This window comes from Streptomyces odontomachicola (assembly GCF_039605595.1).
Classification (GTDB): domain Bacteria; phylum Actinomycetota; class Actinomycetes; order Streptomycetales; family Streptomycetaceae; genus Streptomyces.
The window spans coordinates 56,835-110,486 of the sequence record NZ_JBCFOK010000022.1 but is presented as its reverse complement, the minus strand read 5'-3'; the positions used below and the strand labels follow the sequence as shown (position 1 = coordinate 110,486).

General features: G+C 72.7%; 46 protein-coding genes (1 of these 46 cut by a window edge). 17 read left to right on the top strand and 29 right to left on the bottom strand.

Translation table 11 applies throughout. The features are described 5' to 3' along the window. Positions 1–125: 125 nt before the first annotated feature. Positions 126–1,466: a GH39 family glycosyl hydrolase gene (locus tag ABEE00_RS31895; protein ID WP_345749246.1), complete on the bottom strand. Its 1,341-nt coding sequence runs from the start codon at positions 1,464–1,466 to the stop codon at positions 126–128. 405 nt (positions 1,467–1,871) lie between these two features. Here ABEE00_RS31895 and ABEE00_RS31890 point away from each other — a divergent pair, with 405 nt between their 5' ends. Next, positions 1,872–3,023: a DUF5925 domain-containing protein gene (locus ABEE00_RS31890; protein ID WP_345749245.1), complete on the top strand. Its 1,152-nt coding sequence runs from the start codon at positions 1,872–1,874 to the stop codon at positions 3,021–3,023. 398 nt (positions 3,024–3,421) lie between these two features. Here the strand turns inward: ABEE00_RS31890 and ABEE00_RS31885 are convergent, their stop codons facing one another. Genes ABEE00_RS31885 through ABEE00_RS31865 form a run of 5 tightly spaced genes read right to left on the bottom strand, consistent with a single transcriptional unit; the run spans position 3,422 to position 11,493 of the window. Further along, positions 3,422–4,660 carry an MFS transporter gene (locus tag ABEE00_RS31885; protein WP_345749244.1) on the bottom strand — a complete coding sequence of 413 codons (1,239 nt, stop codon included), beginning with the start codon at positions 4,658–4,660 and terminating at the stop codon, positions 3,422–3,424. Next, positions 4,642–5,361, bottom strand: coding sequence for a respiratory nitrate reductase subunit gamma (gene narI / locus ABEE00_RS31880; protein WP_345749243.1), 720 nt, complete (start codon positions 5,359–5,361; stop codon positions 4,642–4,644). Before narI ends, ABEE00_RS31885 begins: the two co-directional genes overlap by 19 nt. Further along, complete coding sequence (gene narJ / locus ABEE00_RS31875) at positions 5,361–6,014, bottom strand: nitrate reductase molybdenum cofactor assembly chaperone (protein ID WP_345749242.1); 654 nt, start codon at positions 6,012–6,014, stop codon at positions 5,361–5,363. The genes narI and narJ overlap by 1 nt, the downstream gene beginning before the upstream one ends. Further along, a complete protein-coding gene (gene narH / locus ABEE00_RS31870; RefSeq protein ID WP_345749241.1) occupies positions 6,011–7,777 on the bottom strand; it encodes a nitrate reductase subunit beta in 1,767 nt (588 codons plus the stop codon). Before narH ends, narJ begins: the two co-directional genes overlap by 4 nt. Continuing rightward, positions 7,777–11,493 (bottom strand): nitrate reductase subunit alpha, encoded by a 3,717-nt coding sequence (locus tag ABEE00_RS31865; RefSeq protein ID WP_345749240.1) that lies wholly within the window; start codon positions 11,491–11,493, stop codon positions 7,777–7,779. The genes narH and ABEE00_RS31865 overlap by 1 nt, the downstream gene beginning before the upstream one ends. A gap of 297 nt (positions 11,494–11,790) precedes the next feature. Between ABEE00_RS31865 and ABEE00_RS31860 the strand changes: the two genes are divergently transcribed. Then, positions 11,791–12,375, top strand: a complete 585-nt coding sequence (locus tag ABEE00_RS31860) for an NADAR family protein (protein WP_345749239.1) — start codon at positions 11,791–11,793, stop codon at positions 12,373–12,375. Here ABEE00_RS31860 and ddaH read toward each other — a convergent pair. The 4 genes from ddaH to ABEE00_RS31840 form a co-directional block, all read right to left on the bottom strand. Further along, positions 12,326–13,126 carry a dimethylargininase gene (gene ddaH, locus ABEE00_RS31855; RefSeq protein ID WP_345749238.1) on the bottom strand — a complete coding sequence of 267 codons (801 nt, stop codon included), beginning with the start codon at positions 13,124–13,126 and terminating at the stop codon, positions 12,326–12,328. The genes ABEE00_RS31860 and ddaH overlap by 50 nt on opposite strands. 465 nt (positions 13,127–13,591) lie before the next feature. After that, entirely contained in the window at positions 13,592–13,963 is a 372-nt protein-coding gene (locus tag ABEE00_RS31850) for a GntR family transcriptional regulator (RefSeq protein ID WP_345749237.1), read from the bottom strand. A gap of 98 nt (positions 13,964–14,061) precedes the next feature. Further along, positions 14,062–14,910, bottom strand: a complete 849-nt coding sequence (locus ABEE00_RS31845) for a dioxygenase family protein (RefSeq protein WP_451918710.1) — start codon at positions 14,908–14,910, stop codon at positions 14,062–14,064. A gap of 89 nt (positions 14,911–14,999) precedes the next feature. Further along, entirely contained in the window at positions 15,000–15,566 is a 567-nt protein-coding gene (locus ABEE00_RS31840; protein ID WP_345749236.1) for a DoxX family protein, read from the bottom strand. 209 nt (positions 15,567–15,775) lie between these two features. Here ABEE00_RS31840 and ABEE00_RS31835 point away from each other — a divergent pair, with 209 nt between their 5' ends. The 3 genes from ABEE00_RS31835 to ABEE00_RS31825 all read left to right on the top strand — a co-directional run bounded on the left by ABEE00_RS31835 (position 15,776) and on the right by ABEE00_RS31825 (position 18,995). Next, a complete protein-coding gene (locus ABEE00_RS31835) occupies positions 15,776–16,228 on the top strand; it encodes a MarR family winged helix-turn-helix transcriptional regulator (protein WP_345749235.1) in 453 nt (150 codons plus the stop codon). A 291-nt stretch (positions 16,229–16,519) separates the two neighbouring features. Further along, positions 16,520–17,716 (top strand): MarP family serine protease, encoded by a 1,197-nt coding sequence (locus ABEE00_RS31830; RefSeq protein ID WP_345749234.1) that lies wholly within the window; start codon positions 16,520–16,522, stop codon positions 17,714–17,716. A 262-nt stretch (positions 17,717–17,978) separates the two neighbouring features. Further along, positions 17,979–18,995 carry a lytic polysaccharide monooxygenase auxiliary activity family 9 protein gene (locus ABEE00_RS31825; protein WP_345749233.1) on the top strand — a complete coding sequence of 339 codons (1,017 nt, stop codon included), beginning with the start codon at positions 17,979–17,981 and terminating at the stop codon, positions 18,993–18,995. Positions 18,996–19,154: 159 nt separating this feature from the next. Here the strand turns inward: ABEE00_RS31825 and ABEE00_RS31820 are convergent, their stop codons facing one another. Continuing rightward, positions 19,155–20,084, bottom strand: a complete 930-nt coding sequence (locus ABEE00_RS31820) for an esterase/lipase family protein (protein WP_345749232.1) — start codon at positions 20,082–20,084, stop codon at positions 19,155–19,157. 213 nt (positions 20,085–20,297) lie between these two features. Between ABEE00_RS31820 and ABEE00_RS31815 the strand changes: the two genes are divergently transcribed. After that, the gene (locus ABEE00_RS31815) at positions 20,298–21,785 is read left to right on the top strand and encodes an MFS transporter (RefSeq protein ID WP_345749231.1); all 1,488 of its coding nucleotides are present in this window, start codon (positions 20,298–20,300) and stop codon (positions 21,783–21,785) included. A 10-nt stretch (positions 21,786–21,795) separates the two neighbouring features. On the opposite strand, the gene ABEE00_RS31810 is transcribed toward ABEE00_RS31815, so the two are convergent. The 6 genes from ABEE00_RS31810 to ABEE00_RS31785 all read right to left on the bottom strand — a co-directional run bounded on the left by ABEE00_RS31810 (position 21,796) and on the right by ABEE00_RS31785 (position 30,262). Then, positions 21,796–22,812 carry a DNA polymerase Y family protein gene (locus ABEE00_RS31810; protein ID WP_345749230.1) on the bottom strand — a complete coding sequence of 339 codons (1,017 nt, stop codon included), beginning with the start codon at positions 22,810–22,812 and terminating at the stop codon, positions 21,796–21,798. Next, positions 22,809–26,270 carry a DNA polymerase III subunit alpha gene (locus ABEE00_RS31805; protein ID WP_345749229.1) on the bottom strand — a complete coding sequence of 1,154 codons (3,462 nt, stop codon included), beginning with the start codon at positions 26,268–26,270 and terminating at the stop codon, positions 22,809–22,811. Before ABEE00_RS31805 ends, ABEE00_RS31810 begins: the two co-directional genes overlap by 4 nt. 161 nt (positions 26,271–26,431) lie before the next feature. Then, positions 26,432–26,629, bottom strand: a complete 198-nt coding sequence (locus ABEE00_RS31800; RefSeq protein ID WP_345749228.1) for a hypothetical protein — start codon at positions 26,627–26,629, stop codon at positions 26,432–26,434. Positions 26,630–26,649: 20 nt separating this feature from the next. Then, on the bottom strand, positions 26,650–28,443 hold the full coding sequence (locus tag ABEE00_RS31795) for a hypothetical protein (protein ID WP_345749227.1): 1,794 nt from the start codon (positions 28,441–28,443) through the stop codon (positions 26,650–26,652). Positions 28,444–28,563: 120 nt separating this feature from the next. After that, complete coding sequence (locus ABEE00_RS31790; protein ID WP_345749226.1) at positions 28,564–29,604, bottom strand: NAD(P)-dependent alcohol dehydrogenase; 1,041 nt, start codon at positions 29,602–29,604, stop codon at positions 28,564–28,566. A 151-nt stretch (positions 29,605–29,755) separates the two neighbouring features. Further along, positions 29,756–30,262 (bottom strand): GNAT family N-acetyltransferase, encoded by a 507-nt coding sequence (locus ABEE00_RS31785; protein ID WP_345749225.1) that lies wholly within the window; start codon positions 30,260–30,262, stop codon positions 29,756–29,758. A gap of 268 nt (positions 30,263–30,530) precedes the next feature. Here ABEE00_RS31785 and ABEE00_RS31780 point away from each other — a divergent pair, with 268 nt between their 5' ends. Continuing rightward, entirely contained in the window at positions 30,531–31,559 is a 1,029-nt protein-coding gene (locus tag ABEE00_RS31780) for an aspartate-semialdehyde dehydrogenase (protein ID WP_345749224.1), read from the top strand. Positions 31,560–31,712: 153 nt separating this feature from the next. Here ABEE00_RS31780 and ABEE00_RS31775 read toward each other — a convergent pair whose 3' ends face one another. The 8 genes from ABEE00_RS31775 to ABEE00_RS31740 form a co-directional block, all read right to left on the bottom strand. After that, on the bottom strand, positions 31,713–32,789 hold the full coding sequence (locus ABEE00_RS31775) for a S1 family peptidase (protein ID WP_345749223.1): 1,077 nt from the start codon (positions 32,787–32,789) through the stop codon (positions 31,713–31,715). A gap of 350 nt (positions 32,790–33,139) precedes the next feature. Further along, on the bottom strand, positions 33,140–34,231 hold the full coding sequence (locus ABEE00_RS31770; protein ID WP_345749222.1) for a slipin family protein: 1,092 nt from the start codon (positions 34,229–34,231) through the stop codon (positions 33,140–33,142). A 156-nt stretch (positions 34,232–34,387) separates the two neighbouring features. Further along, positions 34,388–35,272: a DUF1684 domain-containing protein gene (locus tag ABEE00_RS31765; RefSeq protein ID WP_451918712.1), complete on the bottom strand. Its 885-nt coding sequence runs from the start codon at positions 35,270–35,272 to the stop codon at positions 34,388–34,390. Between the two features lie 89 nt (positions 35,273–35,361). Further along, entirely contained in the window at positions 35,362–36,357 is a 996-nt protein-coding gene (locus tag ABEE00_RS31760; RefSeq protein ID WP_451918709.1) for an ABC transporter substrate-binding protein, read from the bottom strand. Positions 36,358–36,370: 13 nt separating this feature from the next. Then, entirely contained in the window at positions 36,371–37,132 is a 762-nt protein-coding gene (locus tag ABEE00_RS31755) for an amino acid ABC transporter ATP-binding protein (RefSeq protein ID WP_345749220.1), read from the bottom strand. Beyond that, on the bottom strand, positions 37,129–38,109 hold the full coding sequence (locus tag ABEE00_RS31750) for an amino acid ABC transporter permease (protein ID WP_345749219.1): 981 nt from the start codon (positions 38,107–38,109) through the stop codon (positions 37,129–37,131). The genes ABEE00_RS31755 and ABEE00_RS31750 overlap by 4 nt, the downstream gene beginning before the upstream one ends. Before the next feature lie 43 nt (positions 38,110–38,152). After that, positions 38,153–40,087 (bottom strand): FAD/NAD(P)-binding protein, encoded by a 1,935-nt coding sequence (locus tag ABEE00_RS31745; protein ID WP_345749218.1) that lies wholly within the window; start codon positions 40,085–40,087, stop codon positions 38,153–38,155. Next, positions 40,084–41,010: an amino acid ABC transporter permease gene (locus ABEE00_RS31740; protein WP_345749217.1), complete on the bottom strand. Its 927-nt coding sequence runs from the start codon at positions 41,008–41,010 to the stop codon at positions 40,084–40,086. The genes ABEE00_RS31745 and ABEE00_RS31740 overlap by 4 nt, the downstream gene beginning before the upstream one ends. Before the next feature lie 489 nt (positions 41,011–41,499). Here ABEE00_RS31740 and ABEE00_RS31735 point away from each other — a divergent pair, with 489 nt between their 5' ends. After that, positions 41,500–41,997 carry a GNAT family N-acetyltransferase gene (locus ABEE00_RS31735; RefSeq protein ID WP_451918708.1) on the top strand — a complete coding sequence of 166 codons (498 nt, stop codon included), beginning with the start codon at positions 41,500–41,502 and terminating at the stop codon, positions 41,995–41,997. After that, positions 41,994–42,926 (top strand): ABC transporter substrate-binding protein, encoded by a 933-nt coding sequence (locus ABEE00_RS31730; protein WP_345749215.1) that lies wholly within the window; start codon positions 41,994–41,996, stop codon positions 42,924–42,926. The genes ABEE00_RS31735 and ABEE00_RS31730 overlap by 4 nt, the downstream gene beginning before the upstream one ends. A 27-nt stretch (positions 42,927–42,953) precedes the next feature. Here the strand turns inward: ABEE00_RS31730 and ABEE00_RS31725 are convergent, their stop codons facing one another. Then, positions 42,954–44,225: a DUF5685 family protein gene (locus ABEE00_RS31725; protein WP_345749214.1), complete on the bottom strand. Its 1,272-nt coding sequence runs from the start codon at positions 44,223–44,225 to the stop codon at positions 42,954–42,956. A gap of 401 nt (positions 44,226–44,626) precedes the next feature. Here ABEE00_RS31725 and ABEE00_RS31720 point away from each other — a divergent pair, with 401 nt between their 5' ends. Then, positions 44,627–45,082 (top strand): cell division protein SepF, encoded by a 456-nt coding sequence (locus ABEE00_RS31720; RefSeq protein ID WP_345749213.1) that lies wholly within the window; start codon positions 44,627–44,629, stop codon positions 45,080–45,082. Between the two features lie 93 nt (positions 45,083–45,175). Here ABEE00_RS31720 and ABEE00_RS31715 read toward each other — a convergent pair whose 3' ends face one another. Together ABEE00_RS31715 and ABEE00_RS31710 are read right to left on the bottom strand one after the other, a co-directional pair. After that, complete coding sequence (locus ABEE00_RS31715) at positions 45,176–46,357, bottom strand: acyl-CoA dehydrogenase family protein (protein WP_345749212.1); 1,182 nt, start codon at positions 46,355–46,357, stop codon at positions 45,176–45,178. A 47-nt stretch (positions 46,358–46,404) separates the two neighbouring features. Then, the gene (locus tag ABEE00_RS31710; RefSeq protein WP_345749211.1) at positions 46,405–48,069 is read right to left on the bottom strand and encodes an MFS transporter; all 1,665 of its coding nucleotides are present in this window, start codon (positions 48,067–48,069) and stop codon (positions 46,405–46,407) included. Positions 48,070–48,630: 561 nt separating this feature from the next. Between ABEE00_RS31710 and ABEE00_RS31705 the strand changes: the two genes are divergently transcribed. Beyond that, complete coding sequence (locus tag ABEE00_RS31705) at positions 48,631–49,695, top strand: phosphatase PAP2 family protein (RefSeq protein WP_345749210.1); 1,065 nt, start codon at positions 48,631–48,633, stop codon at positions 49,693–49,695. 266 nt (positions 49,696–49,961) lie between these two features. Here ABEE00_RS31705 and ABEE00_RS31700 read toward each other — a convergent pair whose 3' ends face one another. After that, positions 49,962–50,177, bottom strand: coding sequence for an I78 family peptidase inhibitor (locus ABEE00_RS31700; protein WP_345749209.1), 216 nt, complete (start codon positions 50,175–50,177; stop codon positions 49,962–49,964). 270 nt (positions 50,178–50,447) lie between these two features. On the opposite strand from ABEE00_RS31700, the gene ABEE00_RS31695 reads away from it, so the two are divergent. From ABEE00_RS31695 to ABEE00_RS31670, 6 genes are all read left to right on the top strand, one after another. Then, the gene (locus ABEE00_RS31695; RefSeq protein WP_345749208.1) at positions 50,448–50,717 is read left to right on the top strand and encodes a gas vesicle protein GvpO; all 270 of its coding nucleotides are present in this window, start codon (positions 50,448–50,450) and stop codon (positions 50,715–50,717) included. Between the two features lie 76 nt (positions 50,718–50,793). Beyond that, positions 50,794–51,246: a gas vesicle structural protein GvpA gene (locus ABEE00_RS31690; RefSeq protein ID WP_345749207.1), complete on the top strand. Its 453-nt coding sequence runs from the start codon at positions 50,794–50,796 to the stop codon at positions 51,244–51,246. Then, positions 51,243–52,118 (top strand): GvpL/GvpF family gas vesicle protein, encoded by an 876-nt coding sequence (locus tag ABEE00_RS31685; RefSeq protein ID WP_345749206.1) that lies wholly within the window; start codon positions 51,243–51,245, stop codon positions 52,116–52,118. Before ABEE00_RS31690 ends, ABEE00_RS31685 begins: the two co-directional genes overlap by 4 nt. Positions 52,119–52,124: 6 nt before the next feature. After that, the gene (locus ABEE00_RS31680) at positions 52,125–52,397 is read left to right on the top strand and encodes a gas vesicle protein GvpG (RefSeq protein WP_345749205.1); all 273 of its coding nucleotides are present in this window, start codon (positions 52,125–52,127) and stop codon (positions 52,395–52,397) included. After that, positions 52,394–53,089 (top strand): DNA primase, encoded by a 696-nt coding sequence (locus ABEE00_RS31675; RefSeq protein ID WP_345749204.1) that lies wholly within the window; start codon positions 52,394–52,396, stop codon positions 53,087–53,089. Before ABEE00_RS31680 ends, ABEE00_RS31675 begins: the two co-directional genes overlap by 4 nt. After that, positions 53,082–53,652, top strand: partial view of an SRPBCC family protein gene (locus tag ABEE00_RS31670; RefSeq protein WP_345749203.1) — the 5' portion only. It continues 563 nt past the right edge of the window; the window shows 571 of its 1,134 coding nt (coding positions 1–571); its start codon is at positions 53,082–53,084; its stop codon lies off the right edge, out of view. Before ABEE00_RS31675 ends, ABEE00_RS31670 begins: the two co-directional genes overlap by 8 nt.

Sequence of the window (53,652 nt, the reverse complement as noted above, 5' to 3'; positions counted from 1 at the left end):
GGGTGCGGTGGGTCGGGGGGGGGGGGGGGGGGCGGGCGGTGGCGCGATTGGGGGGGCGCGGCGCCCCCAACGGGGGGGGGGGGGGCCCGCGCCCCCCCACCCCCTCAACGCGTCGTCCGCGGCGCCTACTTACGCGACAGCCACTTCACCTCGTACCCCTTCATCGGGAAGCTGCGGCCGTCGATCTTCGCGTCGATGCGGCGGTCCAGGGTGTTCACCACCAGGACCGCCTTGTCGTCGGCGAGGACGACCACGTTGGGGCGGTCGTCCTTGGCGATCGACACCTGCCGGAAGCGCGTGCCGGGGCCGAACTCCTTGTCGAAGCGGGACAGCAGGCCCATCATCGGCAGCTCGCCGCCGCCGTCGCCCAGCTCCGTGGAGCGCCACAGGCAGCCGGCGCACTTGCCGCCCTTGTTCTGCGGGTTCCAGTAGAAGGCGGTCTCGGTGCCGCCGCGTGCGAGCGCCGCCATGCCGGCGGCCTGCACGGCGAGCCTGTGCTGCTCGCTCCAGCCGTCCCGCTCGTCGTTCTCGTCGCCGGTCTCCACATACCACTCGTTCCACCACAGCGGCAGCTTGGTGACCTTGCGCACCCACTCGCTGACCGCGGTGAACTTCTGCGTCGCGGTGAACTCGTCCGGGACGTACCGGTCGTCGATGGAGTAGCTGGAGCCGTCCACCACGGCGAAGTCGGCGCCCTTCCTGTGCCGGCTCCAGTACTCCACCGCGTCCAGCGAGCGCTGGTCCAGCGCGCCCCAGGGCCCGGTCACGTCCGAGGCGTGGGTGCTGGCGCGGCCGACGCTGTCCATCACGACGTACGGGCCGCCGACCAGGTTGTTGCGGTTGACCTTCTTCAGCGCGGTGTAGACGAGGTTGTAGAGGCGCGTGTACCCCTCGTAGTCCCAGCGGTCGGCGCGGTCGTCGTAGAAGCCCTTGAGCTCGTTCCACACGACGAAGTGCCGCACGTCCGGATAGCGCCGGGCGACCGTGGCCGCGAGCCGCGCGAAGTCCGCGTAGTGCCGGGGCGTGGGCGCGCCCTCCAGATCGCCCCAGTCGGTCTTGCCGGGCTCGCCGCCCTCCTTCATCCAGTCGGGGGCGCAGCACAGCGTGATCACGGGCGGGCGCCCGGTGCGGCGCATGAGGTCGACCCGCCGGTCCAGGTCCGCGAAGTCGTACTTCCCCGGTGACGGCTCGGGGTTGTCGGCGCCCCAGCCCATGATGTGCTGGTTCTGCGGGAGGCGTACGTCGCCGAGCAGCGAGTCCGCCTTGCCGACCGCGCCCTTGTCGCCCTCGTCCGCGCTGGCCGCGGTGTGGGTGAAGCCCCAGCCGAGGTCGACGCTCTGCCGGCCCGTGGGCGGCGTCGGGTCGCCGAAGACGCCGCCCTGGCCTCCGGAGCTCCCCGGGGGGAAGCCGCACATGGCCAATATGAGCCCGGCCACGACGATGGCGGCGCCCGCCAGACCCGCCATGCGTGACTTCTGCACATTCATCGCCGTACGTCCCCCACCTGCAGCCCCTCCTCGCGCGGCGCGCCCGCGCTCTCCCCCCGCGCCGCGTGACCGTCCGGGCCAGGGTATCGAGGCGGATGCCCGGATTTGCCGGTTCCGCTCGAACGTCTGGGTAAACGTGTGCGGAACGGGGGTTCACGGCCCGGCGGCTTCGCAGGTGGCGCGGGGTGCGGGCGGGGTGTGGCACGGGTCGGGTACGGCTTCGTCACCGCTCTGGCACAGGGCCCGGCGCGGCGGGCGGCCCGGCACGGCGGCCCCGTACAACGGCTCCGTGCGCCGGCCCCGTACACCATCCCGTACGGGTCCGGCAGGGCGCTCGGGAAACAGGTGTGCACGATCCGGGCGCGATGCCGGATCATGGGCGGCATGTCTGCGCACCGCCGACCGCTTTCCGCACCGACCGACAGGAGCGACCCCCTGACTTCTCCCGTCCGCCCCGAGGACGCCCTCGAGGCCCGCCTGACCATCGACGACACCGACTCGCCCTCGGACGTGATCGACGCGCTCTTCCTGGGGCGGTTCACGAAGGGGCAGCAGCCCTACTCGCGGGCCCACTCGGTCGACCGCGTCAAGAAGGGGCGCACCCTGCTGCCGCCGGGCGCGACGGTGCTGCGGGAGGCGCGCGCCGACGGCCGGGTCACCACGCTCTGCGAGGGCGAGGGCTGGACGGCGCTGGTCTCCATCTGGCACCACGGCGCGGACGTCACGGTCACCGCGGTCTCCGACGAGCTGGCGAAGGAGAAGCTGGACGCGGCGGTGGACGGCGCGGAGGACGAGCCGGAGCCGCACTCCGACAAGGTCGGCATGGGCTTCTGGTACCACTCCCCCATGCGCGGGCCGCGCCGCACGACGCGCACGATCTCGGCCGGCTCCTGGCAGGAGGTGCGGCCCAACTACACGGCGCCGGTGGCCACCGCCATGGACGAGCTGATGAAGGTCACGCCGGACGAGATCTCCGGGCGGCTTCTCCTGCTGCACGGGCCGCCCGGTACGGGGAAGACCTCGGCGCTGCGTACGCTCGCGCGGTCGTGGCGCGACTGGTGCCAGGTGGACTGCGTGCTCGATCCGGAGCACCTGTTCTCCAACATCGGGTATCTGATGGATCTGGCGATCGGCGCGGACGACGCGGAGGACGACGGGCGGTGGCGGTTGCTGCTGCTGGAGGACTGCGACGAGCTGATCCGCGGGGAGGCGAAGGCGGCGGCCGGTCAGGCGCTGTCCCGGCTCCTGAACCTGACCGATGGCCTGCTCGGGCAGGGCCGCAACGTCCTCGTCGGCGTCACGACGAACGAGGACCTGGAGCGGCTGCACCCCGCGGTCGTCCGTCCCGGGCGCTGCCTGGCCCGCATCGAGGTCGGCGCCCTGACGCGCGAGGAGGCGGTCGGCTGGCTGGGCACCGAGGAGGGCGTGGGCCGCGACGGCGCGACCCTCGCCGAACTCTTCGCCCTCCGCAAGGGCACGTCCCCCTCCTCCCTCCCACCCCAGGGCCCCCGAGAGGGAGCGGGGATGTACCTCTGACCTTGCGTCTGGGTGTGGGCGCTGCGCGCCGCGGCGTCTCCTCCTACGGAGGTGTGGGCGTGCGTTCCTCCCCCAGCTACCGCTGGGAGGTGCCCCCTGGGGCGGAACGGGCGGGCACACCGGAACCGCCAGCCGCGAGGCCCCCGCCCCCGCGCACCCAAGTCCCGCGCTCGGCGCGGGCGTTCACGGGGCTGCGCCCCGGACCCCGTTGGGTGCGTGGTTGCGGGAGGCCGGGGGCGCAAGTCCGGTTGTGCCCACCCGTTCCGCCCCAGCGGAACGAATGCCCACAACCTCGTGGGGGGGGAGGCCGCCAGGCGGGACCGCAGCCCGCAACCTCGTACGGGACGGCGGGTGGGCAGAGCCCCGGACTTGACCGCAACCCACACCTCAGTGGGCGGTTACGTGCCCGCCTCTCGCATGCGCCCATACGCATACACACACCCGGCCAACGCCAACATCGCCAGCAGCATGAACCCGATCGCATACGACCCCTTCGCGCTGTAGATCGCGCCCATCACGATGGGCGGCACGAAGCCGCCCAGCCCACCCACAGCGCCCACGATCCCCGTCACGCTCCCCACCTGCTCCTGCGGCGTCACCCGCGACACCAGCGCGAAGACGCTGCCGCTCGTCGTCCCGAGGCCCGCGGCCATCACCAGCAGCGCGAGCGTCCCCATCGGCGCCAGGGAGGGGTCGAAGGACTGGACGATGGCGAACAACGCCACGATGCCCAGGGCCCAGGTGGTGACCACGGCGGGGTGCACACGGTCCGAGAGCCATCCGCCGATGGGCCGGAAGATGACCGTGACCAGCGCGAAGCCCGCCGCCTTCGTCCCCGCGTCCGTGGGCGTCAGCTCGTACCAGGTCTTCAGGTACGTGGGCAGGTAGACGCCGAAGGCCACCACGCCGCCGAAGCCGATCGCGTACAGCGCGGACAGCTCCCAGGTGACGCGCAGGTCGCCGGCCTGCCGCAGCCGCGCGCCGAGCGGGGTCGTGGGGACCTGCCGGTCGGGCCGGTCGCGCAGCAGCAGCCAGCCGAGCACGGCGAACGTCGCGAGGGCGATGGCGACCACGTAGAAGGGAAGCCCGTCGCCGTGCTTGTAGATGCGCGGCGTGAAGAACCCCGACAGCGCTACCCCGCCCATGCCCATCCCGAACACGCCGACAGCGAACCCCCGCTGCGCGGGCGGGAACCAGGAGTTGACCAGCGGCACCCCGATGGCGAACGTCGTGCCGCCGAGCCCCAGCACGAAGCCGACCACGATCAGCCCCGCGAACGAGCTCTGCACCACGACCAGCAGCAGCACCGGCACAATGGTCAGCGCGGTGACCAGCGGGAACATGAGCCGCGCCCCGTACTGGTCGGTGAGCGCCCCCACCGGCACCCGCCCCAGCGAGCCGACGATCACCGGGATGGCGACCATGAGCGACTGCGAGAAGGAGCCGATGCCCAGGTCGGCGGCGAAGTCGGAGCCGAGCGGGGCGATCAGGTTCCAGGCCCAGAAGGTGAGCGCGAACATCGCCGTGGCCGTGAAGAGGTTGCGGTAGGCCGCCGGGTCGGGTTTCCCGGAGGCCGAGGGCACGGGCGGAGCCGGACTCGGCTCTGTGGACTGGGCGTTCACTGGACACGCTCCCATCCGCGGCGTTCCGGACGGGCGGCGAGCCTGCCCTCGTCCCTGCTGCGGTAGACGACGTACGGGCGGAAGAGGTACTGCACGGGCGCGCTGAAGATGTGCACGAGCCGGGTGTAGGGGACGAGCGCGATCAGGGCGAGGCCGACCACCACGTGGATCTGGTAGAGGACCGGCACGCCCTCCATCCGGGCCGTGTCCGGCTGGAGCGTGAAGAGGCTGCGGAACCAGGGCCCGATCGACTGCCGGTAGTTGTAGCCGTCGCCGCTCGCGTGCGTGAGCTTGGCCCACATGCCCATGACGATCGCGCCGAGCAGCACCAGGTACATGAGCTTGTCGTTCACGGTCGTCGCCCGGAACACGGGGCCGTTGGTGCGCCGCCGGTAGATCAGCAGCGCGATGCCGAGCACCGTGAGGACCCCCGCGAAGGTGCCGCCGATCAGCGAGAACAGGTGGTAGACGTGCTCGCTCACGCCGACCTTGTCCGACCAGGACTGCGGGATGAGCAGGCCCACCAGGTGCCCGGCGAAGACGAACAGGATGCCGTAGTGGAAGGAGGGCGAGGCCCAGCGCAGCAGCCGGGACTCGTAGAGCTGCGAACTGCGCGTGGTCCAGCCGAACTTGTCGTAGCGGTAGCGCCAGACGGTTCCCGCGACGAGCAGCACGAGGACGACGTACGGCAGGGCGGTCCACAGGAGGGTGGTCATCACTGCTCTCCGGTGAGGATCGGGAGGAGGCGGGAGGAGGATCCGGGCGCGTCGGGGGCGCCGTACGGTTCGAGGCCGACGGTCTCCTGGGGCGGCCCGCCCCGCGCCATCGCGCGCGCGGCCTCCCGGTCCTTGGGCGAGGCGCCGGGCAGCGTCCCGCACACGGCCTCCAGCAGACCCGCGTACGGGGTCTCCGCCTCGGCGAGGGAGAGCCGCAGCAGTTCGAGGCCCGGACGGTTGCGGCGGAGCAGTTCATCGGTGCGGGCGAGCGCGGAGAACTCCAGCACGGCCGGCAGGAAGTCGGGCAGTTCCTCGGTGTCGTGGAAGTCGAGCCCGTGCGCGCGGTAGGTCTCCTTGAAGGCGACCAGGCTCTCGCCGCGCCGCCGGGTGTCCCCGTCGGTCCACCAGCTCAGATGGAGGCAGCGCCGGTTCTTGAAGTCGAAGACCCGTACGTAGTGCTCCTCAAGATCCTGCTGCCCGCTGGCCTCCGCGTGGTCGAGGAAGGCGCGCAGCAGCCGCGCCGGTGCGCCGCGGCGGCCCTCCAGCGCGCGGCGCAGCAGCGGCAGGTCGGTGCGCAGCCGCGCGTCGGGGTAGCTGAGGCAGCGCGCCGCCGCCTGGTGCTCGACGTCGTACGGGATCTTGCGCGGTCTCATCGCGGCTCGCCTCCCTCGGGCGCGGCGCCGGGTCTGTCGCCGCCCTCTTCCGCCCGGGTCTCCGGGAAGAGTCCGTCGGGGCGTCCGTTGCCGTCCCAGTTGAGGAGGTTGACGCGGCCCTTGGTGGGGTCGGCGGGCTCGTCGGCGGTCTGGCGGTCGCGCAGGACGTGGAAGTTCTCGACGGCGACGGGTACGGGGCCGCCGGACTCCTCTCCCACGGGACCCGAGCCTGGAACGCCGCCCATGCCGGGCCCGCCCTCGAAGTCGAGGCTGCACGTGTCGGGCAGCGCGGTCTCCTCCAGCCTCTGCGCGTCGCCGACCGCGGCGGTGGGGATCACGTACCGCTCGTCGTACTTGGCGATGGCCAGCAGCCGGTACATCTCCTCCAGCTCGCGCCCGGTCATGCCGACCTTCCGCGCGGCCTCCTCCTCGGAAACGCCGCTCTCCTCGCCGAGGTTGACCCGGCGCATGTGCGCGCGCATCGCGGCGAGCTTCTCCAGGGAGGAGCGGACAGGACCGGTGTCGCCGGCGGTGAAGAGCTCGGCGAGGTATTCGAGGGGGATGCGGAGGGTGTCGATGGCGCCGAAGAGGTTGTCGGCGTCCTCGCCGTCGTTGCCGGTCTCGGTGAGCGCGTCCACCACGGGCGAGAGCGGCGGCACGTACCAGACCATCGGCATGGTGCGGTACTCCGGATGCAGGGGCAGCGCCACCTTGTACGTGCTGATCAGCGCGTACACCGGGGACTTCTGGGCCGCGGCGATCCAGTCGTGCGGGATGCCGTTGCGCTCGGCGTCGCGGCGCACCTGGGGGTCGGCGGGGTCGAGGAAGACGTCCAACTGGGCTTCGTACAGGCCCTGTTCGTCGGGCGTGGTGGCCGCCTCGGTGACCTTGTCGGGGTCGTAGAGGATCACCCCGAGGTAGCGGAGCCGGCCGACGCAGGTCTCGGAGCAGACGGTGGGCAGGCCGACCTCGAGGCGCGGGTAGCACAGCGTGCACTTCTCGGCCTTGCCGGTCTTGTGGTTGAAGTAGACCTTCTTGTACGGGCACCCGGTGACGCACATGCGCCAGCCCCTGCACTGGTCCTGGTCGACGAGCACGATGCCGTCCTCGCTGCGCTTGTACATCGCGCCGGACGGACAGGAGGCCACACAGGACGGGTTGAGGCAGTGCTCGCAGATGCGCGGCAGGTAGAACATGAAGGTCTCTTCGAATTCGGCCCGGACCTTCTGCTGCGTGGACTCGCGCACCTTGCTGACCAGCGGGTCCTGGTCGCTGACCTCGCTGAACCCGCCGAGGTTGTCGTCCCAGTTGGCGCTCCACTCGATCTTCATGGGCTTGCCGGAGAGCAGCGAGCGCGGCTCGGCGACGGGGATGTCGTCGCCGAGCGGGGCCTCGGTGAGGTTCTTGTAGTCGTACGTCCAGGGCTCGTAGTAGTCCTTGACGTTGGGCATCAGCGGGTTGGCGAAGATCGTCGCCAGCTTCTTGAAGCGGCCGCCGGCCTTGAGCTTGAGCTTCCCCTTCTTGTTCAGCTCCCAGCCGCCGCGCCAGGTGTCCTGGTCCTCGTACCGGCGCGGATAGCCCTGGCCAGGGCGGGTCTCGACGTTGTTGAACCACACGTACTCGACGCCGCCGCGGTTGGTCCACGCCTGTTTGCAGGTGACCGAGCAGGTGTGGCAGCCGATGCACTTGTCGAGGTTCATGACCATGGCGATCTGCGCCATCACGCGGCGGCCCTGCTGCTGCTTCGCCTTCCGGCCCGCCATCAGTACGTCACCTCCTGCGCGCGGCGGCGGATGACCGTCACCTCGTCGCGCTGGTTGCCGGTCGGGCCCAGGTAGTTGAAGGCCCAGGAGAACTGCCCGTAGCCGCCGATGAGATGGCTCGGCTTGAGGATCAGCCTGGTCAGCGAGTTGTGGATGCCGCCACGCTTCCCTGTGCTCTCGGCCTTGGGGGTGGCCACGGTGCGGTCCTGCGCGTGGTGCATGTAGACGGTGCCGCGCGGCATGCGGTGCGAGACGATCGCGCGGGCCACGACGACGCCGTTGCGGTTCACGGCCTCGATCCAGTCGTTGTCCCACACCCCGATCGCCTCGGCGTCCTGCGGCGACATCCAGATGCTCTGCCCGCCGCGCGAGAGCGCCAGCATGAACAGGTTGTCCTGGTACTCGGAGTGGATGGACCACTTGCTGTGCGGAGTGAGATAGCGGACGGTCACCTGCTTCTCGCCGTCCGGGCCCAACTCCGGCTCGCCGAACAGCCTGTTCATGTCGAGCGGCGGCCGGTAGACGGGCAGTGCCTCGCCCAGCTCGTGCATCCAGTCGTGGTCGAGGAAGAAGTGCTGCCGCCCGGTGAGCGTGTGCCAGGGCTTCAGGTGCTCGGTGTTGAGCGTGAACGCGGTGTAGCGCCGGCCCCCTGACTCGCTGCCCGACCACTCGGGCGAGGTGATCACGGGTACGGGCGCCGCCTGGGTGTCCGCGTAGCTGATCCGCTTGCCCTCGTGCTCGGCCGCGAGGTGTGCCATCTCCTGCCCCGTACGGGCCTCCAGGGTGTGGAACCCCTGGGTCGCCAGGCGCCCGTTGGTGGTCCCCGACAGGGCGAGGATCGTGTCGCACGCCTTGACCGCGGTGTCCAGGAGGGGCCGCCCGTCGGCAGGGCCGCCGTGCCGGATGCCGTTGCGCTGCTTGAGCTGCTCGACCTCGCGGTCCGGGTGGAGCGCGATGCCCTTGGCGGGGAGCCCGAGCCTCTCCACCAGCGGCCCGAGCGTGGCCATCTTCTCGGCGACCGCCGGGTAGTCCCGCTCGACGACGGTGAGCTGCGGCATCGTCTTGCCGGGTACGGGATCGCACTCGCCCGCGCGCCAGTCCCGTACGACGCCGCCGGGCTGGGCCGTCTCGCCGGGGGTGTCGTGCTGGAGCGGCGTGGCGACGACGTCTCTCCTCACCCCGAGGTGGTCGCGGGCCAGTTCGCTGAACCGGCGGGCGATGGCGTGGAAGGCGTCGAAGTCGGAGCGGGCCTGCCAGGGAGGGTTCACCGCCGGGGTGAAGGAGTGCACGTAGGGGTGCATGTCCGTGCTGGACAGGTCGTGCTTCTCGTACCAGGTGGCGGCGGGCAGCACCACGTCCGACATCAGCGTGGAGGAGGTCATGCGGAAGTCGAGGGAGAGCAGCATGTCGAGCTTGCCCTCGGGCGCTTCGGGCCGCCAGGTCACATCGCGCGGCCGCACCTCCTCCGGTGCCTCCTCGGCGCTCACGGAGGAGTCGGTGCCGAGCAGATGGCGCTGGAAGTACTCGGCGCCCTTGGCCGACGATCCCAGCAGGTTGGCGCGCCAGAGCGTCAGCACGCGCGGCCAGTTGGCGGGGTCGTCGGGGTCCTCGCAGGCGAAGCCGAGCCGCCCTCCGGCGAGCTGCTTCACGATGTCGCCCACCGGATCGGCCTCGCCCGCCTCGTCGGCGAGGTCCAGCGGATTGCGGTCGAAGGTCGGGTACGAGGGCATCCACCCCGTACGGGTCGCGAGCGCCAGGCAGTCGGCGCCGGTCATCCCCTCGAAGGCGCCCGTACCAAGCGGCGAGGCCATCACATCGGCGGTGAAGCGGTCGTAGCGCCACTGGTCGGTGTTGAGGAACCAGTACGCGGTGCCGATCATCTGCCGCGGCGGCCGCGACCAGTCGTTGGCCGAGGCCAGCGAGGCCCAGCCGGTCACGGGGCGGCACTTCTCCTGGCCCACGTAGTGCGCCCAGCCGCCGCCGTTGCGCCCCTGGCACCCGGTGAGCTGGAGCAGCGCGAGGAAGGTCCGGTAGATCGTCTCCGAGTGGAACCAGTGGTTGGTCCCCGCGCCCATGAGGATCATGCAGCGCCCCTCGGACTTCTCCGCCGTCCGCGCGAACTCCCGCGCGATACGCGCCGCCTGAGCCGCCGGTACCGAGGTGTGCTCCTCCTGCCACGCTGGTGTGCCGGGGGTGCTCGCATCCTCATACCCCGCAGGCCACTCCCCCGGCAGCCCCTCACGTGCGACGCCGTACTGCGCCAGCAGCAGGTCGAAGACCGTGGTGACCAGCGGCCCCTGCTGACCACCCAATCGTGTGGCGGGCACGCCGCGCCGCACGGTCTCGCCTCGCCCCTGCCCGTGCGCCCCGCCGTCGGTGTCGAAGCGGGGCAGCAGCACCTCGGCGCCGGTCGCGAACTCGCTCCCGTGCAGCGTCAGTTGCGGCTCCGTCTCCCCCAGGTCGAGGTTCCAGCGGCCCTCGCCGCCCTGCGTCCAGCGGAAGCCGAGCGAACCGTTGGGCACCGCCGGCATGCCGGTCGCGCCGTCCAGCACCGCGGTCTTCCACTCCGCGCCCTCGCTGCCGTCGCCCAGGTCGGAGGCGCGCAGGAACTTCGCCGGCACGTACGCGCCGTCCCTCTCCTCCAGGGTCACCAGGAACGGCAGGTCGGTGAAGCGGCGCACGTAGTCCTCGAAGAAGGGGGTGCGCCGCTCGACGAAGAACTCCTTGAGGATCACGTGCCCCATGGCCAGGGCCAGCGCGCCGTCGGTGCCCGGGTGCGGGTGCACCCACTCGTCGCCGAACTTCGCGTTGTCCGCGTAGTCGGGGGCCACCACCACGACCTTCTGACCCCGGTACCGCGCCTCGGCCATCCAGTGCGCGTCCGGCGTCCGCGTGACCGGCACGTTCGAGCCCCACATGAGCAGGTACGCCGCGTCCCACCAGTCACCCGATTCGGGAACGTCGGTCTGGTCGCCGAACACCTGCGGAGAGGCCACGGGCAGGTCCGCGTACCAGTCGTAGAACGACAGCATCGGAGCGCCGATCAGCGACATGAAGCGGGCCCCGGCCGCGTGCGACACCATCGACATCGCCGGGATCGGCGAGAAGCCCGCGACCCGGTCAGGCCCGTACTTCTTGATCGTGTGCACATGCGCCGCGGCCACCATCTCCACGGCCTCGTCCCAGGTCGTGCGCACGAGCCCGCCCTTGCCGCGCGCCCTCTGGTAGCGCCGCCGCCGCTCGCCGTCGTGCTGGATGTCGGCCCAGGCCAGGACGGGGTCGCCGGTGCGCTGCTTCGCCTCGCGGTACATCTCCTGGAGGACGCCGCGCACGTACGGATAGCGGACCCGGGTGGGCGAGTAGGTGTACCAGGAGAACGCGGCACCCCGCGGGCAGCCGCGGGGCTCGTACTCGGGGCGGTCGGGGCCGACGGAGGGGTAGTCGGTCTCCTGGGTCTCCCAGGTGATGATCCCGTCCTTGACGTACACCTTCCAGCGGCAGGATCCGGTGCAGTTCACGCCGTGCGTGGAGCGGACCACCTTGTCGTGGCTCCAGCGGTCCCGGTAGAAGACGTCCCCGTCCCGCCCGCCCTCCTTCGTGACCGTCCGCAGGTCGCCGGAGACGACACCCCGGGTGAAGAACCTCCCGGTGCGCAGCAGCAGTTCGCTCGCGGCGCCGTCCAGACCCGGTGCACCCCTGCTCGGACTGGCTGTCACTGACCCTCCTCGGCGTGGACAGGCCCGGAACCCCGGCGTTGCCCTCCGGGCAGAGCCGCAAGGTACGAGCTGGTCTCCGGTCACGCTAAGAGCCGTTCAGGCCCCTTACGCGCTCGCCGGGACCACCCGGGTGACGTGCGGTGACAGGGCGTCAGCGGGGGCTCGTGGGGCGGCGGGTCCCGTGGGGCGGCGAAGCCGCGGACCGGCGTCGGAGCGGTGCGGCGGCGGCGAGTCGGTGGCGGGGCGGCGAACGTAAATGGATCGAGCGTTGTCAGTGCCCGCTGCCACAATCCGGGAATGGATGTCGCCGAACTGACCGAGCGCACCGCACGCGGCGAGCGCTTCTCCTACCTCTGCTTCTGGGGCCACCGCCCGCTGCGGGACGGCAGCGCGGGCAGGGGCTGCCTGAGCCAGTGGTGGCACGCCCCGTTCACCGTCGAGGGGGTGGAGTACGCCACGGCAGAGCACTGGATGATGGCCGGCAAGGCCCGGCTGTTCGGCGACGCGGAGGCGGAGCGCCGTGCGCTGGCGGCCCGTCACCCCGGGCAGGCCAAGACGGAGGGGCGCATGGTGCGCGGCTTCGACGAGGCGGTGTGGGAGCGGGAGCGGTTCGAGCTGGTGGTGGAGGGCAGCACCCACAAGTTCGACCAGCACACGGAGCTGCGCGAGTTCCTGCTCGGCACAGGCGACCGCGTGCTGGTCGAGGCCAGCCCGCTGGATCGGATATGGGGCATCGGGCTGGCGTCCGACGACGAGGCGGCACACGACCCGGCCCGCTGGCAGGGCCTCAATCTGCTCGGCTTCGCGCTGATGGAGGCGCGGAAGCGGCTGCTCAGCCGCTTCGCGGTCCCACCGGGCGCAGCCGCACGGACAGGCAGGTGACGCAGCCCTCCAGCTTTTCGAACTCCCCGATGTCCACCGGCACCGGGTCGTAGCCGAGCCCCCTGAGCAGCTCCTCGGTGCGCGGTGCCCCGGCCGCCATCAGCAGGGCGCTGCCGCCGAGCTGCACGACGTGCGCGCCGCGCTCCTCGGGCACGGGCAGGAAGTGCGGGAAGAGAGAGGGGTGGTCGGTCAGTGAGGGGTGGCCGATGACGGTGCCGTCGGGCAGCGCGGTGACGGCAGACTTGAGGTGCAGTACGGAGCTGACAGGTACGCCGATGACGCGGGCGCCCAAGGGCTCGAAGGCGCCGCGGAGTTGGCGCAGGCCCTCGGCGTTGGTGCGCCCGCCGCGGCCCACGTAGACGGTGTCGCCGACCTTGAGTACGTCGCCGCCGTCCAGGGTGCCGGGGGCCTCGATGTGCCGGAGCGTGTAGCCGAGCCCGGCGAGCGCGGCCTCGGAGCCCGCGGTCTCGGCCCGCCGGGACGCGGCACCGGGGCGGGTCAGCAGCGCGGTGCCGCGGAAGACCACCGCGGTGTCCTCGACGAAGACGGCGTCGGGGCACTCCTCGGCCGACGGCGCCTCGGCGGTCTCCCAGCCGTGCGTGCGCAGTGCCGCCACGTACTCCTCCCACTGGCGCACCGCCAGCGCCACGTCCACCGGCTTGCGGTCGACATGGGTCACAAGACCCTCGGCGAGGCGGGGACCCGGGCGGCGTACGAGGGCGGTGTGGCGGCGCAGTGCGTGCGGTGACATGCGCTGAAGCGTTCCCGCGTCCCGCCGCGGCGAACCGGCGGTGCTGTGTGCGAGCGGGTCGCCCGTGCGGGTGCGCGTGCCCGCGCGGGCGGGGTGGCGTGGGGAGGCGGGGGGTCGCGGAGCGGCTGGGCGCGGGTCGACAGTGCGTGTCGGCCTTGGACCGTGGGCTGCGCGGCGCGGGTGGCCCGGCGGGGTCGGCCGTGGGCCGCGCGGCTCGGGCGCGGTCGGCCTCGGGCCGCGCGGCGTGGGCGGTGTGCGCGGGTCGGCCGTGCGGCGCGGGCGCGGTCGGCCTCGGGCCGCGCGGCGTGGGCGGTGTGCGCGGGTCAGCCGCGCGGCGCGCGGACCGGCGCGGGGTCGGCCGTAGGCCGTGCGGCGCGGGGTCGGCCTTGGACCGTGGGCCGTGCGGCGCGGGCGGACCGGCGCGGGGGCAGGTAGGCCGTGGGGCGCAGGTGGCCCGGCGTGGGGTCAGCCGTAGGTGGCGCGCAGGGCCTCCTCGACCGCGGCGCGCGCCGCGGTCTCGTCGAGGCCGAGGCGGTGTGCGCGCTGCGCGTAGGACTGCGCGGCCTCGGCTGCCTCGCGGGACGCGGCGTCCTCGGCTGCCGCCACGAAGGTGCCGCGCCGGCCGCGGGTCTCGATCACGCCGTCGGACTCCAGCGCGCGGTACGCCTTGGCCACGGTGTTCGCGGCGAGCCCCAGCTCCTCGGCGAGGCCGCGCACGGTGGGCAGCTTGTAGCCGACGGGCAGGGCGCCGGAGCGCGCCTGCCCGGAGATCTGCGCGCGCAGCTGCTCGTAGGGCGCGTCCTGATCGGCCGTGTCGATACGGATCTTCAAGGTCACGCGCCCATTGTCCACCCCGGGCACGCGCGGAGTCCGGCGCGGCCCGATCGCGGGTCGGCCTCCGCTCGGCCGTCGCTCGGCCGTCGCTCGGCCGTCGCTCAGCCGAGCTGGAGCGAGCGCTTGGCCAGGCCCCACCAGAAGCCGTCGATCACCGTGCGCTGGCCCGCCAGGTCCGCCTCGCCCGCGCCGAGGGCGACGAAGAGCGGGGCGAAGTGTTCGCTGCGCGGGTGCGCGTACCCGCCGCCGGGCGCCCGGTGGGTGAAGTCCAGCAGCGCGTCCACGTCCTGCCGCTCCAGCGCCTCGCGGCCCCAGTGGTCGAACTCCCGCGACCAGTTCGGCGCCTCGGCCGGGCCCGTACCGGGGGTCATGCCGTCGAGGTTGTGGGTGAAGAAGCCGCTGCCGACGATCAGGTACCCCTCGTCGCGCAGCGGCGCGAGCCTGCGGCCCAGGTCCAGCAGCCGCCCGGGGTCGAGGGTCGGCATGGACATCTGGAGCACCGGCACGTCGGCGTCCGGATACATCTCGACCAGCGGTACGTACGCGCCGTGGTCGAGCCCGCGCTCCGGCGCCTCCCGCACCCCGGAGCCCGCGGCGGCCCGGCCGCCGGGTCCGGAGAGGAGCTGCCGTACGCGGGTGGCGAGCGCGGGGGCGCCCGGCGCCTCGTACCGCACCCCGTAGTAGCACTCCGGGAAGCCCCAGAAGTCGTAGACCAGCGGAACGGTCTCGGTCGCCCCGAGGGTCACCGGCGCCGACTCCCAGTGCGCCGAGATCATCAGCACAGCGCGGGGCCGCGGGAGCTCCCGTGACCAGGCGGCGAGCTGCGACGTCCACAGCGCGTCGTCGGCGAGCGGCGGGGCGCCGTGGCTCAGATAGAGGACGGGCATCCGGGCCGCGGAGGGGCCCGGCGCCTCGACGGGGCCGGGCGCCGGAACGGGGGTGTCGGTCATGGCCGTTGGACCTCTCTGCCGGGGGCCGGGGCGGGCGGCCCCGTGGTGCGGGGCCGCCCGGACGTTCCGGTCCTGCTCGGTCGCGGAGCTCAGTTGCGGATGAGGAGGGTGCCCGCGGCGAGTACGGCGCTGAGCACCAGGGCGGCGGCGCCGTAGACGAGGCGGTGCGAGCGGAGCACCGGGAGGATCCGGTCGACGGCGTACCTGCCGGGCCCGGTCAGGGCGAGCGCCGCGGCGCCGGCGGCGATCAGCACGGCGAACTCCACGCCCTCGGGCGCGAACCAGCCGCCGCTCGCGGTCACCGAGACGGCGTTGATCATGGTGCCGAGCACGGCGGCGCCAGCCAGCGGCGTGAGCAGCCCGATCACCAGGCCGAGCCCGCCGAAGGTCTCGGTCAGCCCGGCGACGGTCGCCATCGCCTTCCCCGCCGGGTATCCCATCCCGGCGAACGCCTTGCCTGTGCCCTCCAGACCACCGCCGCCGAACCAGCCGAACAGCTTCTGCGCACCGTGCGCCGCGATGGTCAGTCCGAGCACGACGCGGAGCACCAGCAGGCCGACGTCGTACGCGTGCGCCGAGGCAGCGGGCGCGGGTCCTGCCGGGCGTGCCTGGTCGGCGGAGATGGGTGAGTCGAGAGTGGCGCGGGGGGACGACATGAGCGGAGCCTCCAACGTCGTAGGGGGTTGGGCGTGCTTGTGGGGGTGCGCGCCGTGCTGCGCGCTTGGCAGATGCGAACGCCGCTACGGGGACGTGTGCGGTGATCAGGCACCTGCGGTCCGTTTTTGTTCGCCATTGTTCAAATTCGAACCAGAGCTTGAGCCTAGCCGAAGGTTTGAATTTGAACAACCTTGCGTAATATGGCGGCATGACGGAGAGCCGGTGGCTGGACGATCGGGAGATGGCGGCCTGGGAGGGATTCCTCGAGGCCAGCAACCGGGTCGGCCGCAGACTTGAGCAGCAGCTCAAGGAGGAGGCGGGGCTGTCGCACCCGCAGTACGAGGTGCTGGTACGGCTGGCGGACTCGCCCTGCGGCGAGGCCCGGATGACGGAGCTGGCCGCCCTGCTGATCACTTCGAAGAGCGGTCTGACCTATCAGGTCGGCCAGTTGGAGAAGCGCGGACTGGTACGGCGCAAGTCGTGCCCGGACGATGTGCGGGGCGTGATCGCGGCGATCACCGACGAGGGGCGGCGGGTGCTGGACAAGGCGGCGCCCGGCCATGTGGCCACGGTCCGCCACGCCCTGATCGACGTGCTCGAACCCGAGGAGCTGGGCGTGCTCGCCGAGGCGCTGGGACGCGTGGGACGACGGTTGCGATAGCGACGATCCGCGGCTCTGGAGCTTGGGGGCGCGGCGCGTACGGGTCGTGTACGGGGCCTGCGTACGGGGTGCGTACGGGGTGCGTACGGGGTGGGTCCCGACCCCTAAGGGGCGCCCCGGAGGCATGGACTCAGGTGGGTACGCATGCATGCGCTCCGTCACATGTGGAACCGGGCAGGCGTTCTCCGGCGTTCTGTCCTCCGAGCGGCGTTTTCCGACCGGGCCGCCCACGGACACCGGCGGACGGACACCTGCGGAGAGAACAGGCAACGGCAGCGAAAGGGGAGTGCGGTGAACCTTCTGGATGTGCTCCTGCTGCTCGCGGTGCTCGTCTTCGCCGTGTCCGGCTATCAGCGCGGGCTCGTCGCCGGGCTGTGCTCGCTGGCCGGCTTCGTCGGGGGCGCGGTGCTGGGCGTCTGGCTGCTCCCCTTCGCCCTGCAGTATGTCGACGAGGGCACCACGGCGGCGACCGTCGTCGCGCTGCTCACCGTGCTGATACCCGCGGCCGCGGGGCAGGCGGTCACCGGGCCGCTCGGCGCACGGGCCCGCGAGGCGCTGCGCTGGGCGCCGGTGCGCTGGGCCGACGGCATCGGCGGCGCGGTGGTGAACGGGGTCGCGGTGCTGGTCGTCGGCTGGATGGCGGCGAGCGCCCTGGCGTCCTCGCCCTCTCCCCAGCTCAATCAGGCGATCCGCACGTCCTCGGTCCTCGGCACGGTGCACGACCGGCTGCCCGACCAGGCGGCGACCTGGTTCAACAGGGCCACGGGCGCGCTGACGACGGCCGGGTTCCCGCCCGTCTTCAACCCCTTCGAGCACGAGCCGGGCACCGCGGTCGCCAAGCCGTCCGGCGACTCGGTCACGCCGGCCGCCACCCGCGCGGCGCAGCGCAGCACCGTGAAGGTCGAGGGCATAGCCAACGTCGACGGGCGCCAGCAGGGGCAGGAAGGCAGTGGCTTCGTCTACTCCGACGACCACGTGATGACCAACGCGCACGTGGTCGCGGGCGTCGACGACCCCACCGTGCGAGTCGGCGGCACCGGCGAGCGGAGGGAGGCCAAGGTGGTCCTCTTCGACCCCGGTACGGATGTGGCGGTGCTCGACGTGCCCGGACTCGACGCGCCCTCGCTGGACTTCGCGGGCGACGCGCGGCGCGGCGACCCCGGAGTGGTCGCCGGCTACCCCGAGAACGGCGGCCTCGACCTGCGCGCGGCCACCGTCGCCGAGCGGGTCAACGCGCGCGGCCAGGACATCTACGGCAGCAGCCTGAGCACCCGCGACATATATTCGCTGCGCGCCACGGTGCGTCCGGGCAACTCCGGCGGTCCCCTGCTGACCACCGACGGCCGCGTCGCCGGCGTCATCTTCGCCCGCTCCACCAGCGAGGACGCGACGGGCTACGCCCTCACCACAGACCAGGTCCGCCAACAGGCCGCCCGAGCGTCCAACGCGACGGAGAGGGTGGACACGGGGGACAGGGCCGCGCTTTAAGCGTGGGCGCGCGTTGTGGTTCCTTTGGAGCTTTGACCGCCGGTCACCGCCCCGCCCATCCACGCACCCAACGGGGCCCCGGGGCGGAGCCCCGCGAAGCACGTACTTAATCGGTCGTGAGCCGCCCCTTAAGCGCGGCATAACGATCGTCGCGCAGCCCCAATCGGGCTCAAAAAGCGGGCCGTTGCTGTCTAACGTGCTGGTCGCCAGGCGGGACCGCGTACCACGCGGGACCGGCCCCCAGCGTGAGGAGACCGCAACCATGACCGTTCGCCGGAAGGCCGCAAGCGCCGCAGCCCTCGGCATCGCGCCGCTCGCACTCAGCGTGCTGGCCGCGGGCCCGGCCGCAGCGCACGGCTCCATGGAGGACCCGGTCAGCCGGGTCTCCACCTGCTTCGCCGAGGGCCCGGAGAGCCCGAAGTCCGCGGCCTGCAAGGCGGCGGTGCAGGCCAGCGGGCCGCAGGCGTTCTACGACTGGAACGAGGTCAACATCCCGGACGCGGCGGGCAAGCACCGCCAGATCATCCCGGACGGCAAGCTGTGCAGCGCGGGCCGCGACAAGTACAAGGGCCTCGACCTGCCGCGCAAGGACTGGCCCGCGACGAAGATGACCGCGGGGAAGCACGCCTTCCAGTACAAGGCCACCGCCCCGCACAAGGGCACCTTCGACCTGTACATCACCAAGGACGGTTACGACGCGTCGAAGCCGCTCAAGTGGGCGGACCTGGAGTCCAAGCCGTTCGCCACGGTCAAGGACCCGCAGGTGAAGAACGGGAGTTACACGCTGTCCGGCACCGTGCCGAAGAAGTCGGGGCGGCACCTGATCTACGCGGTGTGGCAGCGTTCGGACAGCCCGGAGGCGTTCTACAGCTGCTCCGACGTGACCTTCGGCGGTAAGGCCGGAGGTGCCGGTGCCAAATCCGCGACCGGCAGCGAGGGTTCGGCCCCCGCCGCACCCGACGACCGGCAGATCAGCGCGGGCGAGGCGAAGTCCACCGTGGACCACAGCGGCCACGGCGCCGACCACCGGGGCCACAACGGCACGGAGTACGCGGACGGTTCGGCGCAGCAGCACGAGGGCCACGCGGCGCAGGACACCTCGGCGCAGGGCGGCGCGAAGCCGAACGGCGGCGCGGCGAAGCTGGCGCACACCGGCGGCGGCGAGGACGACGGCACCGGCACCCTGGCCATCGGCGGCGCGGCAGCGCTGGCGCTCGGCTCGGCGGTGCTCTTCGGCACGGTGCGCCGCCGCGCGACGGGCAACCGCCACCGCGCCTGACCCCAAGGCCCGGCGCCGCCACCCCTGTTCCCTTCACCTCCGGGGGTGGCGGCGTCGCCGTGTGTCGGCCGGGGGTCCGGGGGTTGCCCCCGGAAAACACAGCACCTCCAGGGGTGGCGGCGTCGCCATGTCCCGGTCAGTCGCGTGTCGCGGCCCGTGTCACGAACTGCACGTAGTCGGCCTCGCGTTGGCCGGGTCGAGCGCGTTGGCCGTTTCGTGGAAGGCCATGCGGTCGGCGAGGCCGATGGCCAGGTGCTCGGAGATGTTCGCCGGGCACAGGTCCTGGAGCAGCACGTTCTTCACGTCCGGGCCGTGCAGGAACTGCGACTTGTACGGGGTGACCACCTCGTCGTACTTGGTGGCGATCACGGTGTACTTCACGCCCGGCACCGTGTCCCCGCCCTCGTTGAGGCGCTGGAGGAAGGCCGACCCCTTCCTCTGCTGCATGGCGGCGGGCGCGAAGCCGCGTACGGCGTCGCCGATGGGCGGGTACTTGTCGGCGAGCTTCCCGAGGCCGGAGAGAGTGCTTCCGTGATTGCTGGGCGCGATGCCGACGAGGGTGTTCACATGGGCGGCTCCGCCCAGGTACTTGAGGTAGTAGCGCGGCATCATGCCGCCCTGTGAGTGCCCGACGAGATCGGCTTTCGGGGCGCCGGTGGCCGCCAGCACCTTGTCGACGAAGGCGTCGAGCTGACCCGCGGACTTCTCGACGGGCCCGAGCCCGTGGATGAGCGGTATGCCCCTCCACTGCCCGTAGTCCAGCGAGAAGACGCAGTATCCGCGCTTGACCAGGTACGGGGCGAGGCCGAGCCAGTTGTCGACGCTGTTGCCGCCGGTGCCGTGCACCAGCACGACGGGGCGGGGGTGTGCGGCGGAGGGTCTGCACGAATAGTCGTTCCAACCGCCCTTGCCCGGCGCGGCCTTGACCACCTTCGCAGGCAGGGCCGTCTTCGCGGACTTGACCGTCTTCGCGGACCCCGTCGGCACCGGTTCCGCACCGGCCGGCGCGGCGGGCGCGGCGGTGAGCACCACCCCGGCGCTCACCACTGTGACCAGCACAGATCTAGCGCGCTTTCCCGAACGCTGCATGCTGCGGCCTCCTCGCGACTCTGAGAGGACGGATGACGCCAATTGAATTTCCGTCAACTTACGGGCGGGTAAGGAGGGTTTCCAGCGGCGTGCACGTGAAGGTTCGGTGTTCACCCGGGTGAGGGGGACGGGAGGGGATGCGCGCGTGTTCCCCGTGGCGTGCGGCGCCCCTTACAGTCGGCGCACCCGTCCTGCGGACACTTGGAGGGCCGGATGCGACCCGCTCGCCGCGCCGACCGTACGGGGCCGGAATCCGGCCCGCCGCCCGCATCCCCCGCCACACCGGGCCGCCGCATCAGGCCGTGGCACACCCTGTGGCTCCTCCTGCTGCTCGGCTGGACCGTGAGCGCGGCCGACCGCGCCGTCACGGGCCCCGTGGTGACCTGGATGATCGACAACGGCGTGGGCTTCCTCGCCGACGAGCCCAACCCGCACGCGCTGGGCGGCCTGGTGGGCGGGCTGTTCTTCGCGGGCTACATGCTCACCCAGTTCCCCGGCGGCTACCTCGGCGACCGCTACGGGCACCGCACCCTCATCGTGGTCAGCCTGCTGTGGGCCGGAGTGGCCACGCTGCTCACCGGGTTCGTGGGCGGCCTGACCGCCTTCATCGTGGTCCGGGTCGTCACGGGGCTCGGCGAGGGCGCGTACTACTCCAACGACCGCACCGTCATCGCCGCCGACACCCCCGAGCGGCACCGCAGCCTCGGGCTCGGGGTCGTCATCACGGGGCTCGCCCTCGGCATCACGATCGCCATCGTCTTCACCCCGCACTTCATCGGGCTCGGCAAGCTGCTGATGCCGGACGACGTCGAGGCGTGGCGGATGGCGTTCTGGGTGCTGGGCCTCGCGACGCTGCTCGTCACCGGGGCGCTGGCCTGGTACTTCCGGTCCCACCTGAGCCCGCGCCGGTTCGGCAGGGCCACCGCGCACCTGGCGCTCTACTCGGGGATCTCGCTCGCCCTGATCATGGGCGTGCGCTGGCTCGGCGACGAGGCGGGCCTCTCGGGGCTGTGGATCGCGGTGCTGGAGTGCGTGCTCGCGGTGGGGCTCGTGCTGTTCGCGCTGCTGCGCAAGGGCGAGGAGCTCGGCCCCGTACTGCGGAACCGCTCGCTGGTCTGCATCTATCTCGCGTACATCGCGATCCTCTGGAACCTGTGGTTCTTCTCCTTCTGGTCGGTCGCGATCGTCGCGGGCGCCGCGCACTCCTCCTTCGCCTCCGCCGCGCTGACCGCGGGCTTCAACGCGGGCGCCGGCATCCTCGGCTTCCCCGCCGGCGGCTGGCTCTCGGACTACGCGGTACGGCGCGGCTGGAGCCGCAAGCCGATGCTGCTGTCGTTCACCGCCGTACAGGCCGTGCTTACCGTGGCGTTCGCGCTCTACCTCAGCGCGGCCGGCAAGCCCTCGCTGTGGGTGATGGGGCTGCTGCTGTTCAGCGCGAGCCTGTTCTTCAACGCGCTCCAGCCCATCGGGCACGCGCTGCTCGCCGACCTCGCCCAACCGCGCCTGCGCGGCTCGGCGTTCGGCATGCAGAACCTCATCGGCGAGATGGGCGCCGTACTCTCCCCCGCCGTCAGCGGCGCCCTCCGCGACAGCACCGGCGGCTGGGAGGCGGCGGTCTGGCTCGACGCGGCGATCGTCGCGGCGGGCCTGCTCGTTCTCCTGCCCGTACGGGGCCGGGCACCCGCGCAAACAGTGGGTTAGCCACCGAGGTTCATGCCGCGTCCAAGAGACCCGCTGGCCCCACGGCCGACGCCCCGAACCGGCGGCGGGCCCGATCCGCCGCCTCCTCCGCGCGGCGGGACTTCTCCGCCCGGGGGTCGAACGAGAGCTGGCGTACGGCGTGTTCGGCCGGGCCGAGCTGCTCGGCGCGCAGCGCGACCGACCGCACCCGGGCCCGCTGGAGCCCGAGCGCCTCGTGCAGCGCGTACGCGGCGGCGGCCAGGTCAGGGGTGTGCGAGGTGGGTTCGGGCAGCGTGCGGGTGCGCGTGGTGGAGTCGTCGCGGTCCCGGCCCGCGTAGCGCACGGTGAGGGTCACCGCGCGCGCCACCGTCCCGTCCTCGCGCATGCCGTACCCCAGCTCGTCGGCGAGGGTGAGCAGCGCGCGGCGCCGCCGTTCGCGGTCGAGCTCGTCGTGGCCGAAGCGGTACTCGGCGCTGGCCGAGCGCGCCGGCGCGCTGGGCGTCACGGGCACCGGGTCCACGCCCCGCGCCCGCTCGTACATCCGCCGCCCGGCCCGTACGCCGAGGATGCGCTGCAGCGTTCCGGGCGGGGTCTCCGCGATGCGGCCGACGGTGTCCAGGCCGTACGCGCACAGGGTGCGGGCGGTCGCCTGGCCGACGCCGTCCAGCGCGGCGGCCGGACGCCGGGCGAGGAAGGCCGCGGTGTCCTCGGGCCGCACCGCCCGCACCCCGCCGGGCGGCCCCGCCTGCGCTGCCATGCGCGCGAGCTGCCGGTTCGCGGCGACGCCGACGGTGCAGTCGGTGCCGCGGTGTGCGAGGACACGGCAGCGCACGAGCCGGGCCAGTTCCTCGGCGCCGCAGCCGAAGTACCGCAGCGCTCCGCGCACATCGGCGTACGCCGCGTCGGGCGGCAGCGCCTGCACCGCGGGCGTGAACCCGGCGAGGAGCGCGAGCAGCGCCGCGTGCTCTTCTTCCGTACGGCTGCCGAAGTGCACGTACAGAACGCCCAACTCGTCCTCCGCGCCGCCCGTCTCCTCCGTACCGCTCATCCCGCGCTCCCCGGGCTGGAGTGCCACAGCTTCCGTACGGCCTGCGGCGATGCGGCCGACTCCCCCGCCGGGCGCAGGTCGGCCCAGGGGTGCATCGCGTAGCCGTTCGCGACCTCGACTGTGCGGTCCGGGGCGCCTTCGCCCTGCGGGACGGCGGGCGAGGCGAGCCGTTCGGCCACCGCGTCGAGGCCGCCCTCGCGGCGGACGCGGACGAGTTCGGCCAGGTCCCAGGCCGCCTCGCCGACCACGCTGAAACTGCGCGGCCCGCGCCGCTGGACGGTGCCGCGCACGAGCAGCAGCCAGGAGTGGAAGACGGTGTGCGCGCAGGCCGCATGGGAGTCGTCGAAGAAGGCGAGGTCCACCAGTCCCGTGCCGTCGTCGAGGGTGGTGAAGATGACCCGCCGCCCGGACCGGATCGGCGGGGTCTGCGTGGCCACCTTCGCGCCCGCGACCAGCACCGTCTCCCCGTGTTCGGCGTCCCGCAGCCGCTTCGCGCGGTAGGCGCCCAACTCCCGCAGGAACGCGGTGTGATCGGCCATCAGATGCCGGGACGCGTCCATGCCGAGCACGCCGAGCTCGGCGCCGAGCCGCTCGTCGCCGTCCATGTCGGGCAGCCCGGCAGGCTCCTCCCGCTGCTCATGGGCCGCTTCCTCCCCGAGCGCCAACTGCCCCTCGACCGCGCCGCTCCCGCGCCCCGCGCGATGCAGCTCGGCGATGTGCAGCAGCAGGTCACGGCGGTTGCCGCCGGGCGCGAAGGCGTCCAACGCGCCGGTACGCGCCAGGTTTTCGGCGACCGGACGGGGCGGACGCGCCCGCTGCCACAGGTCGGAGAGCGAGGCGTACGGGCGGCCCGCCGCGATGCGCGCCGCGTCCGCCTCGCTGATGCCCTGCACCTCGGCCAGCGCCAGCCGCAGGCCCCACGTCCCTGATTCAGACTCCAGTTCGATTCGATAGGACGTGTCGGACCGGTTCACGTCCAGCGGCAGCACCGGTACGCCGCGCCGCCGGGCGTCCGCGAGGAGCAGCCGCTTGGGGTACATGCCGGGATCGTGTTCCAGCACCCCCGCGTAGAAGGCGGCGGGATGGTGCGCCTTCAGCCAGGCCGACTGGTACGTGGGCACCGCGAAGGCCACCGCGTGCGCCTTGCAGAAGCCGTACGAGCCGAAGGCCTCCACGATCTCCCATGTGCGCGCGACCACTTCGGCCCCGTACCCGCGCCGCTCCGCCTCCTGGCCGAACCACGCGCGCACCCGCCCCAGCCGCTCCGGGTCCGACAGCGCGCGCCGCGCCTCGTCGGCCATCGCGCGGTCGCAGCCGGTCATGACCGAGACGATCCCGATGATCTGCTCGTGGAAGACGACCACGCCGTGCGTCTCGCGCAGCACAGGCTCCAGGTCGGGGTGCGGGTAGCTGGGGGCGCGGCGGCCGTGCCGCTTCTCGATGAACGGCTTCACCATGTCGGCGACCACGGGCCCGGGGCGGAACAGCGAGATGTCCACGACCAGGTCGTGGAAGTTCTCCGGCTGGAGCCGCCCGATCAGGTCGCGCTGACCAGGCGATTCGATCTGGAAGCAGCCGAGGGTCTCGGCGGAGCGGATCAGCGCATAGGTCTCCGGGGCGCCGCCGCTGCCGTTCTCCATCACCGCGTCCAGGTCGATCCGCTCCCCCGCGGCGCGTTCGGTCTCGGCGACCGCGTGCGCCATCGCGGACTGCATGCGCACGCCCAGCACATCGAGCTTGAGCAGCCCCAGGTCCTCCACGTCGTCCTTGTCGAACTGCGACATGGCGAAGCCTTCGCCGCTGGTCGGCACGGTGGGCGTGCGGGCGAGCAGCGAGGCGTCGGAGAGCAGGACGCCGCACGGGTGCATGGCCATTCCGCGGGGCAGCGCGTCCAGCGCCTCCACCAGATCCCAGAAGCGGTCCCCGTACGCGTCCTTGTCGAGGCCCTCCAACGCGCCCTGCAATTCGGGCAGTTCGGCCATCGCGGAGCGCGCGTCCCGCGCCCTGATGTGCGGGAACGCCTTCGCCAGCCGGCCCACCTCGTCGGGGTCGCACCCGAGGGCCGCGCCCACATCCCGTACGGCGTGCCGCACCCGGTACGTCTCCGGCATGGCGACGGTGGCGACCCGCTCGGCGCCGAAGCGGTCGAAGATCGCGCGGTAGACGTCGAGGCGGCGGGCCGACTCCACGTCGATGTCGATGTCCGGCAGCGCGGTGCGGCGCGGCGAGAGGAACCGCTCCATCAGCAGCCCGTGTTCGACCGGGTCGGCCTGCGCGATGCCCAGCAGGTGCGCGACGAAGGAGCCGGCGCCGGAGCCGCGCGCCGCGACCCGCACGCCCATCCGCTTCGCGTCCTCCACCACCCGGGCGACGGTGAGGAAGTACGAGGAGTAGCCGAGCCCCTCGATGATCCGCAGCTCCTCGGCCAGCCGGTCCCAGCGGCTGCGGTCGCGGTCGTAGCGGTGCCGCACCATCCCGGCTGCGCTCTGCGAGCGCAGCACCCGCGCGGCCGTCCGCCGCCCCGCGCCGACCAGGCGCGGTTCGGGGAAGTGCACGTCGCCGATGCCGATGTCGTCCTCCGGGTCCACCCGGCAGCCGGCCGCGGTCTCCTCGGTCAGCGCGAGCAGCCGGTGCGCGGCGCCGCGCCGGTACCCGGCGGCCTCCGCGATCCGCTCCGCCGCCGAGGCCATCGCGCCGGGCCCCTTCAACCACCGCTCGCCGCCGTCCAGTCGCCCGCGCGGATCGATGGGTACGAGGCGGCGCGCGGCATCCAGTACGTCGGCGACCCCGCCCTGACCCGGGTCGGCGTAGCGCACCGCGTTGGTCAGCACCGGCGTGATCCCCTGCTCGAAGGCGAGCCCGAGCATCCGGGCCGCCTCGCGTGTGGGCGCCGCCGCCGACACCTCCAGGCGCAGGGCTCCCCCGTGCGCCTCCCGCCACTGGCCGAGCAGGCGCGCCGCGCGGTCGGGGCGGCCGGCGGCCAGGGCGCGGCCGACGTCGGACCCGGGGCCGAGCAGCACGGTCAGCGCGCCGTCGCTCAGCTCCGCCGCGTCCTCCCAGTTCAGCAGCGGGCTCCCGTCCCGCTGTTCCGCGTGCGCCGCGGTGACCAGCGCGCACAGGCGGGCCCAGCCGCGCGCTCCGTCCCCGGCCAGGAACACGGCACGCTGCGCCGACTCGTCGACGAAGGCTCCGCCCCTGACCGGGGCTCTTCTGCGGCGTACGGCGCTGCGCTCCGCCGGGCGCTGCGCGACGGCCAGGTCGGCCCCGTACACCGGGCGCACCCCGGCCTTCGCGCTCGCCTTCGCGAACCGTACGGCGCCGGCCAGGGTGTCCCTGTCGGTCAGCGCGACCGCCTCCATGCCGCGCGCGGCGGCGCGCTCGGCCAGCACCTCGGGGTGCGAGGCCCCGTACCGCAGCGAGAAACCCGAGGCCACGTGCAGATGCACGAACCCGCCCACCGCACGCACCTCCCGTCGCGCTCGCCGCTCCTCCTTGCCTGGCCCACCCCCGTGACACCACCACCCTAAACCAGCCATCGAACTTTCGTTCGAACGCGAGGGCGATCCAGGTCATGGGACCGAGGAGAGACGGGATGCGCGTTTTCACGCCAGGGGGCGGCCTACTCCGCGTGCCCCTCCGCCGACTCCCCCTCCGACTCCCCCTCCGACTCGCCCGCCGACTCCTCCAGCTGCTCCAGGAGGAGGGCGCCCGCCGCGGCCTCGGGGTGCCGTTCGCCCAGCAGCCGGCACTGCTCCCGCCAGGCGGCCCGGCACTCGGCGAGGGCCTCGCGGAGCCGCCCGGCCTCCTTGAGCGCCACCGCGTAGGCGAGCTGCGCCGTCAGGGTGGGGGCGGCCCTCGGGCCCAGTTCCGCTCTCCTGGACTCCAGGACGCGGCGCGCGGCCCCGGGATCAGCGCGGCGCGACGGCCCCGCATACTCCGGCGCGGGAGAACCGCTCCGCATGGCCTCCAGTACGTCGGCGCAGTCCCGGACCGTGGGGTTCTCGGCGCCCCACAGCTCGGCGAACCCGGCATGGGCTGCGGCGCACTCGGCGACGCCCTCCTCCCGCGCGCCCTCCTCGTACAGCGTGAGCGCCAGCACATAGCGGCTGGCCAGGGCCTCGGGATGGCGCTCCCCAGCACCTCGGCCATGTCCCGCGTCCAGCCGCGCACCAGCCGCCCGGCCTCCGCCGTCTCCTCCCGGCGGTGGAAGTCCCGGGCGAGGGCGGAGCGGACGGCCAGTGTTCCGCCGGCGCGCGGGCCGTCCCTGACCGTACGCACGGACAGGGAGCGCTCCAGTGCCCGGCGCACCACCGCGTCCCGCTGATAGTGGAACGCGAGGCCCCCGAGCGTCTCCGCCTCCTCGGGCGAGGCGTCCTCCAGCACGGCCAGGCAGGCGTGGTCCGGCACCCAGTCCGGGGTGGGGCGGCCCCTGCGGTCCCGCTCCCGCGCCCGCTCCACCAGATACGGAAAGACCTCGACGGGCCCCTCGTCCGGATACAGCAGCGAGACGAGACCCTCGGTCTGCTCGTGCGCCCACGCCCACGCCTCGGCCAGCGGCTCGGTCCTCAACCGCGGCTCGTGCCCGTCGAGATAGCCGTGCCGCATCCGCTCCAGGAGCGCGCGCGGCAGCCGCCGCTCCAGGCCCATGCGGCGGCAGTCGACGGCGGCGCGCACCAGGGCGGCGCCGCACGGGTTGGCGCCCTTCTCCCACCCGTTGCGCCAGCGCTCGTGCTGGAGCGGCCCCGCCGTCAGGTACTCGGCGAGCCCGAAGGTGTCCGCCGCGCGCCGCGCCTCGGCGACGCGGGGGTCCACGTTCTCCTCCCCGTCCAGCAGGGCCCATGCGCCCCGCTCGGGCAGGTGGCGCTCCAGCGTGTGCCGGCGCACCGAGTCCAGCGCCTGCCGCCCGTCCCGGTCCTCGGGTGACCCGCCGCTGAGGCAGGCGGTGTGGTCGCCGGTCCGCATGGTGGCCACGATCGGCCGCCGGCCTCCCCTGCGCAGCGCCTCGACCCGCTCCCGTGTCAGCCCGCCCGGCCCCAGGAAGCGCCGCGCGCCGTCCAGCCACAGCACGCACTCGGGCTCCCGCTCCGCCCGGTCGAGCACGGCCTCCAGCCGCTCCGGCAGCGCGGGGTCCGGAGCGATCAGCACGTGCCCGGGCACCGCCTCCCGCATCGCCTCGTACGCCGTGCGCGAGGTGCCGGCCAGCTCCGTGCCGACGAGCAGTACGAACGCGCCCGCCCTGATGTCCCGTACGAGAGCGCCGTGCTCCTCGCGGCGTACGTAGGGAGGCATCAGCGCGTCGGGGCCCTCGGCGCCCCAGGCCCTCCGGACGCCCAGCCTGCCCGGGTCGGTGATCTCTCCCACCAGCGGGAGCCGCGTGCCGTCGGCGCCGAGGCAGCTCCGCGCGATCTGCTCCCCGTCCTGCTCCTCCTGCCTGCGCCGCTGCCGGGCGCCGGTGACGTCGTTCGTCAGCACCGCGAGGAGCAGCCCCGCGACGGCGGCCACCACCGTGCCGGCGGTCAGCGCCCACTTCGCCCTGACGCCCGCCGCCGCCAGCACCGTGGGCAGCGCGGCCAGCACCGCCGCCGCACACGCCGCGACGAGCGGCCCGCGCCCCCGCCAGCCACTCCGCACCCCGCGCCCCTCGCTCCCCGTCCCGCCCGGCCGCCCTCATGGTCACCCGGGCGCATACGGCGGTCAACTGGCGGGGAACGCGCCCCTGTTGGGGTTGTGTGCGGGGCGCGCCGGGACCGGTCAGGAGTGGGGGAGGATCACTGCGCGGCCGCTGATCCTGCCGTCGTGCAGGCGCTCGTAGGCGCGGGGGGCCTCGTCCAGGGAGTAGGTCTCCACGTGGACCCGGACGGCGCCGGTGCGGGCCAGGTCGAGGACCTCGATCAGCTCGCCGCGGGTTCCCCAGTAGGGGGAGGAGACGGAGGCCTCGTACGGGAGGGCGCCGAAGCCGACCCCCAGCGTGCCGCCGCCCAGGCCGATGACCTGCACGTCTCCCTCGACCGCCACACAGCCCCCTGCGGTCGCCGTGGTCGGCGGGGCGCCGACGAAGTCGAAGACCGCCTCGGCGCCGCGGCCGCCGGTCAGCTCCCGTACCCGCGCGGCCGCGTGCTCGTCCGAGGGCACCGTCTCGTGCGCGCCCACCTCGGCGGCGAAGGCGAGCTTGTCCTCGCCGACGTCGAGCGCGATCACCCGCGCCGCGGTGAGCGCCCGCAGCAGCTGGATGGCGACGTGCCCGAGCCCGCCCGCGCCGATGACCACCGCCGTACTGCCCGGCACCAGCTTGGGTACCGAGTGCTTGATGGCGTGGTACGGGGTGAGCCCCGCGTCCGTGAGCGGCACCGTGGTCACCGGGTCCAGGCCCTCGATCGGTACGAGGTGGCGGGCGTCGTCCACGATCAGGTACTCGGCGATCGCGCCGGGCGCGCCCAGGCCCGGCGGGAAGATGCCCAGCTCCTTCGCGCGCAGGCAGTAGTTCTCCTTGCCCTCGGCGCACTTGGGGCAGATGCCACAGCCCCACGGGCCGTAGACCGCGACGGGTTCGCCCACGTCCAGGCCGGTCGCCCCGTCGCCGAGCGCGGCCACGGTACCGACGCCCTCGTGGCCGAGGGTCAGCGGCAGCGGGAAGCCGAGCTGATCCGCTGGCATCGACATCACGGCCTGGTCGGAGTGGCAGACCCCGGCCGCGTCGACCTTCAACAGGACCTGTCCGGGACCCGGTTCGGGATCAGGGACCTCGACCACCTCGGGTGACGCCCCCGGCTCCCGGTACTGCAGGGCCTTCATGCGCGGACCACCTCTCCGTACGGGCCACAGGGCCGCCGACCGGGGGCCACGGCTTCGGACCTCGCACTTCGGGCCGTACGCCGATGACCCCTCTGTCACGGTCGCCCCGGAGCGCACGGCGGGCAAGCGGAACCCCCGCGAGGCTCCGGTCTCACAGCTCGCGGTGGAAGACCACCCTGTCCTGGCCGGGCCCGTCGTAGTCCGGCACCGGCTCGGAGACGCTGAAGCCGATCGCGGTGTGGAAGGCGATCGACCCCGTGTTGGACGGCGAGGTGATGGCCTTCACCTCGGTGCGGCCCGCCTCCCTGGCCAGCGCGAAGAAGCGCTCGTACAGCTCCCGGGCCAGCCCGTCGCGGCGCCTGGCCGGCGCGACCCCGGTGAAGTGGATGTAGGCCAGCTCGGGCCTGGCGGGCGAGAGGAAGCCGATCACGAACCCGGCGAGCGCCCCGTCCCCCTCCTCGTCCGGCTCCTCCGCGATCAGGCTGGTGCCGCAGAAGTGATCCAGGTACAGCCGGTTGAGCAGCGCGCTCACGGGCCGCCCCCACCACCCGTCGGCCACCGCGAGGATGGCCTCGTAGTCCCCTGGCCGCGCGGAGCGGATGAGGGGGTCGGTGCCGCGGGTGCTCTCCTGCCGGGTGTTCGCCTGCGGTTCGCTCATGGGCGGCCACGCTAGCCGGAGCGCGCGCCGCGTCCCAGGGGATTTCGGGTGGGGTACGGAGGGGTACGAGGGGAGCCCCCAGGATCACCGAGTGTGACGGACGTCAAAGAAGTGGCCCGCCGTAGAACGGACAAGGCAGGGTAGAAGCGGACGCGAAGCCCCGTGGGCGAGCGGCCCGCGGGGTCCCCGTACGCTCTTACGCGCCGGGCACGACGCGGCGTACGCGCGCCGCGGCCACGCAGCACACGTAGGAAACTGAAGGAGCCCCATGAAGATCGGGATCGTCGGAGCCACCGGCCAGGTCGGCGGAGTGATGCGCGAGATTCTGGCCGAGCGGAAGTTCCCGGTCGAGGAGCTGCGGCTGTTCGCCTCCGCCCGCTCCGCCGGGCGCACGCTGCCCTGGCAGGACGGCGAGGTCACCGTCGAGGACGCCGAGAAGGCGGACTACTCCGGGCTCGACATCGTCCTGTTCTCCGCCGGGGGCGCCACCTCCAAGGCGCTCGCCGAGAAGGTCGCAGCGCAGGGCCCGGTCGTCATCGACAACTCCTCGGCCTGGCGTCTTGACCCCGAGGTGCCGCTGGTCGTCTCCGAGGTCAACCCGGACGCCGCCAAGCGCCGCCCCAAGGGCATCATCGCCAACCCCAACTGCACGACCATGGCCGCGATGCCCGTACTGCGTCCGCTGCACGACGAGGCGGGCCTGGCCGCGCTGGTCGTCTCCACCTACCAGGCGGTCTCCGGCAGCGGTCTCGCCGGCGTCGACGAGCTCAACGAGCAGGCGGTCAAGGCCGTCGGCGAGGACGCCTCGCGGCTGACCTTCGACGGCGAGGCCGTGGACTTCCCCGAGGGGAACAAGTTCAAGCGGCCGATCGCGTTCAACGTGCTCCCCCTCGCGGGCGGGATCGTCGAGGACGGCTCGGACGAGACCGACGAGGAGCAGAAGCTCCGCAACGAGAGCCGCAAGATCCTGGACATCCCGGAGCTGAAGGTCTCCGGCACCTGCGTGCGCGTCCCGGTCTTCACCGGCCACTCGCTCCAGGTCAACGCCCGCTTCGAGCGGGAGATCACCCCGGAGCGCGCGCGGCAGCTACTGGAGGGCGCCGAGGGCGTCGAGCTGTCCGCGATCCCGACCCCGCTCCAGGCGGCGGGCAAGGACCCGAGCTACGTGGGCCGCATCCGCAAGGACGATACCGTGGACAACGGCCTCTCCCTGTTCCTCACGAACGACAACCTCCGCAAGGGCGCGGCCCTGAACGCGGTCCAGATCGCCGAGCTGGTCGCAGCCGAGCTTTCCTAAAAAGTTCTGGGCGTGCGTTCCGCTGGGGCGGAACGGGCGGGCAGGACGGAACCGGCAGCCGCCGGCGCAGGGCGACCACAGCGCACCAACGCGAAAGGGCCGGGCCCCCAGGGGCCCGGCCCATCGGCTTATCCGGCGTCAGCCGGTCACGCGTCAGCCGATCTTCGCGCCGAACGCCTGAAGCGCCTCGCCGACCGGCTGGAAGTACGTCTCGCCGCCGGACGAGCAGTCGCCGCTGCCGCCGGAGGTGAGGCCGATCGCCTTGTCGCCCGCGAAGAGCGCGCCGCCGCTGTCGCCGGGCTCGGCGCAGACGTCGGTCTGGATGAGGCCGTCGACGGTGCCCTCCTGGTACTCGACGGACGCGTCGGTCGCCTTGACCGTGCCGTCGTGCACCTTGGTGGTGCTGCCGCTGCGCTGGACCTTCATGCCCTTGGTCGCCTCACCGGCGCCCGAGATCTTCTGGCTGCTGCCGTTGTAGAGGTTGACCTCGCTGGGGTGCTCGGTGTCGCCCGAGTACATCGCCAGCCCGTAGTCGTTCCCCGGGAAGCTGCCGTCCTTCGTCTTGGCGATCTCCTGACCGCCCTGCTTGTCGGACCAGCTCTGCACCGCGTTGGTGCAGTGCCCGGCGGTGATGAAGCCCGGCTTGCCGCCGACGTCCACGTTGAAGCCGAGCGAGCAGCGCGAGCCCGAGCCCCAGATGGCGTCGCCGCCCGCGATGCGGGTCGTGAACTTGCCCGCCGTGTGCTTCAGTTCGACCTTGCCGCCCTCGGCGGCGACCTGCTTCTTCAGCTTGGCCAGCTTCTCGCCCTTGACCGTGCGGTCGGCGGTGACGACGACCTTGTTGGTCTTCGGGTCGACGGCGCGCGCGGTGCCCACCGTGCGGTTCTTGCCGCCCAGCGCGTCCTTGGCCGCGTCGAGCTGCGCGAGGGTGTGCTTGACGACCCGGGCCTCGGCGCCGGCCGCCTCGATCTTGTGAACGGCCGACTTGTCGGTGACGTTCACGACAAGCTTCTTGGCCTTGGCGTCGTAGAAGGAACCGGCGTCGCCCTTGAGGCCCGAGGTGATCTTGGACGCCAACTGCGAGGCGGAGTCCGCCGAGAGCGTCTTCAGTGTGGGGGTTTCCTCGGCCGCGTTGGCCTGCGAGAAGGTGAGGGAGGCCGCGGCGAGGGCGGCGACTCCGGCACCGGCTATGGCTGCCTTGCCCTTGGATATACGGCGCTTGTGTCTCAAGTCGTCAACCTCCAGTGGGGGTTGGGGCCGCTGCATGGGGACGGCCCCGGAGGGGGTGCGGATACCTACGTTGTTCCCAGCCCACCTGGGCGGGAGACGCGTCCATGCCAATTTGTAGTCGCCGAGTATTGCGAGACCGCAGTGGGCGCACAAGGGCCGGTACGCGTCAGGCGAAAGAATGTTGGATTGCACACAGGATGTCCACACCCGGTGCGTGCATCTCCGGGCACTCGCTGCGATCTTCACAGGTGTCACACCCGGCACGCGTCCCGCACACGCCGAAGGAGCGGCGCCAGGCACCGCTCCTCCAACTCTCACCCTCCGTAAGGGAGTTGTCCTGTAATCGCCCCTCAGGTGACGGAATCAGGCCGGGACTCGGTCAACGGCTCGCCCGTTACGGGGCTTTCACCCTGCTCACCCGGCTTTTCCGTACCGCCCGCCTCCTCCGCGGCCTCCGCGCCGTCCACGTTCTCCGCGCTCGCGGGCTTCTCCCGGGTCAGCGGCAGTGCCGCGTCCGCGGCCTCGGCGGCGGCGAGTTCGGCCGGCGGTACGTCGAGGAGGTCCGCGTCCACTGCCGGCGCCGCGGCACCCACGCCGCCCGCGCCCTGCGCACCGGTCCCCTGCTCCGTACCTCCGGACGCGGCGACCTGCGGAGCGCCCTGCGCCGCCCCCTGCGGGGCGCCGCCCGTGCCCTCGCGCTGCCCCTCCAGGAACCGCAGCAGCTCCACGGGGAACGGCAGCACCAGCGTGGAGTTCTTCTCGGTGGCCACCGAGGCGACCGTCTGGAGCAGCCGCAACTGGAGCGCCGCCGGGGTGCCGGACATCTGCTGCGCCGCCTCGGAGAGCTTCTTGGACGCCTGGAGCTCGGCGTCCGCGTTGATGACCCGCGCGCGGCGGTCGCGGGTGGCTTCGGCCTGGCGCGCCATCGAGCGCTTCATGGTCTCCGGGAGCGACACGTCCTTGATCTCTACGCGGTCGACGGTCACGCCCCACTCCACGGCGGGGCTGTCGATCATGAGCTCCAGGCCCTGGTTGAGCTTCTCGCGGCTGGAGAGCAGGTCGTCCAGCTCGCTCTTGCCGATGATCGAGCGGAGCGAGGTCTGCGCCATCTGCGAGACCGCGAACCTGTAGTCCTCCACCCGCACGATCGCGTCGGCGGGGTGCACGACCTTGAAGTACACGACCGCGTCCACACGCACCGTGACGTTGTCCCGCGTGATGCCCTCCTGCGCGGGCACCGGCATGGTCACGACCTGCATGTTGACCTTCTGGAGGCGGTCCACGCCGGGGATGATCATGGTGAATCCCGGCTCCCGCGCGCCGGGGAGCAGCCGCCCCAGCCGGAAGACCAGCCCGCGTTCGTACTGCCTCACCACCCGTGCCGCGGCCACCGCGTACAGCCCCCCGCCCGCGACCAGCGCCGTCACCAACTCCACGACCATCACGGCCTCCTGACGACCGAATCCGGCATTCAGGGTGAGATGTCTTCAACGGTAGCCCCACGGACAGAAAGGGTCGAGCCCCTGCCCGTCTGTGCAGGGGTGCACGGCGGGGCAGGGGCCCGCACTCTCCGTGAGCAGCGCGACCGGCGCCCGGGCTCAGGAGACGGCCACCTCCCGCTCCCCCGCCGCCACGTCCACCGCGAGGGTGTTGCCCGGCGGCGGGAAGGGGCACAGGAAGTGGTCGGAGAAGGCGCACGGAGGCAGCACGGTCCGGTTGAAGTCCACGCTGACCTCCCCCTCCGAGCCGCCACCCGCACCGCCGCCCGACCGCCCGGGCGGCGCCACGTACAGGAACCGGAACCGGTAACTGCTCCGCCCGCTCGTCCCGTCGGCCAGCACCGCCCACAGCGTCCCGTCCTCGTACCGCGCGACCTGCAACGCGTGCTCCGCACCCCCGCCACCGGAGGAACCCGGCGCCGTGAAGCGCAGCTCCCCCGCGAGGCTCAGCCCCCGCTCGGCGCCGTCCGCGTTGCCGACCAGGATGCTGCGCCGGCCCTCCTCGTACGGGCGGAAGACGCCCGGCCGCACCCACTCCGGGTCGTACGGGAAGACCTCGATGCCCCCGAAGGCGCGCCGCGCGGCGGAGGCGGGGTCGAAGACCCGCACCGCCCACGCGCCCTCGCGGCGCATCAGCACAAGCCTGCGTTCGCTGTAGGAGACCCGCGAATCCTCGGGCCGCCCGGCGTCCTCGCCCAGCCGCACCTCGTCGACCAGCAACTCACCGTCCACGGCGACCCCGTCGGCCACCGAGGCGCGGAGCAGCACCGCGTCGCCGCCCTCGGCCTCGTACCACTCGCCCGGCACCCCGGGCAGCCGCCCGTCCTCGGCGTCGGCGATCCAGTGCGTGCCGGTCACCGAGAGCACCCCGTAGGGGGCGGACACCGTTCCGGTGCGCTGCTCGTGCCAGCGCAGCCAGTCGCGCCGCGCGTCCGCGACGGCGCGCTGCGCACCCGTCGCGTCCTGCCGCGCGTCGGCCTGCACATCCGCCCCGGTCTCCACATCGGTCGGTACGTCCTGGTCGTCCGATCCGGCATCCGTCGTCATGGTGATCAACTTAGGGGTCACGGGTGTCATGACGCTGCGGGCAGGCCGGGCGGATTGATCTCGGAGCGGGGCACGGACTCGGTCGACAGGTCCCAGCGCTTGAGCACCTTGGCGTAACTGCCGTCCTCGATCGCCTTGTTGAGCGCGCCGTGCAGGGCCTTGACCAGCCCGTTGTCCTTCTTGGTCGTCGCCGCGATCTTGCCCTGGACGCTGCCGCCCCCGCCGGAGAGCGTGCCCACGCTGCGGGTCTGCCCGGAGGTGGCCACGTGGTAGGCGACGTTCGGGTTGGGGCCCAGGTAGGCGTCGATGCGTCCGGACTGGAGGGCGAGGTAGTAGTCGGAGGAGCGCTGGAAGTAGCGGATGTCGATGGGCTTGCGGCCCGCCTTGCGGTTCCGCGCGCTCCAGTCGGTGAGGATCTTCTCCTGGTTGGTGCCCGAGGAGACGGCCACCCGCTTCCCCGCGAGGTCGGCCGGGCCCCGTACGCGTCCCAGGCCGCCCCCCTTACGGGTCTCGAAGGACACCTGGTCCTCGCGGTACGTGGCGAAGTCGTACTTCTGCTTGCGCTCCTCGGTGACCGTGATGTTGGAGAACCCCGCGTCCAGCTTCCCGCTGTCCAGGCCCACGAAGAGGTTCTCCCACGAGGAGGGCTCGATGCGGGCCTTGAGGCCGAGGTTGTCGGCGACGAGGGTGGCGATGTCGGTCTCGACGCCGATCGGCGTGCGGTCGTCGCTGGCGTAGAAGTTCAGCGGCGGCGAGCCGTCGGTGCTGGAGCCGACCGCCAGGGTGCCCCGCTTCCTGATCTTCGCGGGCACCTGCGCGGCGAGCTTCGCGTCCTTGTGCCCGCGTACCCGGTGCTGCTGGGGGCTGTCGTCGAACTTCCGCTTCCCGCCGGCGGCCTGCGTCTCCGGCACGGCCGCGTTGCCGGCCCCGCAGGAGGTGAGCAGCAGGGCGCCGAGAGCGGTGACCGCGGTCGCGGCGGCTGTACGTGTGGTGTGTGCGCGCTTCATGTGCATGACTCGCATGACTCCCTGCCGTTCAGAGGACCTTGGAGAGGAACGCGCGGGTGCGCTCGTGCCGCGGGGCGTCCAGGACGGCGGTCGGCGGACCCTGTTCGACGACCCTGCCGCCGTCCATGAAGACGACGGAGTCGGCGACCTCGCGCGCGAAGCCGGTCTCGTGGGTGACGACGATCATCGTGGTGCCCTGCTCCGCGAGGTCCCTGATCACATCGAGCACCTCGCCGACCAGCTCGGGGTCGAGCGCCGAGGTCGGCTCGTCGAAGAGCAGCAGCTTGGGCTCGACGGCCAGCGCCCGCGCGATGGCGACCCGCTGCTGCTGCCCGCCGGAGAGCTGCCGCGGGTAGGCGTCCGCCTTGTCCGCGAGCCCGACCCGCTCCAGCAGCTCCTCGGCCTTGGCCGCGGCCTCCTTACGGGGTTTCCGCAGCGCCGAGACCGGTGCCTCGGTGATGTTGTCCAGGACGGTGAGGTGCGGGAAGAGGTGGAAGTCCTGGAACACGAAGCCGATGCGGGTGCGCTGCCGCAGGATCTCCCGCTCCCTCAGCTCGTACAGCTTGTTCCCGGCGCGGCGGTAACCGATCGGCGCACCGTCCACGCTGATCCACCCGCTGTCCACCTTCTCCAGGTGGTTGAGGGTGCGCAGCAGCGTGGACTTGCCGGAGCCCGAGGGGCCCAGCACCACGGTGACCTCGCCGGTGCCGACGGTGAGGTCCACGCCGCGCAGCACCTCCTGGGAGCCGAAGCTCTTGTGGACGGAGCGGACATCGACCATGGCGCTCATCGGGCGCCCTCCTTGGCGTCTGCGGTGTTCTTGGCCTGCTGGGTGTGCTTGACCTGCTGGGTGTGCTTGCTGAAGTGGCGTTCCACGTAGTGCTGGAGGACGCTGAGCGCGGTGGTGAGGAGGATGTACCAGGCCGTCGCCACCATGAGCAGCGGCACCACCCTGCCGTTCCGCCCGTAGATCACCTGGACCTGGTAGAAGAGCTCGCCGATCGCCATCACCGAGACGATCGAGGTGCCCTTGAAGAGGGAGATCACCTCGTTCGCGGCGTTCGGCAGGATCGAGCGCATGGCCTGCGGGAGCACGATGCGGCGGAGCTGCCGCAGCCGCGGGATGCCGAGCGCGGCCGCCGCCTCAAGCTGACCGCGGTCCACCGACTGCACCCCGCCGCGGACGATCTCGGCCGCGTACGCGGCCTGGTGCAGGGCCAGCCCCAGCACCGCCGCGCTCATCGCGCCGACCAGGCCCATCGTGTCGAGGGAGAAGAAGCCGGGCCCGAAGGGGATGCCGAAGTCCAGCCGCTTGTAGAGGTAGGACAGGTTGAACCAGAACAGGAGCTGCACGATCAGCGGGATCGAGCGGAAGGCCCAGATGTACGTGTAGGCCACGCCCTTGAGGAACGGGCTGGCCGACAGCCGCATGAAGGCGAGGACCAGCCCGAGCGCGAAGCCGAGCGCCGTGCCGTAGAAGGTGAGCTGGAGCGTCGTCCACACCGCGCGCACGATGGTCTGCGCGGTGAAGAACTGCGCGAACACCTCCCACTCCCACGCCGGGTTGGTGGCGAGCCCGTGCGCGAACTGGGCGAGCAGCACGGCGGTCGCGGCGGAGGCCACCCACCGCCAGGGGTGCCGGACGGGGACGACCTTGAGGGGTTGCGCATCGGGGCCCGGCGGCCCCTCCGAGGCTTCCGGGTCCGGCGGCCGCGGGTCCTGTTCCGTCTCCGGTGGAGCGGACGCCTTTTCGCTGGTGAGGGACATGTTCTTCCTTGGGGTGAGAGAGGCGAGCGGTCGCGTGAGGGGATCAGGCCGCGGCCCGACACGCGGCCACGCGCAGGAACTCCAGCGCGGCCCGCGCCGTCGCGTCGTTCTGCCGGAACGCGGGCGCGTTGGTGTGCGGCCGCGCGAAGGCCGCATAGGCGCGGGCGTTGGTGGGCGCGCCGAGCGCGATGCGCCGCGGGTGCGGGGTCCCGTCGGTGTCCAGCACCCGCCCGTCCCGCGGGTGCACGGCGAGCAGCCCGGTCGTGACCTGCGCGCCCTCGTCGTCCAGCACCTCCTCGCCGCCCGCGCCGTCCTCGTACAGGGCGCGCAGCAGCGGATCGCCGGTGCGGCGCACCGAGGGCGAGGGCAGCCGGGCCTCCACGAGGGCGCGCGCCGTCGTCACGTGGCCCGGCACGGCGGTGCTGCGGGCCCGGAATTCCCCGCCCCCCTCCGGCGGTTCGACGGCCTCCACGCTCAGCCCCGGACCGAGGAAGCGGACGAGGCCCGCGCGTTCCAACGCCAGGAGCTGGCGCAGCCTGTACGGGGGCGGCCCCGACGCGTAATAGCTGAAGAAGCCGTGCCACCAGCCGTCCACATCCTTGGTGCGGGAGCGCGGCGCGAGCCGTCCCGACGTGATGAGCTGCGGCATCTCCCCGTACACCGACAGCAGCGCGAGGAAGACCGCGAGGTCCTGGCTGCGTCCGGGATCGGCGCGGCGCTCCAGGTCGGCGGCGATGTACGAGCGCAGCGCGCCCTGGAGCGCGGCGTCGTCGGGGAAGCGCGCGCCGGCCAGCGGACGGTCCAGCGCGGTCAGGTCGAGCAGGTCGGCCGGGTCCGGCACGAACTGTTCGGCCAGCGCCCGCAGCCGGTCCTCGTCGGCCTCGGTCGCCGCGTACTTCTCCTCGAAGGCCGGCCAGCTCTCCCGTACACGCTCCGGGTGCGCGGTGAAGAGGCGGTGGTAGTGCGCGTATCCCAGCTCCTTGGCGATGTGCGGCCACACGTCGCGGCGGAAGTCCAGCGGCCCGGGGCGCCGCAGCAGCTCGGCGACCCGGTCCGGGCCGAAGAAGCGCGGGAGGGGCGGGCGTTCGCCGGTCCAGCCGTAGCCGATCTTCGCGTGGTACGGGACGCCGCGCCGCGAGCCCACGTGCAGCACGGGCTCGCGCCCCGAGGGCCGGTAGACGAGCTCGCCGCTCCCGCCCTCCCCGTACCGTCCGCCGCGGCCCTCGGTGAGCAGCACCATGAGGTCGACGAAGGCCAGTCCGAAGCCTCTGACCAGCACGTCCTCGCCGGGGCGCAGCGCGGACAGGTCGGCGTCCGCGGTGTAGGCGGGCGGCAGGTACGTGAGCCCGTGCGCGTCGGCGAAGGAGGACAGTTCGCTCTCCTCGCCGCGCGGCCCCGAGTCCAGGTGCCCGAGCGCGAGCACCACGAGGTCGGCGTGGAGCGGTGCGGCGCGGCCCTCCAGCCACACCCGCTGCCGCGCGCCGCGCGCGCCGGTGACCCGCACCGCGCGGCGCTGGTGGCGCCGCAGCCGTATCCCGGGCGGCAGCGCGGCCACGGCGCGCTCGTACACCCAGGCCAGATACGCGCCCTGCACCCGCCGCCCGGCGAAGCCGCCCGCTTCCAACTCCCGTACGGCGCTTGCCACTTGAGGGTCTGCCGGTGCCGGCTCGCGGCCCTCCCGTACGAGCGCGGCCCACTCGGCGAGCGAGGGCCCGGGGCGAATGGGGCCCTCGGCGCGCACCGAGTCGTCGGTGAACATCGTGACGTCCCCGGCCATCGAGTTCATCCACAGCAGCGGCGACTGCCCGTCCCGCCACACGCGGCCGCCGCCCGGCGGGTAGGGGTCCACGAGGTGCAGGTCGAGCTCGCCGTCCGGATACAGCTCGGCGGCGTTGGCGGCGATCCGCTCGATCAGTCCCGTGCCGCGCGGCCCGGCGCCGACGATCACCAGCGAGGGCACCTCCTCGTCGCCGCTCATCGGGCGTCCGCCTCGCCGCGCCCGTAGTGCCGCTCGATGAAGTGCTGCCCGACGCCGAGCAGCGAGGTCACCGCGAAGTACCAGAGCGTCGCGACGAGCAGCAGCGGAATGACCTGGTAGGTGCGGTGATAGACGAGCTGCACGGAGTAGAGCAGGTCCTGTACGGCGATCACGCTGATGATCGAGGTGCCCTTGAGGGTGCCGATCAGCAGGTTGCCTGCGGGCGGCACGATGGCGCGCATCGCCTGCGGCAGGATGATCCGCCGCAGCCGCCGCACGCGGCCGAGACCGAGCGACTGCGCCGCCTCGGTCTGCCCCTTGTCCACAGAGAGCAGCCCGCCGCGCACGATCTCGGCTGCGTACGCGGCCTCGTGCAGGGTGAGCCCGATGACGGCGACCGAGAGCGGGCCGAAGAGCTGGGTGGTCTTCACCGTCAGAAACTCGGGCCCGAACGGGACCCCCAGGCCCAGCGTCGGATACAGCGCCCCGATGTTGAACCAGAACAGGAGCTGCACCAGTACGGGCACCGAGCGGAACACCCACACGTAACCCCAGCTCACATACCGCAGCACGGGGTTGGACGACAGCCTCAGCACCGCGAGCAGGGTGCCGAGCGCGAAGCCGAGCAGCATCACCACGGCCGTGAGCCACAGCGTGAGCCCGAGGCCGCGGAGGACGGCGGTGGAGGTGAAGTACCGGCCCACGACGGCCCATTGGAAGGCGTCGTTGCGCACGACGCTGTTGAGCGCCATCGCGAGCAGCAGCAGGATCAGCGCGGCGGCGGCCCACTGGCCGGTGCGGCGTACGGGAACGATCCGGAGCGGGCCGGAGGAGTCATCGGAAGGAGGGCTGGGGCTCTGGGTGTCCTCGCTCGCTGTGCGCGGGGCGGAGGCGGCGCCGAGAGCATCCGTCGGGACGGACATGCGAAGGCTCCGTGACTGGGAGTCCGGCCGTCAGGCCGGATGAGAACGGATGCGCCTTCACACTCCGGCCGCGCCCCTCAGCACGACCGGACCTCGGAAGAGTAGGCAGCGCGGACGCGCGCTTGTCAAGAGCGTTCCGCAGGGGCCCGGCGGGGAGCAGCAGTTGACGTCTCCTCGGTCGCCTGTTCCACTTGGGCTCATGCGTCCCTTGCAGCGGCTGGTCACCCGCGACCACATCGACTTCGGTCGGGTGTGGTCCTGCTCCTGTCAGCGCTAGCGCCCTGCCGGGCGTGTGGGCCGATGACGGCCCCGCCCGACGTTTCTCGCTTTTCGTCGCCGGCTTTCCGGCTCTGTGCCGAGTGCTGACCTGGCGCAGTCACCGCCGGGAAACCGCCGGCCAATTCCGCTGAACTCCCTTTCCGCTGCGGCGGACAGGGGTTTCCCACGCCTTCACACCCCTCCCCTCATTCCGTTCCGCCCCGCGGAAGGATGCCTGTGCCCGCCCGCGACACCGTGCGCCTGACGACGCCTCACGACCCGCTCGCCCGGCCCCTTCTGGAGGAACTCTCCCGCGAGTACCGCACCCGTTACGGCTCGGACGCCGATCTGCGCCGCTATCCCGCCGCCGAGTTCGCACCGCCCGACGGCATGTTCCTGCTGCTCCTGGACAGCGGCGGGCAGGCCGTCGCGGGTGGCGCGTACCGCAGGTACGACGCGGAGACCGCCGAGCTCAAGCGCATCTGGACCCACTCGGAACACCGCCGCCGCGGCCTCGCCCGCCGGGTGCTGCGCGCCCTGGAGCGGGAGGCCGCACGACGCGGCTACCGGCGCATGTGGCTGACCACGGGACCGCGCCAGCCGGAGGCCAAGGGGCTGTATCTGGCCGCCGGTTACCGCCCGCTGTTCGACCTGTCCGCCGAGCCCGAGTCCCTCCGCAAGCTGCCGTTCGAGAAGCACCTCGACCCACCGGAGCCCCGCACACCATGAGCACCAGACGCCCCGTACGCCGCGCCCTGTCCGCCGCCCTGCTCCTCCCCGCGCTGCTCGCCGCGGTGTCCGGCTGCGGCACCGCCGCCCCGGCGGAGGGCGGAGGGCCCGCGCCTCTGCCCACCAAGGACGTGGTCTCCGCCGCGCGCAAGGATCCGAAGGCCGCGCGCCTGCTGCCCGCCTCCGTACGCGAGAAGGGCACGCTGCGGCTGGCCAGCAGCGTCGGTTCGCCGCCCTCCTCCGCGTACCTCGACGACGGCAGGACCGTGGTCGGCCAGGACATCGACTTCGCCGACGCCGCGGCCCGCGTACTCGGCCTGAAGCTGCAGCGCGAGGAGGCCGGCTTCGAGGCGATACTCCCCGCGCTCGGGAGCGGCAAGTACGACCTGGGCACCGGCAACTTCGGGGTGACCGACGACCGGCGCAGGAGCATCGACTTCGTCACGTACATCAACGACGGGCAGGGCTTCGCCGTGCGCGAGGACAGCGCGCTCAAGAAGGTCACCTCGCTGACCCAGCTCTGCGGGAAGACGGTGGCCACCGGCGCGGGCACCACCTTCGAGAAGACCTTGGAGGACCACAGGGCGGAATGCGCGAAGGCCGGGAAGAAGCCGTACTCGGTGAAGACCTACGCGGAGACCAGCGCCCCGTGGGCCGCGCTCCAACAGGGCCGGGCCGACGTCGTGATGAGCACCATCAACGGCGTGCGCTACGCGGTGAAACAGCAGCAGGGCCTGCGCTTCCTCAACGAGTACAAGCGGCTCGACGTGGGCTTCGCGCTCAAGAAGCACTCGCCGCTGGCGCCCGCCCTGCAGGCCGCCGTCGAACGCCTGAAGAAGGACGGCACCTACGACCGCATCCTCGAGAAGTGGGGCACCACGCCCTCGGCCATCGACCGCTCCCGCATCAGCCCGCCCGAAAAGAAGTGAGCGCCGCGCCGCCCCCGTCGCCGCCGCTCAGCAGTCGCACCCGCAGTCGCAGCCATCGCAACCGTCGCAGCAACTGCACGAATCACAGCAGTTGCATCCGTCACAGCAGTCGCAGCAGTCCCCGCACTTGTGGCACCAGCCCTCGCGGGACTGCCCGTTCCACGGGTCGTGGTACGGGTCGCGGCAGCACACCTGGCCCATGACGCAGAGCCCGGTCCACACCGCGCACCCCGCGAACAGCCCGCGCCTGCGCCCCCGGCCGCCCCGCCCGTCGTCGCCGCTGCCGCCGCCGTCGTCACCGTCGGGATCACCGCCGGGTCCGCCGGGCGCGTACGGATTCGGCTGCTGCGGCGCGTGCGGGCCCGCTCCGTGAACGGCGTTTTCGGTTGCCGAACAGCCGTGCCCACGGCCCCCGTCGTGCGGACCCGCCGCACCGGCGGCGCGGAACGACCGCTTCACCGACTTCCGCAGCTCCCTGCCGAGCAGCAGCCGCGCCAGGGCGCCGTCGGTGAACTCCACCTCGTCCAGCGCCAGCCGTATGCCGTACACCGCGTCGTCGCACAGCCGCCGCGCCTCGCGCAGGTCCGTGCCGGTCGCGGCCAGCGGATTCCACGCGCCGCTCTTCTCATCCGCCGTCAGGTCCTCCACGGCGTCCAGCAGATGGGCCAGCCGCCCGAACAACCTGCCCGTCTCGGCGAGCGGTTCCTGATTGCCGGGCCGCCCCGCGAGCACCGCCGTGTGCGCGAACGCCGCGGCCGTCGCCGTCTCCGCCGGCTCGGTGACCTCCAGCACCGAAGTGCCGGGCCCCGCCGCGTCCTCCAGCGCCCGCTGCCGGTCCACGGCGTCGGTGAGCAGCGCCGTGTCGAACCCGAGCCCGGCCCCCGTACGAGCGCCGGCGCGGTCCCATCCGGCGGCCACCGTGCGCGCGGCGGCTGCTACCGGCTTGCGGCGCAGCGCACCGTCGCCGTCGTCCGCGTGGTCGCGCATCTTCGCCGAGGCGAGTACGAGGGAGACCGCGGCGGCGAGCCGTGCTCCCTCGCCCTGCGCGACGGACGCCCTGCGCATGCCCCTCAACGGGCAGGGCCCGGCGGTGCGGCGCCATCCTCCTTCGCCGCCCGGCCGTTCGGCCTGCGCCTCTACCAGTACCGAGACGATCAGGCCGTCGTAATTGGTGGCGACACGCGAGAACTGCCCCGTTTCGCCCCGCAGTGCGAGGCACAGCCCGCACAGATGCGCCGTCCACTCCGTACTCAGCCGCTCGCCGAGCCCATGCCGGCAGGGCCGGACAATGCCGAACACCGCTCCCCCGTTCCGCAGTTCCGTGCTGTGGCACCGGCGCTCGGCATGACCGCAGCACCTCCGCAGGACATCACGCGGACCGCGCCGGCCGGTGCGGCAGGCACTCTAGCCCGTCACGTGCACGACAAACGGAGGGGGTCGTTCTCCGTCCGGGAAGCGGTCTTTCTCACCCGTCTGTCCCCCCGGCCACCCGTCCGGCGGCGCAGGGCGAAATCCGGTTCTCCGTCAGCTCCCGTTCCCCGCAAGGCGCCTGATACCACGCCAGATTCCCGTGCCGTTCGTGCACCAGTACCGTCACGAATCACGTTTCCAGTGGCTATCCGCTTGGCGCATCATCCGCCTCATGCACGACCATAGAGTTGCGGACGGTGCGGAAGCCGCGCAGAGGAAAGGAGGCGTCCATGGGATCGGTGCGCAAGGCGAGTGCTTGGCTCGGCCTCGTCGACGACAACGAGATGCGTTACTACGACGACGACTACGCCGAGGGGCCGGAGCCCGGCGACGCCGCCGACGCCACCCGCGAGCCGTGGGTGACGGACCCGCGGGTGCGGGTCACGGCGGAGGCCGCGCAGGACCAGGGCACGCGCATCGCGACGGTCACCCCGGACGGTTTCCGTGACGCGCGGGGCATCGGCGAGCTCTTCCGGGACGGCGTCCCGGTCATCATGAATCTGACGACCATGGAGCCGGCCGACGCCAAGCGCGTCGTCGACTTCGCCGCCGGGCTGACCTTCGGTCTGCGCGGTTCGATCGAACGGGTCGCGACCAGAGTGTTCCTGCTCTCCCCCGCCGACTACCACGTGGTCAGCGGCGAGGAGCGGCGCGCCGCCGAGGGCGGCTTCTTCAACCAGGACTGAGCCCGGCTCCCCTCGCGGGAGCCGGGCCGCGGTCCGCCCCTCCACGGTCCGCGCAACGGGGCGCGGCGGGGCGGCGGGGCCGGCGAGTGCGGCTCAGCGGAACGCCTCCAGGCCGGTGAGCGCCTTGCCGAGCACCAGTTGGTGCATCTCGACGGTGCCCTCGTAGGTGAGCACCGACTCCAGGTTGTTGGCGTGCCGCATCACGGGATATTCGAGGGAGATCCCGTTCGCGCCGAGCACGGTGCGGGCGGTGCGGCAGATCTCGATGGCCTCCCGCACGTTGTTCAGCTTGCCGAAGCTGACCTGCTCGGGGCGCAGTCCGACGGCGTCCATGCGGCGGCCCAGGTGGTGCGCGAGCAGGATGCCCTTGTGCAGCTCGACCGCCATGTCGGCGAGCTTGGCCTGGGTGAGCTGGAATCCGCCGATGGGCTTCCCGAACTGCTCGCGGGTCTTCGCGTACTCCAGCGCCGACTCGAAGGCGGAGCGGGCCGCGCCCATCGAGCCCCACACGATCCCGTACCGCGCGTGGCTGAGGCAGCTCAGCGGGCCGCGCAGCCCGGTGACCTCGGGGAGCACGGCGTCGGCCGGCAGCCGGACCTCGTCCAGCACGAGTTCGCTGGTGACCGAGGCGCGCAGGGACATCTTGTGCTTGATCTCGGGCGCGGAGAAGCCGGGGCTGTCGGTGGGGACGACGAAGCCGCGTACGCCGTCGTCGGTACGGGCCCAGACGACGGCCACCCCGGCGACCGAGCCGTTGGTGATCCACATCTTGCGCCCGGTGAGCACCCAGTCGGAGCCGTCCCTCTTCGCGTACGTACGCATCCCGGCGGGGTCCGAGCCGTGGTCGGGCTCGGTCAGGCCGAAGCAGCCGATGACCTCGCCCGACGCCATGCGCGGCAGCCACTGCTGCTTCTGCTCCTCGCTGCCGTAGCGGTGGATCGCGTACATGGCGAGCGAGCCCTGCACCGAGACCAGGGAGCGGATGCCGGAGTCGGCTGCCTCCAGCTCCAGGCAGGCGAGGCCGTACTGCACCGAGCTGGCGCCCGCGCAGCCGTAGCCCTCCAGGGACATGCCCAGGGCGCCGATCCCGCCGAGTTCGCGGGCGAGCTCGCGCACGCCGGGGAGCTCACCGCTCTCGTACCACTCGGCGATGTGCGGCAGCACGCGGTCCGCCGCCCAGGTCCGCACGGTGTCGCGCACCGCGCGGTCCTCGTCGCTCAGCAGGTCGTCGAGGCCCAGCGGGTCGCCGGCGTCGAACGCGGGGCGCTTGCTCATGGTGGGTGCCTCCCGGCAGGAAGATCAGCAGCGGCTCGCCGCTGACGCTACGACCGGCCCACACCGCTCGACAAGAGGTCCCCGGGGCCGCTGTCCTGGTCGTTCCTCCCCGGCGCAGGCCCTGGGCCGCCGCCCCTCGCCCTCTCCCGCGCGCGGCCCTGCTCCATGCTGCGCGGCAGCCGCAGCGCGGCGAGCGCCCCCAGCACCAGCAGTCCGGCACTGACGGTGAGCGTCACGTGCAGCCCGTGGACGAAGGCGTCGCGCGCGGCCTCGCGGAGCGCGGCCCCGGTGCCCCCGCCGAGCTGGTCGGCGACCTCGTACGCCTCGCCCAGCGAGTGGCTGGCGTCCCCGGCGTCGGGGCGCGGCACGCCCTTGAGCTCGCGGACGCCGGGCGCGTAGGCGGCGTTCATCACGCTGCCGAGGAGCGCGATGCCGATGCCGGCGCCGAGCTGGTACGCGGTCTCGCCGACGGCGGCGGCGCCGCCCGCCTGGTCCGCCGGTGCCTCGCTGAGCATCGACTCGTAACACCCGAAGAGCGTGGTCTCCAGGCCGAAGCCGAGCAGCACGAAGCCGCCGATGAGCGCGGCGGGACGATCCTCCTGGCCGACGGTCAGCAGGCTGAGCACGGCGACCGCGGTGAGCAGGAAGCCGAGCGAGACCATGGCGCGCGGGCCCAGCAGCCGCAGCAGGCGGGAGCCGCACAGGCCGGCGGCGATGGCGGCGAGGGAGAGCGGCAGCAGGCGCAGCCCCGTCTGCAACGGGGAGAGGCCGAGCACCAGTTGGAGGTACTGCGCGGCGATCAGCGCGAGCCCCACCAGGGCGAGCACGGTGAGCACGATGCAGCCCAGCGAGGTACCGAAGGCGGGCCGCGCGACGGTGCGGAAGTCGATGAGCGGGTGCGCGCGCCGGCGCTGCCGCAGCACGAAGGTGACCAGCAGCACGACGCCGAGCACCAGCGGGACGATGGTCAGGGGCGAGAGCGGATCGCCGCTGCCCGCGCGCTTCACGCCGAGGATCACGCCGAAGAGCCCGGTCGCGGCGAGCACCGCGCCGAGCACGTCCCACGGCCCCTCGGCGTCGCTGGTGGACTCGGGCAGCAGCCAGCGGCCCACGGGGAGGCTGGCCGCCATCAGCGGGATGTTGACCAGGAACACCGAGCCCCACCAGAAGTGCTCCAGCAGGGCGCCGCCGACCAGCGGCCCCACCGCGGCGCCGACCGCGGCGACCGCGCTCCAGATGCCGACGGCGAGCGCGCGCTCCCTGCGGTCGGGGAAGACCAGCCGCAGGATCGACAGGGTGGCGGGCATGATCATGGCGCCGCCGACCCCGAGCAGGGCGCGGGCGGCGATCAGCACTCCTGGGGTGTGCGCGTAGGCGGCCAGCGCGGAGGCCAGCGCGAACAGCGCGTAACCGAACAGCAGCACACGGCGTCGCCCGATCCGGTCGCCGAGCGTGCCGAAGAGGATGAGGAGGGCGGCGCACACGAGCGGATAGGCGTCCACGATCCAGAGCAGCTCGGCCGCGCCGGGCCGCAGGTCCTCGGTGACCGCGGGAACGGCCACGTGCAGCACCGTGGCGTCGATCGCGACGAGCAGCAGGCTGGCGCAGAGAACGACGAGGACGGTCCAGCGGTTGGCGGGACCGCGGTGGACCGGCGGCTGTTCGGGGACGTCCGCCGCCTCCTGGCCCCTGGCCGTGGTCGTCCCGGACATGTACGCACCTCCTCTTGCGCTCGCGCCTTCCCGTGAGTCCGTGGGAGATCGCCGTCAGCGGTGCCGGGACAGTGCACCGCGGCACGGATGCGGAAGGGCGAGTGGGCGTTAGCGTACGCGAGACGTCGCGGGCGCAGCGTGGCGCATCACACTTCGCCTCCCGGCTCGCACACACCTTCCCGCTCGGGTCCCCCGCACGGGGCGCGCACGAGCGGCGCCCCGGGCAGCGTAGGCGAGACAGGGGGGCGCGGCCCAGCCGCGCACGGGGGCGTCGCGGCGGCGCACCGGGGCCGAGGCCGGTCCGCGGCCGGTCCGCGCGGCCCTTCCCCTTCCCGGCATAGGAAGGGGGAATTCCCCCTTACCTGTCGGTGAACGCAATTCTTTCAACGGTGCGGATTGTCACTCCGCAATCAACCACCCGGATTGCCGTGGGTAAGTCCCGGATAAGCTGCGGGAATTCACGGAACAATGGCCCGCGTGAGACGCACTCCACATCACATCGTCATCACGAACCCGGTGACATGTCAGAACCCCTCTCGCGGCCGATGTACCGTCGATTGGGTGCGTACCGACCGAATCCTCGCCCGGCTTGAGCAAGAGCCGGAGCGACCTAGCAGCCGCGATGTGCCGCGCATGAGCCGCACCCGCATCGCGTTGTGCGGCGTGACATTGGTGCTGTATGCGCTCATTGTCCTTGCCGTGCTCATGCCGACCGAACTCGTGCGGCTCGACTGGCAGCTCTTCCTCTTCCGGCCCTACAAGCAGTGGCCGGAAGTGCACGCGCTCCTCGACTACTTCGTCGTGCTGGGCCAGCGCGGCCCCACGGCCGTGCTCGTGATGGCCTGGCTGGGCTGGCGCTCCTGGCGCCAGCGGACGCTGCGGCCGCTGCTGGTGCTGGGCACCTCGCTGCTGCTGCTGAACGCCTCGGTCGGCGCCGTGAAGTACGGGCTGGGGCGGCAGGGCCCGCACTACGCGACCTCGATCGGCTCCGCCGAACTCTTCGCCGGCGGCGACATATTCCCCTCGGGACACACCGCCAACGCCGTGGTGACCTGGGGCATCCTCGCCTATCTCGCGACCACGCCGAGGGCCCGCAGATGGCTGTCCGTGGTCGCCGCCTTCTTCTCCCTCAGCATCGGCGTGACCACGGTCTACCTGGGCACGCACTGGCTCAGCGACGTGGTGCTCGGCTGGGCGGCCGGGCTGCTGGTGCTCCTGGCACTGCCCTGGTGCGAGCCCGCCATCGCGCGGGTGGAGGCGCTGATCTTCGCGCTGCGTGCCAGGTTCCGCTGGTCACAGCAGCGCCGGCGCGGTCTGGTGCCCGCGCCGGCCGCACCGGTGGGGGCGCAGTCGCAGGCGCATTCCGGGCACGCCGCCCCTTCCGCGCACGGCGCGCGCGGCACGGCCGCCGCCTCGGCCCTGCAGAGCGCGCAGCAGACGGCCTCGCAGATGGCCCAGGACGAGGCCGCGGAGAGCGGCGCGGGCGCACCGGGAGCGCGCCCGTCCGCCGCGTCCTCGGCCACCGGCGGGTCCTCGGGCGGCGCCGCGGCGCGGCACCACGCGGCGGGCGCCCGCCAGCACCCGCTGCACCCCGACCGCGGAATCCGGCCGGTGCGGCAGCGCTGAGCACCGCGGCGCCGGACACCGCGGCGGCCCGCACACCGGCACCGCGGGGGCGCACCGGCGCATTCCCCAACTGACCGCACCGCCGGGCGAGTACGGCCCGCCGTACCGGGAATCCCCTTGAGCGCGGGGCACGGTACGCACAGCCTTCGCCCCGCACACAACGGCCCCGGCACTCCTCGCGAGTGCCGGGGCCGTGTCGTGTGCGCGGGGCTTCCGTGGGCGGCGGCGCGTCCCGTGTGCGGCGCTCCCGTGGGCGCGGCGGGTCCTCAGCCGGGCCAGCAGCGGACCACGGTGCCTCCCTCGACCGCCAGATTGATGCGCCCCACCAGGTACTCCATGGTGATGACCGCGTCCGGTGCGAGCGTCCGCACGGTGCTCCAGCCCCGCTCGTAGGCGCGCGCTTCGGCGTCGTCCACGGCGAGTCCCACATAGCTCTCCGGCTCGTCCGCAGACGGATCGGGTGCCGCTGATTCCGGTGCCATGCGGGACACCGTACGACCTCGCGTTATCAGCCCGGAAGTCCCGGCCCGATCCGTGCCGCGTCACACTTCTGTCACAGCATCACAGGCGCGCTGCGCAGTTACCCGTATCACTCGTACGTGCCCGATGCAGCCGGTCGATTTCCGGGCGCGCGGACTTCCCCGATTCCGCGTTCGGAAACCAACACCCGCAAGGACGCCGGGAATTCACACGGGGTCCGGATTTCCGTTTGCCGGACGGGCCGCGGGTACCCGGCGCTGCGAGGAACCCCCATGACAGACAACGAAGACCTCGCACCGATCGAAGTGATGCGCGCGGCCCGCGACGAACTCGCGGAGCTGACCGGTATGTGCGCGGAGTCCGTGTCCAAGTTGCAGCGCGAAGGCGACGGCTGGGCTCTGGAGATCGAAGTGCTCGAACTCTCGCGCATCCCGGACACGATGAGCCTGCTGGCCACCTACGAGGTGACCCTCGACGGCGGCGGCCGGCTCACCGGCTACCGGCGGCTGCGGCGTTACGAGCGCGGCCGCACCGGCTCATGAGCCCAGGCGCTCACCCGGTGAGGGGAGCGCCGCCGGCGGCCGCGCGCCGTCCACCCGGGAGGGGTGAACCACCGACATGACCGTTGTTCCGGCACAGCAGCAGACCGGCGGCGGAGGAGGCACCAGCGGCCTGTACGACGTACTGGAACTCGTCCTCGACAGGGGGCTCGTGATCGACGCCTTCGTCCGCGTGTCCCTCGTCGGCATCGAGATCCTGAAGATCGACGTACGCGTCGTGGTGGCGAGCGTGGACACGTACCTGCGCTTCGCCGAGGCCTGCAACCGGCTGGACCTGGAGTCCGGCCAGAAGAAGCCGTCCGGGCTGCCCGAGGCCGTCGGCGAGATCACCGAGTCCGGCGCCGAGGGCAAGACCAAGGGCGCGCTGTCCGGCGCCGCGCAGACGTTCTCCGACGCGTTCAAGCAGGGCCGCGAGGAGGGTGACGGCGCACGAGCGGGCGACGGGCGCGAGAAGCAGAGCTCGGGCGCCAGGCGCCGCCCCGCCTCCCGCAGGAAGGAGGAGTCCGAGTGAGCGTGTACGTGTACGGGATCGCCAGGGACGATCACCCCGCGCTGCCCGAGCGCATGGAGGGCGTCGGTGACCCGCCCCGCGCGGTGCGCACCGTGCGCGAGGGCGGTCTCGCGGCCGTCGTCAGCGACTGCCCCGAGGATCTGCGGCCCCGGCGCCGCGATCTGCTGGCCCATCAGCAGGTGCTGACCGAGACCGCGGCGGCCGACGTGGTGCTGCCGCTGCGCTTCGGCAGCGTCTCGGCCGACGAGGACACGGTGCGCTCGGTCCTCTCCGAGCACTCCGAGCACTACCGCGGCCAGCTCGCCGAGCTGGAGGGCTGCGTGGAGTACAACGTGAAGGCCGCGCACCACGAGGAGGCCGTCCTGCACCAGGTGCTGGAGGAGGAGCCCGGGGTACGGCGGCTGAGCGCGGCCAACCAGGCGGCGGGCGGCGGCACCTACCAGGACCGGATCCGGCTGGGCGAGCTGGTCGCCGAGGCCGTGCGGCAGCGCGAGGAGCGGGACGCCCGGCGCGTCGAGGAGGCACTGGCGCCGCACGCCGAGCGGCACTGCCCGGGCCCCGAGGGCCAGGGCTGGCTGGCCAACCTCTGCCTGCTCGTACGCCAGGTACCGCGGGCACCGGGGGGCGCGCAGGACCCGCAGGCTTCGGAGGCTTCTGAGGAGGAACCGCAGCCGTCCGCGCAGTCGCGGCAGGACGGTGCCGAAGGACTGCTCGCCGCCGTCGACCGGCTGCGCGAGGCCAACCCGCAGCTCGACGTGCGGGTCTCGGGACCGCTGCCGCCGTACAGCTTCGTGATCCAGCCGGTGGCGGCCGACGCGCCCCCGCCCGGCGGACCCGAGCAGCCGCAGCGGCCGCAGCAGTACGCGGGGTGACCGCCGATGGGCCTGCTCGGCGAGGTGCTGAAGCTGCCGGCCGCGCCCGTGCGCGGCGTCGGATGGGTGCTGCGGCAGGTGGTGGCCGAGGCGGAGCGGCAGTACCGCGACCCCTCGGCCGTACAGGAGGAACTGCGCCGGCTGGCCGAGGACCTGGACGCGGGGCGCATCGGCCGGGAGGAGTTCGAGCGGCGCGAGGAGGAGCTGCTGGACCGCCTGGAGGCGGCGGGCGCGGCACAGGAGACGGGACCGCAGGAGGAGCGAGGAGAGCCCCGATGACGAATCGCATGGCGCTGGCACTGGCCGTCACGGGCGGCTACGTACTGGGCCGTACGAAGAAGATGCGGCTGGCCCTCGGGGTCGGCGGGATGGTGCTGGGCCGGCGCCTGAACCTCGGCCCCCGGCAGCTCGCCGGGATGCTCGGCGAGCAGATCAAGGACAACCCGCAGCTCGCCGAGCTGGGCGGCCAGTTGCGCGAGGACCTGTCCGGTGTCGGCAGGGCCGCGACCGGCGCGCTGGTGAGCCGGCAGCTGGAGAACCTCGCCGACTCGCTGCACGGCCGCACGGAGGACATCCGCGACGGCCTCGGCGCGGCGATACCCGGCGAGGTGGTCGACAGCGAGGAGGACGAGCAGGAGGAGCAGGGCCGGGACGAGGAGCGGGACGAGGACGAGAGCGCGTCCGCCTCCAGCGAGGACGGCAAGGGCGGCGCGGCCGGCAAGAGCAGCAAGCCCTCCCCCGACACCAGCACCAGCACCAGCACCAAGAAGGCCGCCTCCGCCGCCAAGTCCGGCGCGGGCACCGCACGTTCGGCCACCGGCAAGGCGGCGGGAAAGACTCGTTCCGCCTCCGCCAAGGGCGCGGGCAAGGCACCTGCCAAGTCGGCCAAGGCGGCGTCCCAGGGCAAGTCGGCGGCCAAGACCGCGGGCGGGAAGGCCCGCACCGGCGCGGGAGGTGACCGCCGTGGCTGAGCGGCAGAACAGGCGCGAGGGCGACTCCGTACTCGGCAGCCTCAAGGAGGAGCTGCGCGGGCCCGCGGTGGACCGCCTCAAGGAGGAGGCCGCGCACTACGCGGCCGCACAGGCGCAGCGCCTGGTCAGCGCGACGGGCCGCAAGCTCGGCGCGACCACCGACCGCCTCAACGAGGTGGCGGAGGGCCGCAGTCCCGGCCTGCTCTCGCTGGCGAAGGAGGGCGGGAAGAAGGCCGCACAGGGCAAGGGCCCGCTCCGTTCGGCGCTGGAGATCGGCGCGTCGAATGTCAAGGACAAGGCGAAGGAGGCCGTCCAGAGCCTCGGCGGCTCCCGCAAGGGCGGCGGCGGACAGGGCAAGTTCGTCACGATCGCCGAGCAGACCGACGTGGGCGTGCCGGTGCGCGAGGCGTACGGCCAGTGGACGCAGTTCCAGGAGTTCAGCACCTTCACCAAGGGCGTGCAGGGCGTGGAGGCCACCGACGACACCTCCTCCAACTGGCGCGCCAAGGTGTTCTGGTCGCAGCGGAGCTGGAAGGCGGACGTCACGGAGCAGGTGCCGGACG

What these genes read in the sequence shown, in the direction of transcription:
- ABEE00_RS31895 (WP_345749246.1), bottom strand. Translation starts at nt 1,466, where the DNA reads ATGGCGGGTCTGGCGGGCGCCGCCATCGTCGTGGCCGGGCTCATATTG.
- ABEE00_RS31890 (WP_345749245.1), top strand. Translation starts at nt 1,872, where the DNA reads ATGTCTGCGCACCGCCGACCGCTTTCCGCACCGACCGACAGGAGCGAC.
- ABEE00_RS31885 (WP_345749244.1), bottom strand. Translation starts at nt 4,660, where the DNA reads ATGGGAGCGTGTCCAGTGAACGCCCAGTCCACAGAGCCGAGTCCGGCT.
- narI (WP_345749243.1), bottom strand. Translation starts at nt 5,361, where the DNA reads ATGACCACCCTCCTGTGGACCGCCCTGCCGTACGTCGTCCTCGTGCTG.
- narJ (WP_345749242.1), bottom strand. Translation starts at nt 6,014, where the DNA reads ATGAGACCGCGCAAGATCCCGTACGACGTCGAGCACCAGGCGGCGGCG.
- narH (WP_345749241.1), bottom strand. Translation starts at nt 7,777, where the DNA reads ATGGCGGGCCGGAAGGCGAAGCAGCAGCAGGGCCGCCGCGTGATGGCG.
- ABEE00_RS31860 (WP_345749239.1), top strand. Translation starts at nt 11,791, where the DNA reads ATGGATGTCGCCGAACTGACCGAGCGCACCGCACGCGGCGAGCGCTTC.
- ddaH (WP_345749238.1), bottom strand. Translation starts at nt 13,126, where the DNA reads ATGTCACCGCACGCACTGCGCCGCCACACCGCCCTCGTACGCCGCCCG.
- ABEE00_RS31845 (WP_451918710.1), bottom strand. Translation starts at nt 14,910, where the DNA reads ATGACCGACACCCCCGTTCCGGCGCCCGGCCCCGTCGAGGCGCCGGGC.
- ABEE00_RS31840 (WP_345749236.1), bottom strand. Translation starts at nt 15,566, where the DNA reads ATGTCGTCCCCCCGCGCCACTCTCGACTCACCCATCTCCGCCGACCAG.
- ABEE00_RS31835 (WP_345749235.1), top strand. Translation starts at nt 15,776, where the DNA reads ATGACGGAGAGCCGGTGGCTGGACGATCGGGAGATGGCGGCCTGGGAG.
- ABEE00_RS31825 (WP_345749233.1), top strand. Translation starts at nt 17,979, where the DNA reads ATGACCGTTCGCCGGAAGGCCGCAAGCGCCGCAGCCCTCGGCATCGCG.
- ABEE00_RS31820 (WP_345749232.1), bottom strand. Translation starts at nt 20,084, where the DNA reads ATGCAGCGTTCGGGAAAGCGCGCTAGATCTGTGCTGGTCACAGTGGTG.
- ABEE00_RS31815 (WP_345749231.1), top strand. Translation starts at nt 20,298, where the DNA reads ATGCGACCCGCTCGCCGCGCCGACCGTACGGGGCCGGAATCCGGCCCG.
- ABEE00_RS31810 (WP_345749230.1), bottom strand. Translation starts at nt 22,812, where the DNA reads ATGAGCGGTACGGAGGAGACGGGCGGCGCGGAGGACGAGTTGGGCGTT.
- ABEE00_RS31790 (WP_345749226.1), bottom strand. Translation starts at nt 29,604, where the DNA reads ATGAAGGCCCTGCAGTACCGGGAGCCGGGGGCGTCACCCGAGGTGGTC.
- ABEE00_RS31785 (WP_345749225.1), bottom strand. Translation starts at nt 30,262, where the DNA reads ATGAGCGAACCGCAGGCGAACACCCGGCAGGAGAGCACCCGCGGCACC.
- ABEE00_RS31780 (WP_345749224.1), top strand. Translation starts at nt 30,531, where the DNA reads ATGAAGATCGGGATCGTCGGAGCCACCGGCCAGGTCGGCGGAGTGATG.
- ABEE00_RS31770 (WP_345749222.1), bottom strand. Translation starts at nt 34,231, where the DNA reads ATGGTCGTGGAGTTGGTGACGGCGCTGGTCGCGGGCGGGGGGCTGTAC.
- ABEE00_RS31760 (WP_451918709.1), bottom strand. Translation starts at nt 36,357, where the DNA reads ATGCGAGTCATGCACATGAAGCGCGCACACACCACACGTACAGCCGCC.
- ABEE00_RS31755 (WP_345749220.1), bottom strand. Translation starts at nt 37,132, where the DNA reads ATGAGCGCCATGGTCGATGTCCGCTCCGTCCACAAGAGCTTCGGCTCC.
- ABEE00_RS31750 (WP_345749219.1), bottom strand. Translation starts at nt 38,109, where the DNA reads ATGTCCCTCACCAGCGAAAAGGCGTCCGCTCCACCGGAGACGGAACAG.
- ABEE00_RS31745 (WP_345749218.1), bottom strand. Translation starts at nt 40,087, where the DNA reads ATGAGCGGCGACGAGGAGGTGCCCTCGCTGGTGATCGTCGGCGCCGGG.
- ABEE00_RS31740 (WP_345749217.1), bottom strand. Translation starts at nt 41,010, where the DNA reads ATGTCCGTCCCGACGGATGCTCTCGGCGCCGCCTCCGCCCCGCGCACA.
- ABEE00_RS31735 (WP_451918708.1), top strand. Translation starts at nt 41,500, where the DNA reads ATGCCTGTGCCCGCCCGCGACACCGTGCGCCTGACGACGCCTCACGAC.
- ABEE00_RS31730 (WP_345749215.1), top strand. Translation starts at nt 41,994, where the DNA reads ATGAGCACCAGACGCCCCGTACGCCGCGCCCTGTCCGCCGCCCTGCTC.
- ABEE00_RS31720 (WP_345749213.1), top strand. Translation starts at nt 44,627, where the DNA reads ATGGGATCGGTGCGCAAGGCGAGTGCTTGGCTCGGCCTCGTCGACGAC.
- ABEE00_RS31715 (WP_345749212.1), bottom strand. Translation starts at nt 46,357, where the DNA reads ATGAGCAAGCGCCCCGCGTTCGACGCCGGCGACCCGCTGGGCCTCGAC.
- ABEE00_RS31710 (WP_345749211.1), bottom strand. Translation starts at nt 48,069, where the DNA reads ATGTCCGGGACGACCACGGCCAGGGGCCAGGAGGCGGCGGACGTCCCC.
- ABEE00_RS31700 (WP_345749209.1), bottom strand. Translation starts at nt 50,177, where the DNA reads ATGGCACCGGAATCAGCGGCACCCGATCCGTCTGCGGACGAGCCGGAG.
- ABEE00_RS31695 (WP_345749208.1), top strand. Translation starts at nt 50,448, where the DNA reads ATGACAGACAACGAAGACCTCGCACCGATCGAAGTGATGCGCGCGGCC.
- ABEE00_RS31690 (WP_345749207.1), top strand. Translation starts at nt 50,794, where the DNA reads ATGACCGTTGTTCCGGCACAGCAGCAGACCGGCGGCGGAGGAGGCACC.
- ABEE00_RS31680 (WP_345749205.1), top strand. Translation starts at nt 52,125, where the DNA reads ATGGGCCTGCTCGGCGAGGTGCTGAAGCTGCCGGCCGCGCCCGTGCGC.
- ABEE00_RS31675 (WP_345749204.1), top strand. Translation starts at nt 52,394, where the DNA reads ATGACGAATCGCATGGCGCTGGCACTGGCCGTCACGGGCGGCTACGTA.